Annotated in this window: 50 protein-coding genes and 2 pseudogenes (1 of these 52 running past the window's edge); 22 read left to right on the top strand and 30 right to left on the bottom strand. The window is 72.0% G+C overall.

Features of this window, described 5'->3' with window-relative positions; translation table 11 throughout:
• From hemE to hemQ, 3 genes are all read left to right on the top strand, one after another.
• Window positions 1-363, top strand: partial view of a uroporphyrinogen decarboxylase gene (gene hemE, locus ACH4XV_RS19080; RefSeq protein WP_395791204.1) — the final stretch only. Its footprint begins 702 nt before the window's first position; the window shows 363 of its 1,065 coding nt (coding positions 703-1,065); its start codon lies off the left edge, out of view; its stop codon occupies window positions 361-363.
• 493 nt (window positions 364-856) lie between these two features.
• Entirely contained in the window at window positions 857-2,308 is a 1,452-nt protein-coding gene (gene hemG, locus ACH4XV_RS19085) for a protoporphyrinogen oxidase (RefSeq protein WP_395791206.1), read from the top strand.
• A gap of 30 nt (window positions 2,309-2,338) precedes the next feature.
• The gene (hemQ, locus tag ACH4XV_RS19090; protein WP_395791208.1) at window positions 2,339-3,136 is read left to right on the top strand and encodes a hydrogen peroxide-dependent heme synthase; all 798 of its coding nucleotides are present in this window, start codon (window positions 2,339-2,341) and stop codon (window positions 3,134-3,136) included.
• A gap of 70 nt (window positions 3,137-3,206) precedes the next feature.
• Here hemQ and ACH4XV_RS19095 read toward each other — a convergent pair whose 3' ends face one another.
• The 7 genes and pseudogenes from ACH4XV_RS19095 to ACH4XV_RS19125 all read right to left on the bottom strand — a co-directional run bounded on the left by ACH4XV_RS19095 (window position 3,207) and on the right by ACH4XV_RS19125 (window position 9,318).
• Window positions 3,207-3,653, bottom strand: a complete 447-nt coding sequence (locus ACH4XV_RS19095) for a hypothetical protein (protein ID WP_395791210.1) — start codon at window positions 3,651-3,653, stop codon at window positions 3,207-3,209.
• A 26-nt stretch (window positions 3,654-3,679) separates the two neighbouring features.
• Window positions 3,680-4,884, bottom strand: a pseudogene (locus tag ACH4XV_RS19100) (DUF692 domain-containing protein).
• 120 nt (window positions 4,885-5,004) lie between these two features.
• Entirely contained in the window at window positions 5,005-5,868 is an 864-nt protein-coding gene (locus tag ACH4XV_RS19105; protein WP_395791212.1) for a TIGR04222 domain-containing membrane protein, read from the bottom strand.
• 127 nt (window positions 5,869-5,995) lie between these two features.
• Window positions 5,996-6,406, bottom strand: coding sequence for a peptide-methionine (R)-S-oxide reductase MsrB (msrB, locus tag ACH4XV_RS19110; protein ID WP_395791214.1), 411 nt, complete (start codon window positions 6,404-6,406; stop codon window positions 5,996-5,998).
• Window positions 6,407-6,477: 71 nt separating this feature from the next.
• Window positions 6,478-7,905 carry a UDP-N-acetylmuramate--L-alanine ligase gene (gene murC / locus ACH4XV_RS19115; protein WP_395791216.1) on the bottom strand — a complete coding sequence of 476 codons (1,428 nt, stop codon included), beginning with the start codon at window positions 7,903-7,905 and terminating at the stop codon, window positions 6,478-6,480.
• A gap of 58 nt (window positions 7,906-7,963) precedes the next feature.
• Complete coding sequence (locus tag ACH4XV_RS19120; protein ID WP_395791218.1) at window positions 7,964-8,440, bottom strand: indole-3-glycerol phosphate synthase; 477 nt, start codon at window positions 8,438-8,440, stop codon at window positions 7,964-7,966.
• A gap of 137 nt (window positions 8,441-8,577) precedes the next feature.
• The gene (locus ACH4XV_RS19125; RefSeq protein WP_395791220.1) at window positions 8,578-9,318 is read right to left on the bottom strand and encodes a dihydrofolate reductase family protein; all 741 of its coding nucleotides are present in this window, start codon (window positions 9,316-9,318) and stop codon (window positions 8,578-8,580) included.
• 31 nt (window positions 9,319-9,349) lie between these two features.
• On the opposite strand from ACH4XV_RS19125, the gene zapE reads away from it, so the two are divergent.
• Entirely contained in the window at window positions 9,350-10,390 is a 1,041-nt protein-coding gene (gene zapE / locus ACH4XV_RS19130) for a cell division protein ZapE (protein WP_395791222.1), read from the top strand.
• Between the two features lie 779 nt (window positions 10,391-11,169).
• Window positions 11,170-12,042 (top strand): PPK2 family polyphosphate kinase, encoded by an 873-nt coding sequence (locus tag ACH4XV_RS19135; RefSeq protein ID WP_395791986.1) that lies wholly within the window; start codon window positions 11,170-11,172, stop codon window positions 12,040-12,042.
• Window positions 12,043-12,120: 78 nt separating this feature from the next.
• On the opposite strand, the pseudogene treZ reads toward ACH4XV_RS19135, so the two are convergent.
• The 4 genes and pseudogenes from treZ to ACH4XV_RS19155 form a co-directional block, all read right to left on the bottom strand.
• Window positions 12,121-13,794: pseudogene (gene treZ, locus ACH4XV_RS19140) on the bottom strand (malto-oligosyltrehalose trehalohydrolase); the annotation flags it as partial.
• A 94-nt stretch (window positions 13,795-13,888) separates the two neighbouring features.
• Window positions 13,889-16,180 (bottom strand): malto-oligosyltrehalose synthase, encoded by a 2,292-nt coding sequence (gene treY, locus ACH4XV_RS19145; RefSeq protein ID WP_395791224.1) that lies wholly within the window; start codon window positions 16,178-16,180, stop codon window positions 13,889-13,891.
• A gap of 75 nt (window positions 16,181-16,255) precedes the next feature.
• Complete coding sequence (gene glgX / locus ACH4XV_RS19150; RefSeq protein ID WP_395791988.1) at window positions 16,256-18,370, bottom strand: glycogen debranching protein GlgX; 2,115 nt, start codon at window positions 18,368-18,370, stop codon at window positions 16,256-16,258.
• Window positions 18,371-18,555: 185 nt separating this feature from the next.
• Window positions 18,556-18,759 (bottom strand): hypothetical protein, encoded by a 204-nt coding sequence (locus ACH4XV_RS19155; RefSeq protein WP_395791226.1) that lies wholly within the window; start codon window positions 18,757-18,759, stop codon window positions 18,556-18,558.
• A gap of 309 nt (window positions 18,760-19,068) precedes the next feature.
• On the opposite strand from ACH4XV_RS19155, the gene ACH4XV_RS19160 reads away from it, so the two are divergent.
• Window positions 19,069-20,487 (top strand): SAV2148 family HEPN domain-containing protein, encoded by a 1,419-nt coding sequence (locus ACH4XV_RS19160; RefSeq protein ID WP_395791228.1) that lies wholly within the window; start codon window positions 19,069-19,071, stop codon window positions 20,485-20,487.
• Window positions 20,488-20,537: 50 nt separating this feature from the next.
• On the opposite strand, the gene ACH4XV_RS19165 is transcribed toward ACH4XV_RS19160, so the two are convergent.
• The 11 genes from ACH4XV_RS19165 to ACH4XV_RS19215 all read right to left on the bottom strand — a co-directional run bounded on the left by ACH4XV_RS19165 (window position 20,538) and on the right by ACH4XV_RS19215 (window position 30,424).
• Complete coding sequence (locus ACH4XV_RS19165) at window positions 20,538-21,425, bottom strand: phosphotransferase enzyme family protein (protein WP_395791230.1); 888 nt, start codon at window positions 21,423-21,425, stop codon at window positions 20,538-20,540.
• Between the two features lie 24 nt (window positions 21,426-21,449).
• The gene (locus ACH4XV_RS19170) at window positions 21,450-22,187 is read right to left on the bottom strand and encodes a sirohydrochlorin chelatase (protein ID WP_395791232.1); all 738 of its coding nucleotides are present in this window, start codon (window positions 22,185-22,187) and stop codon (window positions 21,450-21,452) included.
• Window positions 22,188-22,189: 2 nt separating this feature from the next.
• Complete coding sequence (locus ACH4XV_RS19175) at window positions 22,190-23,110, bottom strand: ABC transporter permease (RefSeq protein WP_395791234.1); 921 nt, start codon at window positions 23,108-23,110, stop codon at window positions 22,190-22,192.
• Complete coding sequence (locus ACH4XV_RS19180) at window positions 23,097-23,894, bottom strand: ABC transporter ATP-binding protein (protein ID WP_395791236.1); 798 nt, start codon at window positions 23,892-23,894, stop codon at window positions 23,097-23,099. The genes ACH4XV_RS19175 and ACH4XV_RS19180 overlap by 14 nt, the downstream gene beginning before the upstream one ends.
• 89 nt (window positions 23,895-23,983) lie before the next feature.
• Window positions 23,984-25,048, bottom strand: a complete 1,065-nt coding sequence (locus tag ACH4XV_RS19185) for an ABC transporter substrate-binding protein (protein ID WP_395791990.1) — start codon at window positions 25,046-25,048, stop codon at window positions 23,984-23,986.
• Between the two features lie 217 nt (window positions 25,049-25,265).
• On the bottom strand, window positions 25,266-26,612 hold the full coding sequence (locus ACH4XV_RS19190; protein ID WP_395791238.1) for a sulfate adenylyltransferase subunit 1: 1,347 nt from the start codon (window positions 26,610-26,612) through the stop codon (window positions 25,266-25,268).
• 2 nt (window positions 26,613-26,614) lie between these two features.
• On the bottom strand, window positions 26,615-27,541 hold the full coding sequence (gene cysD / locus ACH4XV_RS19195; protein WP_395791240.1) for a sulfate adenylyltransferase subunit CysD: 927 nt from the start codon (window positions 27,539-27,541) through the stop codon (window positions 26,615-26,617).
• Window positions 27,542-27,596: 55 nt separating this feature from the next.
• Window positions 27,597-28,295, bottom strand: a complete 699-nt coding sequence (locus tag ACH4XV_RS19200) for a phosphoadenylyl-sulfate reductase (RefSeq protein ID WP_395791242.1) — start codon at window positions 28,293-28,295, stop codon at window positions 27,597-27,599.
• Window positions 28,292-28,513, bottom strand: a complete 222-nt coding sequence (locus tag ACH4XV_RS19205) for a hypothetical protein (protein ID WP_395791244.1) — start codon at window positions 28,511-28,513, stop codon at window positions 28,292-28,294. The genes ACH4XV_RS19200 and ACH4XV_RS19205 overlap by 4 nt, the downstream gene beginning before the upstream one ends.
• Window positions 28,510-30,207: a nitrite/sulfite reductase gene (locus ACH4XV_RS19210; protein ID WP_395791246.1), complete on the bottom strand. Its 1,698-nt coding sequence runs from the start codon at window positions 30,205-30,207 to the stop codon at window positions 28,510-28,512. The genes ACH4XV_RS19205 and ACH4XV_RS19210 overlap by 4 nt, the downstream gene beginning before the upstream one ends.
• Window positions 30,208-30,340: 133 nt before the next feature.
• Complete coding sequence (locus ACH4XV_RS19215) at window positions 30,341-30,424, bottom strand: putative leader peptide (RefSeq protein WP_355541009.1); 84 nt, start codon at window positions 30,422-30,424, stop codon at window positions 30,341-30,343.
• A 226-nt stretch (window positions 30,425-30,650) separates the two neighbouring features.
• Here ACH4XV_RS19215 and ACH4XV_RS19220 point away from each other — a divergent pair, with 226 nt between their 5' ends.
• The 3 genes from ACH4XV_RS19220 (at window position 30,651) to rsgA (ending at window position 33,995) form a co-directional block, all read left to right on the top strand.
• Window positions 30,651-31,181, top strand: coding sequence for a MarR family winged helix-turn-helix transcriptional regulator (locus ACH4XV_RS19220; protein ID WP_395791248.1), 531 nt, complete (start codon window positions 30,651-30,653; stop codon window positions 31,179-31,181).
• Between the two features lie 111 nt (window positions 31,182-31,292).
• Window positions 31,293-32,660, top strand: a complete 1,368-nt coding sequence (locus tag ACH4XV_RS19225) for a YihY/virulence factor BrkB family protein (RefSeq protein ID WP_395791250.1) — start codon at window positions 31,293-31,295, stop codon at window positions 32,658-32,660.
• Between the two features lie 240 nt (window positions 32,661-32,900).
• Complete coding sequence (gene rsgA, locus ACH4XV_RS19230) at window positions 32,901-33,995, top strand: ribosome small subunit-dependent GTPase A (RefSeq protein WP_395791252.1); 1,095 nt, start codon at window positions 32,901-32,903, stop codon at window positions 33,993-33,995.
• A 40-nt stretch (window positions 33,996-34,035) separates the two neighbouring features.
• Here the strand turns inward: rsgA and yidD are convergent, their stop codons facing one another.
• A complete protein-coding gene (gene yidD, locus ACH4XV_RS19235; RefSeq protein WP_395791254.1) occupies window positions 34,036-34,725 on the bottom strand; it encodes a membrane protein insertion efficiency factor YidD in 690 nt (229 codons plus the stop codon).
• Between the two features lie 99 nt (window positions 34,726-34,824).
• Between yidD and ACH4XV_RS19240 the strand changes: the two genes are divergently transcribed.
• Window positions 34,825-36,006, top strand: a complete 1,182-nt coding sequence (locus tag ACH4XV_RS19240) for an acyl-CoA dehydrogenase family protein (RefSeq protein WP_395791256.1) — start codon at window positions 34,825-34,827, stop codon at window positions 36,004-36,006.
• A gap of 30 nt (window positions 36,007-36,036) precedes the next feature.
• Here the strand turns inward: ACH4XV_RS19240 and ACH4XV_RS19245 are convergent, their stop codons facing one another.
• Window positions 36,037-36,540 carry an ATP-binding protein gene (locus ACH4XV_RS19245; protein WP_395791258.1) on the bottom strand — a complete coding sequence of 168 codons (504 nt, stop codon included), beginning with the start codon at window positions 36,538-36,540 and terminating at the stop codon, window positions 36,037-36,039.
• Window positions 36,541-36,788: 248 nt separating this feature from the next.
• Window positions 36,789-37,211, bottom strand: a complete 423-nt coding sequence (arfB, locus tag ACH4XV_RS19250; protein WP_395791260.1) for an alternative ribosome rescue aminoacyl-tRNA hydrolase ArfB — start codon at window positions 37,209-37,211, stop codon at window positions 36,789-36,791.
• A 105-nt stretch (window positions 37,212-37,316) separates the two neighbouring features.
• Between arfB and ACH4XV_RS19255 the strand changes: the two genes are divergently transcribed.
• From ACH4XV_RS19255 to ACH4XV_RS19290, 8 genes are all read left to right on the top strand, one after another.
• Window positions 37,317-39,326 carry a S9 family peptidase gene (locus ACH4XV_RS19255; protein WP_395791262.1) on the top strand — a complete coding sequence of 670 codons (2,010 nt, stop codon included), beginning with the start codon at window positions 37,317-37,319 and terminating at the stop codon, window positions 39,324-39,326.
• A gap of 263 nt (window positions 39,327-39,589) precedes the next feature.
• Entirely contained in the window at window positions 39,590-40,792 is a 1,203-nt protein-coding gene (locus ACH4XV_RS19260; protein ID WP_395791264.1) for an acyltransferase family protein, read from the top strand.
• 199 nt (window positions 40,793-40,991) lie between these two features.
• The gene (locus ACH4XV_RS19265; protein WP_395791266.1) at window positions 40,992-41,294 is read left to right on the top strand and encodes an urease subunit gamma; all 303 of its coding nucleotides are present in this window, start codon (window positions 40,992-40,994) and stop codon (window positions 41,292-41,294) included.
• Between the two features lie 32 nt (window positions 41,295-41,326).
• The gene (locus ACH4XV_RS19270; protein WP_395791268.1) at window positions 41,327-41,650 is read left to right on the top strand and encodes an urease subunit beta; all 324 of its coding nucleotides are present in this window, start codon (window positions 41,327-41,329) and stop codon (window positions 41,648-41,650) included.
• The gene (locus ACH4XV_RS19275) at window positions 41,647-43,368 is read left to right on the top strand and encodes an urease subunit alpha (RefSeq protein WP_395791270.1); all 1,722 of its coding nucleotides are present in this window, start codon (window positions 41,647-41,649) and stop codon (window positions 43,366-43,368) included. The genes ACH4XV_RS19270 and ACH4XV_RS19275 overlap by 4 nt, the downstream gene beginning before the upstream one ends.
• A 126-nt stretch (window positions 43,369-43,494) precedes the next feature.
• Window positions 43,495-44,184, top strand: coding sequence for an urease accessory protein UreF (locus ACH4XV_RS19280; RefSeq protein WP_395791272.1), 690 nt, complete (start codon window positions 43,495-43,497; stop codon window positions 44,182-44,184).
• A complete protein-coding gene (gene ureG, locus ACH4XV_RS19285) occupies window positions 44,174-44,899 on the top strand; it encodes an urease accessory protein UreG (protein ID WP_395791274.1) in 726 nt (241 codons plus the stop codon). Before ACH4XV_RS19280 ends, ureG begins: the two co-directional genes overlap by 11 nt.
• Window positions 44,896-45,696 carry an urease accessory protein UreD gene (locus ACH4XV_RS19290; RefSeq protein ID WP_395791276.1) on the top strand — a complete coding sequence of 267 codons (801 nt, stop codon included), beginning with the start codon at window positions 44,896-44,898 and terminating at the stop codon, window positions 45,694-45,696. Before ureG ends, ACH4XV_RS19290 begins: the two co-directional genes overlap by 4 nt.
• On the opposite strand, the gene ACH4XV_RS19295 is transcribed toward ACH4XV_RS19290, so the two are convergent.
• Entirely contained in the window at window positions 45,612-47,141 is a 1,530-nt protein-coding gene (locus ACH4XV_RS19295; protein ID WP_395791278.1) for a PQQ-binding-like beta-propeller repeat protein, read from the bottom strand. The two genes, ACH4XV_RS19290 and ACH4XV_RS19295, sit on opposite strands and share 85 nt — an antisense overlap.
• 338 nt (window positions 47,142-47,479) lie before the next feature.
• Complete coding sequence (locus tag ACH4XV_RS19300) at window positions 47,480-48,646, bottom strand: SRPBCC family protein (protein WP_395791280.1); 1,167 nt, start codon at window positions 48,644-48,646, stop codon at window positions 47,480-47,482.
• Between the two features lie 154 nt (window positions 48,647-48,800).
• On the opposite strand from ACH4XV_RS19300, the gene ACH4XV_RS19305 reads away from it, so the two are divergent.
• On the top strand, window positions 48,801-49,781 hold the full coding sequence (locus ACH4XV_RS19305) for an alpha/beta hydrolase (protein WP_395791282.1): 981 nt from the start codon (window positions 48,801-48,803) through the stop codon (window positions 49,779-49,781).
• A 22-nt stretch (window positions 49,782-49,803) separates the two neighbouring features.
• Here ACH4XV_RS19305 and ACH4XV_RS19310 read toward each other — a convergent pair whose 3' ends face one another.
• Entirely contained in the window at window positions 49,804-50,238 is a 435-nt protein-coding gene (locus tag ACH4XV_RS19310) for an ATP-binding protein (protein WP_395791284.1), read from the bottom strand.
• 225 nt (window positions 50,239-50,463) lie between these two features.
• Here ACH4XV_RS19310 and ACH4XV_RS19315 point away from each other — a divergent pair, with 225 nt between their 5' ends.
• The 3 genes from ACH4XV_RS19315 to ACH4XV_RS19325 all read left to right on the top strand — a co-directional run bounded on the left by ACH4XV_RS19315 (window position 50,464) and on the right by ACH4XV_RS19325 (window position 55,123).
• Window positions 50,464-51,333 carry a helix-turn-helix domain-containing protein gene (locus ACH4XV_RS19315; RefSeq protein WP_395791286.1) on the top strand — a complete coding sequence of 290 codons (870 nt, stop codon included), beginning with the start codon at window positions 50,464-50,466 and terminating at the stop codon, window positions 51,331-51,333.
• Window positions 51,330-51,599, top strand: coding sequence for a DUF397 domain-containing protein (locus ACH4XV_RS19320; protein ID WP_379996453.1), 270 nt, complete (start codon window positions 51,330-51,332; stop codon window positions 51,597-51,599). Before ACH4XV_RS19315 ends, ACH4XV_RS19320 begins: the two co-directional genes overlap by 4 nt.
• Window positions 51,600-51,820: 221 nt before the next feature.
• Complete coding sequence (locus tag ACH4XV_RS19325) at window positions 51,821-55,123, top strand: AfsR/SARP family transcriptional regulator (RefSeq protein ID WP_395791288.1); 3,303 nt, start codon at window positions 51,821-51,823, stop codon at window positions 55,121-55,123.
• A 1-nt stretch (window position 55,124) separates the two neighbouring features.
• Here the strand turns inward: ACH4XV_RS19325 and ACH4XV_RS19330 are convergent, their stop codons facing one another.
• Window positions 55,125-55,967, bottom strand: coding sequence for an ABC transporter permease (locus ACH4XV_RS19330; RefSeq protein ID WP_395791290.1), 843 nt, complete (start codon window positions 55,965-55,967; stop codon window positions 55,125-55,127).
• Window positions 55,968-56,064: 97 nt separating this feature from the next.
• Window positions 56,065-57,054, bottom strand: a complete 990-nt coding sequence (locus ACH4XV_RS19335; RefSeq protein ID WP_395791292.1) for an ATP-binding cassette domain-containing protein — start codon at window positions 57,052-57,054, stop codon at window positions 56,065-56,067.
• Window positions 57,055-57,094 lie beyond the last annotated feature (40 nt).

Raw genomic sequence — 57,094 nt, forward strand, 5'->3', positions numbered from 1 at the left:
ACGAAGGTGTTGGCGTCGGTCGAGCACTACGGCGTGCCGCGGATCCACTTCGGGGTGGGCACCGGCGAGTTGCTGCGGATGTTCGGCGAGGCCGGGGCGGATGTGGTGGGCGTCGACTGGCGCATCCCGCTGGACGAGGCGGCGCGGCGGGTGGGGCCTGGGCGGGCGTTGCAGGGGAACCTGGACTCGGCGGTGGTGTTCGCGCCGTGGGAGGCGGTTCGGGCCAAGGCCGATGAGGTGTTGGCGGCGGGGCGTGGTGCGGAGGGGCACATTTTCAATTTGGGGCATGGGGTTTTGCCGAACACGGATCCCGAGGTGCTCACGCGCCTGGTGGCGCACGTGCACTCGGCCGGCGCCCGGTAGGTCGGCTTTTGGCCTCATGCGCCGGCCGGGCTCGCTGTGGCTCGGCTGCGTTCCAGCGTCGCGCGTGGGTTCGCGGTTCGGCCGGGGTGGGGGGCTTTGGCCTCATGCGCCGGCCGGGCTGGTGTGGTGGTCGGGCCGGCGTTGGGATTTGGTCGGGTTGGGGTGGCCTCAAACGCCGGCCGGGCTGGATTGGTTGGGGTCGGGTTGGGTGGCCTCAAGGGCCGGCCGGGCTGGATTGGTGGTCGGGTCGGCGTTGGGATTTGGTCGGGTTGGGGTGGCCTCAAACGCCGGCCGGGCTGGATTGGTTGGGGTTGGGTTGGGTGGCCTCAAGGGCCGGCCGGGGTGATGTGGTTTGTGGTCGGGCCCGTGTTGGGATCTGGTCGAGTTTGGGTGGCCTCGAACGCGGGCCTGGCCCTGGTGCGGTTGCGGTTGGGCTTTTGGGGGGTTTGGCTTCGGGGGGTCGGGTTGGGTGGCTTTTGGGAGAGGGTGTGACGTGGGTGGTTCGGTGGTGGGTGGCGGGCGGCATGTGGTTGTTGTCGGTGGTGGGATTGCCGGGTTGACGGCTGCTTGGGCTTTGCTGCGCGACGGGGATCCCGGGCTCACCGTCACCGTGCTTGAGGGGGCTTCCCGGGTGGGGGGGAAGCTGCATGCAGGGAGCATTGCCGGGGTTGCGGTCGACGAGGGTGCGGAGTCGATGTTGGCTCGGCGTTTCGAGGCGATCGACCTGGCTCGTGAAGTCGGGCTGGGCGACGATCTTCAGCCGCCGGCCACCGCGGGGGCGTCGTTGTGGACGCGTGGTGCGTTGCGGCCGATGCCGCGCGGCCATGTGATGGGTGTGCCGGGCGACCTGGAGCCGCTGGCGGCGAGCGGGGTGTTGTCGCCCGCGGGCCTGGCCCGGATCCCGCTGGACCACGCGCTGGCGCCGCACCGCTACGAGGACGACGTCTCGGTCGGCCGCTACGTCGCCGAACGGCTCGGCCACGAGGTGGTGGACCGGCTCGTCGAGCCGCTGCTCGGCGGGGTGTACGCGGGCAACGCCTACGACATCTCGCTCGCCGCCGCCGTCCCGCAGCTGTTGCCGATCGCCCGCTCCGGCGGCTCGCTGGTGGCGGGGGTGCGCCACCTGCTCGACGCCGCCGCCGACCGGCCCGCGGGGCCGGTGTTCATGGGGGTGCGCGGCGGTGTCGGGCGGCTGCCGCTCGCGGTCGCCGGCGCCGTGGTGGCCGGTGGGCGCGGCAGCATCCGGACCCGGACCACGGTGCGCGAGTTGGAGCGCACGCCGACCGGCTGGCGGCTGATCACCGGCCCGACCAACGCCCCCGTCCCGATCGAGGCGGACGCGGTGGTGCTCGCGGTACCGGCCGCGCCCGCGGCCCGCCTCCTGCGCCCGCACTCGACGGTCGCGGCGGTGGAGCTGTCCTCGATCGAATACGCGGGCATGGCGCTGGTGACCCTCGCGTTCCGGCGCGCCGACCTGGCGTCGATGCCCGCCGGAACCGGGTTCCTGGTGCCGCCGGTGGACGGCCGGCGGATCAAGGCGAGCACCTTCGCGTCGAACAAGTGGGGCTGGCTCGCCGAATCGGATCCCGACCTGTTCGTGCTGCGCACCTCCCTCGGCCGGGCCGGCGAGGAGGCGGTGCTCCAGCGCGAGGACGCCGAACTGATCGCCGACTCGCTCGACGACCTGCGCGAGGCGGTCGGACTGACCGCCGAGCCGATCGACACCCGGGTCACCCGCTGGGGCGGCGGGCTGCCCCAGTACGCGGTCGGCCACCTCGGTCGCATCGCCTGCGTGCGCGACGCGGTCGAGCGGTTGCCGCGCCTGGCGGTGTGCGGCGCGGTGTACGAGGGCGTCGGCATCCCGGCGTGTGTGGCGAGTGCGACCAAGGCCGCGACCGAGGTCCTGGCGCAGCTCGCCAGGCCGTACGCGCGCCCCGTGCGCTGAGCGCGGGGACGAGCCAGGCAGAATCGGACCATGACGCAAAGCACCGCGGAGAACAGCCCGGAACCGGTCGACGCCGCCGCAGCGGTGGTCGACGCCGCCCTCAACGCCGACGGCCCGGAGTCCGCAGGCGAACCCGCGCCGGCCCGGCGCAAGGCCCGCGACCTCAACCAGGTGATCAGGTACACGATGTGGTCGGTCTTCCGACTCCGTGAGCCGCTGCCGGGTGAACGGGCCGGACTGGCGGGCGAGGTCGAGCAGTTGTTCGAGCAGCTGCTCGACAAGGACGTGGTGGTGCGCGGCACCTATGACGTCTCCGGCCTGCGTGCCGACGCGGACCTGATGATCTGGTGGCACGCGGAGGACTCGGACGCGCTCCAGGAGGCGTACAACCGCTTCCGCCGCACCGGCCTGGGCCGGCTCCTCGATCCGGTGTGGTCGAACATGGCGCTGCACCGTCCGGCCGAGTTCAACAAGAGCCACATCCCGGCATTCCTGGCCGAGGAGACCCCGCGCGACTATGTCGCGGTGTACCCGTTCGTGCGCTCGTACGAGTGGTATCTGCTGGAGGACGACGAGCGCCGCCGGCTGCTCGCCGAGCACGGGCGGATGGCGCGCGGCTACCCGGACGTGCGGGCCAACACGGTGCCGTCGTTCGCGCTGGGCGACTACGAGTGGATCCTCGCCTTCGAGGCGGACGAGCTGCACCGCATCGTCGACCTGATGCGGCACCTGCGCGGCTCGGAGACGCGCCGCCACGTGCGCGAGGAGGTGCCGTTCTACACCGGTCGCCGGCACCCCGTCGCCGAACTGCTCGCCGGTCTGGCCTGAGCCTTCGTCCCGGTCGGTCGGCTCGCGATCGATCGCTCCGACCGACCGGGGGCGCCGCGTCGGGTCGAACCTAGGTCGAACTCGAACAGGACGATCCGCTGGAGCAGGACGACCCGCTCGAACACGACGACCCGCAGGACGATCCGCTGGAACAGGACGTCCCGCTCGAACCCGAGGAGTCGCCGCCGGCGCCTGCGCCGCAGGACCAGCCGGTGCCGCACGAGGTGTGGTGGCCGTGGCCGTGGCCGTGGTGAGGGTGATGGTGATGGTGGTCCTGCGCGTCGTACCCCTGGTACCCCTGATACCCCTGCGGGCCGAGTGGCCACGGGTCGGGGTACCGACCGGGCTCGCCGCCGTACGGCGTGCCGGTGCCCGGTGCCCGCCCGAAGGCCGGTCCTGCCGGTCGGCCGAAGGCGTGGCGGAGCCGGCGTCGGGCCGCGCGGTGGGCCAGGACGACGATCACGATCGGCAGGGCGGCGGCGAGGACCACCACCGCCCCGAGCAGCAACCAGAACATGGTGTCGACCCCCGTGTGCGAAGTGCCTACCCGTGGCCGGCCGGCGCGCGGGATGCGAATCGGGTGCGCAGCCGGGCCCAGCGGGACGGCTTTCGTTCGACGAACACCTCGGCCAGCGCCTTCGGCAGCGCGTCCCGTTCCCACAGATGGGCCGCGAAGGCGTGTACGTCGGCGCGGGTGCCTCCCTCGGCGGGCTTCGGGTGGACCAGAGCCCAGGCCATGAACTCGCCCGGCCAGCGCGGGCCCAGCGCCGTCGCCAGCTCCGGCAGCGCGCGCAGCGCCGAGTCGCGCCGTTTGGCGGCCAGCGCGCGGGCCTGTACGCGCACCCGGTCCGGGTCGAAGCCCGGCGGTGTCGGCCCGCCGGCGACCAGTGCCGCGAGCAGCGCGGTCTGCTGTGCGGCCAGCCGCTCGCGCGCGCTCACCGGCGCACCGCCGTCCGGTCCACCACGGTCCGGATCGCGGCCAATTCGGCGGCGATCTCGCCCGCCGTCGGGAAGTCGCTGTCGCGTTCGAGCAGTACGCGCGGCGGCGGGCGCAGTGCGCACAGCGTGGTCAGCACCTCCAGGATCGGCTCGGTCACCGGGTGCGCGTGGGTGTCGTGCCACAGGCCGTCGCGTTCGACGCCGCCGGCGACGTGTACGTACTCCACCGCCTCCAGCGGGAGTTCGGCCAGCGCGGCGGCCGGGTCGACGCCGTGGTTGACCCGCTGGGTGTGCAGGTTGGCCACGTCGATCAGCAGCCGCACGCCGGTGCGCTCGACCAGTTCGGTCAGGAAGCGGGCCTCGCTCATCTCGTTGTCGGGCCAGGTCAGCAGCGTCGCCGGGTTCTCCAAGGCGAGCGGGACCGGCAGCGCGTCCTGGGCGATGCGGACGTTTTCCGTGACGACGTCGAGCGCGTCCCAGGTCATCGGCGTCGGCAGCAGGTGACCGGCCTCCATGCCGCCGGCCCGGACGAACGCCAGGTGTTCGCTGATCACGGGTGAGCCGAGGGCGCCCGCCACCTCGGCCAGCCGGGCAAGGCGCGCGGGGTCGGGACGGTCGGCGCCCGCCAGGCCGAGGCCGACGCCGTGCGGGATCACCTCGACGCCGCGCTCGCACAGTACGCGCAGCGACTCGGGCAGGTGTCCGACGCACACGTTCTCCGCGACGACCTCGACGAAGTCGACGCCGGCCAGGCGCTCGACGGTCAGATCGATCTCCGGCCGCCATCCGATTCCCACCGCTGTCCGCATACGTCCAGCATGGCGGGTCCGTCCCGGACCGAAACAGGCGGAGTTCCCTCGGTTCGCTGGCTCCGGGTACGCCGCGCGGCAAGTGGCCCGCGACACCGACGCGTTGCGGGCGCGGTTCGGTCAGTTGCCGCAGCCGTCGGCGGTGCCGCCACAGGAGCCGGCCCGGGCGCCCTGAGGGGAGGCGCAGGAGGTGTTGCCGCACCAGACGGACTCCGGGGGGCGGCCGGCGGGGGCGGGGGCGTTGCGGCGGAAGATCTCCTTGACCACCGGGTCGGGGAAGCGGTCCAGGCCCCACAGGGCGACCGCGCCCAGGTCGTCGGCTCCGAGCGCGGCCACGGCCGCCTCGTCGCGGCGCAGCCGGATCAGCCGGCGTGTGGTCGGCGCGGTGGGCACCACCCGCTCGCCGAACACGCCCAGGAGCAGCAGGCCCGCGACACACGCCTGGCTGCCGATCACCGCGAGCAGCAGGCCCACCCACGGCAGCGCGCCCGAGGTCGCGTCGTCGGCGCGGACGAAGCCCACGATCGCGGTGGCCAGGCCCAGGGGGAGGGTGGCGAACAGCGCCCAGCGGGGCAGTCGACGCGGGCCCGCGTCTGGGCGGGCGATCAGGCCGGCCGCGAACAGGTCGGCGCCGATGCCCTGGATCTCCGGCGCCGCGGCCACCCGGGCGCGCAGATCGCGCAGCGGCAGGCCGCCGTACTCCCGATCCAGGATCCGCAGCGGCGCGTCGCCCGCCGGAGCCCGGGCCGCGACCACCTGCCCGTCGCGGTTCAGGTGCAGCGCGCCCTCGCCGAGCAGGGCCAGGATCGACACGTCGGCCGCGCGGGCCGCGCCGCCGACGACGAACGCGTATTCGACCGCGCCCAGTTCGGCCAGGCGCGCCCGGTTCGCCCGCCGGCCGCCGCGCCGGGCGCACCCGATGGCGACGCCGAGTACGAGCGCCGTCCAGACCGAGTACGCGAGGGGTGGCAGCCAGGGATCCATGGTCCCCAGACATAGCGGACGCACCCGCCGCACGCGGGCTCGATGTGAGTTTTGCCGCACCGCCCGTACCGATGTTTGAACGGGCGGCGCCGCCCGAGCCGGCCCGGGGGCCGACCCGCGCCTCGGCTCAGCCCTGCGGGTCCGGCTCCAGGGTCAGCGAGATGGAGTTGATGCAGTAGCGCTGGTCGGTGGGCGTCCCGTAGCCCTCACCCTCGAACACGTGCCCCAGGTGCGAGCCGCAGGTCCCGCAGCGCACCTCGACCCGGGTCATGCCCATCGTGTCGTCCTCGATGTATTCGACCCGGTCCTCGGCCAGCGGCGCGTAGAACGACGGCCAGCCGCAGTGGCTGTCGAACTTGGTGTCGGAGCGGAACAGCTCCGCCTTGCACGCCCGACAGCGGTAGACGCCGGTCGTTTTGGTCTCGGTGTACTCGCCCGTCCACGCACGCTCGGTGCCCGCCCGACGCAGCACCCGGAACTCCTCCGGGGTCAGCTCGGCCCGCCACTGGTCGTCGGTCTTCTCGATTTCGTAGGCCATGTGCACATCCAACACGCAACGGCGCCGCGACGTTCCCCGAGGGGACGGCACGGCGCCGGTGGGTGGGCGGCTCAGCGAGCGGCGGCGGTGCCGCGGTCGCGGATCGTGTCCAGGATCTCCGGGCCGAGCAGGGTCACGTCGCCCGCGCCCATGGTCAGGACCAGGTCGCCGGGGCGGGCCAGCGCGGCCACCGAGCCGGCCACGTCGGACCAGCTGTGCTCGGTGCGCACCAGGCCACCGTTGTCCAGCGCGGCGTGCGCGACGATGTTGCTGGTCACGCCGGGCTGCGGGTCCTCCCGGGCGGCGTAGATGTCCATCACCACGGCGATGTCGGCGGCGGCGAGCGCGCGGCCCATCTCCACCCCGAGCTGCTGGGTACGGCTGAACAGGTGCGGCTGGTACACCGCGATCACCCGGCCCGCGCCCACCGCGCCGCGGGCGGTGGCCAGGTCGGCGGCGATCTCGGTGGGGTGGTGCGCGTACGAGTCGACGACCCGGATGCCACCCTCCTCGCCCTTGAGCTGGAACCGCCGACGCACGCCCTGGTAGTTGGCCAGCCCGTCGGCCATGCGCCGCGGCTCGACGCCGAGCGCCAGGCCCACCGCGAGCGCCATCACCGCGTTGGAGGCGTTGTGCCGCCCCGGCACCGCGACGGCCAGCACCAATTCGCCGCCCACGGCCTTGCCGTGCACGGTGACCCGGCTGCTCAGGCCCGACGCCTCGATCTGCGCCAGGCGCAGATCCGCGCCCTCGTGCTCGCCGACGGTGACCACGTTCAGCGTCGGCGCGGAGACCGCCAGCCGCTCGCGCAGGGCGCCGGCGCCCGCGTCGTCGGCGGAGAGCACCAGCGTGCCGCCGGGCACGATGCGGCCGGCGAAGATCTCGAACGCGTCGAGCACGTCGTCCAGCGAGCCGTAGTTGGCGTGGTGGTCCAGCTCCACGTTCAGCACCACGGCCACCTCGGGCGCGTACTTGTGGAAGCTGCGGTCGCTTTCGTCCGCCTCGGCCACGAAGATCTCGCCCAGGCCGTGGTGGGCGTTGCTGCCCGCCTCGTTGAGGTCGGCGCCGATCGCGAACGAGGGGTCCAGCCCGAGCGAGGTCAGGCCGACCGCGAGCATGCTCGTCGTGGTGGTCTTGCCGTGCGTGCCCGCGACGGCCACCGAGCGCCGGCCGTCCATCAGCCGGGCCAGCGCGTCCGCGCGGTGCACGATCGGGATGCCCCGCTCGCGCGCGACGACCAGTTCGGGGTTGTCCTCCCGGATCGCCGAGGACACGACCACGCACGAGACGTCCTCGGCGACGTTCGCCCGATCGTGGCCCACGTGCACCGTGCAGCCGAGCCGGCGCAGCGCCAACACCTGGGTGGAGTCCTTGGCGTCGCTGCCGGAGACCCTCGCGCCGCGGATCGCGAGGATCTTGGCGAGCCCCGACATGCCGGCGCCACCGATGCCGACGAAGAACGGGCTGCCGAGGTCGACGGGCTCGGCGGGGGGTGCCATGAAGCGGGCTCCTTCGAGTGGGGTGGACCCGCGTTCGGCGCGGGCTCCCGCGATTGTGTCAGCTCACATCGTGTGCGAAGAGCTTGAGCACCGGCACGCCCACGTTCTGTCGGGCCCGCGAGGCCCAGTCGCGGTGGAAGACCTCTTCGATGAAGTGCGGGTCGGTGAGCACGATCACCTCGTCGGCGTGGTGCCGGTCGACGATCTGCTTGAGGGTGTCCAGCGGGTCCCGGCCCGGGGTGGTCTCGCCGACGGCGTCGGCGCCGCTCGCGCGCAGTGCCGCCACGCTCGCCTCCAGGGTGCGCCGGGCCGCCTCCGCTCCGTCGTCGGGGCCGGGCCGCTGCTCGATGTCCTCGGCCGCCTCGTCCAGGCGTACCAGGGCCACGTCGTCCAGCGCCTGGAGCAGCTTGCGATGGTCGGCCTTGCCGGGCAGGACCACCACGAACGACGTCTCGACGCCCTCGTGCAGGCCGGTCACGAACGCGACGTCCGCCTCGTTCAGGACCTTTTCCACGAGCAGCACGATCGTGTACACGCAACTCTCCCTTGATCCATCGGCCGAGCCGGGTGTCTGTGCCCCGTCTGCCCGGGAGTTCACCCTCCCACTTTCGCCGACCGGCGGGCGCCGCCGAGGCCGCCGCAACGGCCCCGGCCGGGTGCCGAAGGCAGGCGTTACGCGCGGACGTAGCGGGAGAACAGCGCGCCGTCCTCCTCGAGGATCGAGATCGGGCGCATCGCCTGTGCCTCGGGGAGCGCGGGGCCGGCCAGGAGCCGGTGGGCGGGTCCCGAGGTCAGCAGCGGGCTCATGGTCAGGCACAGCTCGTCCAGCCTGCCGCATGCGGCGATCTGCGCCAGTACGTGCGGGCCGCCCTCGGTGAGCTGCCGGGTCAGCCCGCGGGCGGCCAGCGCGTCGAGGGCCAGGCCCAGGTCGACCCGGTCACGCCCCGCCAGGAGCACGTCGCCGTACTCGGCCGCCGCCGCCAGGCCCTTGGGTTGGGCCTCCTCGCAGGTGATCACGATGGTGGGGGTGACCGCCTCGGTGAACAGCGGCGTGGTGAAGTCGATGGCGAGGCTGCGCGAGACGATCGCGATCACCGGCGCGGGCAACTGTCCGGCGGCGGCCCGGGCGGCGGCGTAGGCGGGCCTGGGGCGCGGCGGCCGGTAGCCCTCCTGGCGCACGGTGGCGGCGCCGACCACGATGACGTCGGCAAGGCCGCGCAGCACGCCGAACACGCGCTTGTCGGCGGGCGAGGACAGACCGGCGGACAGGCCGTCGGGGGCCTGCGCGGCGCCGTCCAGGCTCGCCACCATGTTCGCCCGCAGCCAGGTGCGGTCGGGGGGATAGGCATAGGCCTCGACCAGGTCGACGTCGGGTTCGTCGGCGGCGGAGGGCACGGGAAGGAGACGGCGCATGCGACCGAGTTTCGCACGCGTCGTAGGCTTGATGATCGTGTCCGTAGCTCCTGTGTCGTTGACCACGCGCCACCCCAGCGTCCCCGCCGACCGCCTCGTCGCCGAGATGGTGCCGCCGCCGCGGTTCGGCGACGTGCGTTTCGACACGTACATCCCCGACCCGAATCAACCCGGGCAGGCCGCGGCCGTGGTCCGGCTGGAGCGGTTCGCGGCGGAGCTGAACGGGGACGGCGCCAAGCGCCGCTGGTTCCGCCGGGAGCAGGCGGCCGGGCCGAGCGGGATCTACCTCGACGGCGGCTACGGCGTCGGCAAGACCCACCTGCTGGCCTCGCTGTGGCACGCCTCGCCCGGCCCGAAGTCGCTGTGCACCTTCGTCGAGCTGACCAACCTCGTCGGGGCGCTCGGATTCCGGCGGACCGTCGAGGCGCTGTCCGGACACCGGCTGCTGTGCATCGACGAGTTCGAACTCGACGACCCGGGCGACACCGTCCTGGTGTCCACCCTCCTGGGCAAGCTCGCCGACGCCGGCGTCAAGCTCGCCGCGACCTCGAACACCCTGCCGGACAAGCTCGGCGAGGGACGGTTCGCCGCGCAGGACTTCATGCGCGAGATACAGGGGTTGTCCTCGCGCTTCGAGGCGTTGCGCATCGACGGCGAGGACTACCGGCACCGGGGCCTGCCGGCGGCGCCCGCGCCGGTGGCCGAGGACATGGTCACCGCGGCCGCCGAGGCCGCGCCCGACGGCGCCGCGCTGGACGACTTCCCGGCACTGCTCGCGCACCTGGCCACGGTGCACCCCAGCCGCTACGGCGCGATGCTCGACGGGATCACCGGCGTCTTCTGGCGCGGGGTGCACCCGGTCGAGGACCAGGGCACCGCGCTGCGTCTGGTGGTGCTCGCGGACCGGATGTACGACCGCGAACTGCCGGTGGTGGCCTCGGGCGTGCCCTTCGACGAACTGTTCACCGAGGAACTGCTCGGCGGCGGCTACCGCAAGAAGTACCTGCGCGCGATCTCGCGCCTGGTTTCGATGGCCCGCGACGGCGCCGAGCGCATCCCCGCCTCTCGCTGATCCACCGCTGCCGGGATGCCGCCCGTGGGCGATCGACGGGTCGGTGCGGCATCATCGGACCCGGGTCCCGACGACGCGGAGGCAGCGGCATGGCGAAGAAGGCCGACGGCAGGAGTGCAGGCAGGGCCGACCGGGGCACGAAGGGGTCGACGCCGGTGGGCCTGGGCGAGGCCCCGGACGCCGAGGCGGTCGTGAAGGGGGCGACGGCCACGAAGAAGGCCGAGAAGCCCGCGAAGGCCGGCAAGGCCGAGAAGCCTGCCAAGGCCGCCAAGCTCGACAAGCCCGCGAAGGCCGCCAAGGACAAGGCAGCCAAGCCCGACAAGGCCGCCCGAGCCGCGAAGGCGGACCGGGTCGACGAGGCGACCAAGGCCGCCAAGAAGGCCGCGAAGAAGGCGGCCAAGGTGCTCAAGGCCGAGCGCGAAGCGCAGGCCGACCTCGCCAAGGCGGCGAAGAAGGCCGCGAAGAAGGCGGATCGTAAAGCCGCCGAGGCGCTGGAGGCCGCGGCCGAGCGGGTCGCCGCCGAGGCCGCGAAGGCGGCCAAGGCACTCGCGAAGCAGACCGAGGCCGAGCGCGCGATCGCCGAGGCACCGGCCGCGGACCTGGAGCCCGCCGTCGGCCCGGCCGTGCACCTGGTCGCCGACCCGGTGGACGATCCGGACCCCGACGCCGACCCCGATGCCGAGCCCGCCGTCGACCCGACCGCCCCGCCCGCCGTCGAGCCGGGCCTGGCCGAGCAGCGGCCCGAGCCCGCCCCGCCCCGGCTCCGGGTGCTCGTCGAGGTGCCCGCCGAGAAGTACGCGCCCCCGGCCGATGTGCCGTCCGTACGGGCCGCGTTGCGGCTGCCGGGCGGCCCCGTGGACCTGGCCGCGATCGATCCGCGCGCCACGCCGAGCTTCGCGGGCGACAAGGCCGACGCGCTCGCCGACATCGGTGCGATGGGACCCCGGCTGGCCGAACTCCAGGAGCGGCTGTACGCGCAGGCCGTGGCCGGCGGCGCGCGCCGCCGGGTGCTCCTGGTGGTCCAGGGGATGGACACCTCCGGCAAGGGCGGCACGGTCAAGCACGTGATCGGCCAGTTCAACCCGTCGGGCTGCCACATCCACGCGTTCAAGGCGCCGACCGAGGAGGAACTCGCCCACCCGTTCCTGTGGCGGGTCCGCACCCAGGTGCCCGGGCCCGGTCTGATCGGCGTGTTCGACCGCTCGCACTACGAGGACGTCCTGATCGCCCGGGTGCGCAACCTGGTCCCGCGTCAGGTCTGGTCGCGCCGCTACGCCACGATCAACCGCTTCGAGCAGGGCCTGGCCAAGGACGAGGTGACCGTGGTCAAGGTCTTCCTGCACATCTCGCCCGAGGAGCAGAAGGAACGCCTGCTCGCCCGGCTGGACAACCCGGACAAACACTGGAAGTTCAACCCGGCCGACATCGACGAGCGTTCCGTGTGGCCCGACTACCGGACCGCCTACGAGGCCGCGCTGGAGAAGTGCGACAGCGACGCGGCGCCCTGGTACGTGGTGCCGGCCGACCGCAAGTGGTACCGCAACTGGGCGATCAGCCGGCTGCTCCTGGAGCACCTGACCGAGTTGGACCCCCGCTACCCGGCGGGCGACTTCGACGTCGAGGCCGAGCGCAAGCGCCTGCTCGACACCTGAGCGTTCCCGACGGCCGATGACGGCGGTCGCGGGCAGCCGCAGCGTGGTGCCGACCAGGCCCCGGCGGATCTCCGCGCGGTCGTCCCAGGCCGCGACGATCTCCGCAGCCCCGGTGCCCATCGGCAGCGTCGCGGGCTGCTCGGCCAGGTTGACCGCGGTACGGAACGCGCCCCGGTGCACCATCAGCCAGCCGGCGGTCTCCTCGAAGCTGACCTGCACCCGGGTCAGGTCCGGGTCGGTCAGGTTCTCCCATTCCCGGCGCAGCGCGATCAGCCGCCGGTACCAGGCCAGCAGGGCCGCGTGCGGGGCGCGGGCGGGCTCCTTCCAGTCCAGGCACGAGTCGCGCACGGTCTGCGCCGACTGCGGGTCGGGGATCTGCGCCGCGTCCCACCCGTGCGAGGCGAACTCGGCGCGGCGGCCGTTGCGCACGGCCTCGGCCAACTCCGGGTCGGTGTGGTCGGTGAAGTATTGCCAGGGCGTGGACGCGCCCCACTCCTCGCCCATGAACAACATCGGGGTGAACGGCGCGGTGAGCACGAGCGCGGCGCCCGCCGCGAGCAGCGCCGGCGGCAGGGTCGCCGAGATCCGGTCGCCGGTGGCCCGGTTGCCGACCTGGTCGTGGGTCTGGAGGTAGCCCAGGAAGCGGTACGCGGGCATCCGCGAGGTGGGCACCGGGCGGCCGTGCGTGCGCTTACGGAACGAGGACCAGGTGCCGTCGTGCAGCCAAACCCGGGTGAGCGTCTTGGCGAGGGTGCCCATCGAGCCGAAGTCGCCGTAGTAGCCCTGGCGTTCGCCAGTGAGCAGGGCGTGCAGCGCGTGGTGGAAGTCGTCGCTCCACTGGGCCTGCACGCCCATGCCGCCGCTCTCGCGCGGGGTGACCACGCGGGGGTCGTTCAGGTCCGATTCGGCGATCAGGAACAGCGGCCGGCCGGTGGCGGCGGCGAGCTTGTCCACCGCCTCGGACAACTCCTCCAGGAACGGCACCGCACGGTTGTCGGCGAGCGCGTGCACCGCGTCCAGGCGCAGTCCGTCCACGTGGTAGTCGCGCAGCCACATCAGCGCGCTGCCGACCAGGTAGGCGCGGACCTCGTCGGAGCCCGGGCCGTCCAGGTTCACCGCCGAGCCCCACGGGGTGCGGTAGCGGTCGGTGAAGTAGGGGCCGAAGGCGGGCAGATGGTTCCCGGACGGGCCCAGGTGGTTGTGGACGACGTCCAGGATCACGCCCAGGCCGTGCACGTGGCAGGCGTCCACGAACCGCTTGAGGCCTTCCGGGCCGCCGTAGGGCTCGTGCACCGCCCACGGGCACACCCCGTCGTAGCCCCACCCGTGCCGGCCCGGGAAGGCGGACACCGGCATCACCTCGACGTGGGTGACGCCTAGATCGACCAGGTGGTCGAGCCGCTCGACGGCCGCGGCGAACGTGCCCTCGGTGGTGAACGTACCGATGTGCAGCTCGTAGACGACCGCGCCCGGGAGCGGCCGGCCGGTCCAGGCCCCGTCGCCCCACGCGTACGCCGCGTGGTCGACCACGCGGCTCGGGCCTTCGGGGCCGGTGGGCTGCCACGGCGACCGCGGGTCGGGTAGCGGGTCGTTGCCGTCGATGGCGAACGCGTAGTCGCTGCCGTGTACCGCCGTCGGCACGTCCGCCTGCCACCACCCCGGCCGGTTCGCGTCGCGCATCGGCTTGCGTCGGCCGTCGACGACGACCTCCAGGGACGACGCTTTCGGAGCCCAGACCTCGAACCTGACCACGATGGTTGTGTCCTTCCGGGAACGGGTGCGAACGGATGCGAACGGGCGAACGGGTGCGAGCGGAGGGGAACGGCCGGGCGCCGGCCCCGGCCGGTCAGCCCCGGGTGAGCAGGGCGACGGGCAGGTCCTCCAGGATGTGCCGCAGGCGGGCCTGGCCGGTGTACGTGCCGCCGGTCAGCGCGTCGACCCAGCGGCCCTCGGGCAGCGGGAGCAGCGCGCCGCCCCAGTCGCCCTTGGCGGCGAGACCGGCCGGCAACCGGGTCGCCACGGTGATCGCCTCGCCGCCGCGGATGAAGGCGATGGCGTGGTCCGCCTCCTTGCCGCGGGCGCGCAGCGGCGTGTAGGCGCCGGCGAACCAGTCGGGACGCGCGCGGCGCAGCCGCAGCGCGGCGGAGGTTACCTCGAGTTTGAGCGTGTCCAGCGGGCCGTGTTCGCGCCCGAAGTCGACGGGGGCCCGGTTGTCCGGGTCGACCAGGGTGTACAGCGCCAGTTCGCCGCCCTGGTACACGTCCGGTACGCCCGGCATGGTCAGCTGGACCAGCTTGGCGCCGAGCGAGACCGCGTGTGCGGCGCGATCCACCGCGGCCACGAAGTCGGCGATGTCGGCGGTGAGCTCGTCGTCGGCGAGGACGGCGCGCACGAACGCCTCGCTCGCCGCCTCGTAGTCCGGGTTCGGGTCGGCCCAGGTGGTTTCCCGGGCCGCCTCGCGCATCGCCTTGCGCAGGTAGCCCACCGCGCGGTCCGGGGTGAGCGGCCAGGCGCCGACCAGGGTCTGCCACAGCAGGTAGGTGTCGTAGCCGTCCGGGCCGAAGCGGAACTCGGAACGGTGCGGTCGGGACCGGTCGTTCCAGGCGTGCACCCGCTGCGCCCAGTCCTCGGGGATCTCCGCGAGCACCGACAGGCGGGCCCGGACGTCCTCGCTGCGCTTGGTGTCGTGGGTGCTCAGCGTGGTCATCGTGGTCGGGGACATGCGCCGGCAGGCGGCATGGAAGCCGGCGATGTCGAGACCGAAGGTGTCGGGCGCGCCGCCGACCTCGTTCAGCGAACTCAGGGCGTACCAGCGGTAGAACGCGCGGTCCTCCACGCCCTTGGCCGCGAGCGCCGCCGCGACCTGTCCGAAGCGGATGCCGAACTCCCCGTCGGCGAGCGCGAGTTCGGCGATCTCGCGGGCCGCCTCGGAGACCTGCCCCGGGACTCCCGTCAGCGCCCGCGCCATCGCGGCGATCGAGCCGGGGCCGGCGCCGGGGTAGGGGCGGTAGGTGGGGAACGCGGTCAGCAGCGGGGGCAGCGCGCGGCCGACGTCGCCGGCGCCGGCCACCGGCTCCAGCCGGTCCAGGGTGCGGCGCAGTCGGGCGAACTCGGTGGCCAGGCCGCCGGCGAGGACCTCGGCCCTGGCCTCCTGCGCGAGGTAGTCGAAGCCTTCGTGCACCCCGGTCTGTTCGCGGTGGAGAGCGCGCAGCGGGTCGGCGCCCTCGGGGTCGAGGAAGAGGTTGTCCACCCGGCGCAGCGCGTCGTAGCCGGTGGTGCCGTCGCAGGCCCAGTCTGCGGGCAGGGTCTCCTCGTCGGAGAGGATCTTCTCCACCACGATCCAGGCGTTCGGCGCGGCGGCGCGCAGCCGCTCCAGGTAGGCGCGCGGGTCGGCCAGGCCGTCGGGGTGGTCGATCCGCAGCCCGTGGATCAGGCCCTCGTTCAGCAGCCGCACCATGGTGGCGTGGGTGGCCGCGAAGACCTCGTCGTCCTCCTGGCGCAGGGCGATGAGCCCGGCGATGGTGAAGAAGCGGCGGTAGTTCAGCTCGGTGTCGGCGCGTCGCCAGTGCGCGAGTTCGTAGTGCTGGGCGGCGAGCAGCTCGTCGAGCGCGAGCTTTTCGGTGCCGGGCCGGAGCGGGAACTCGTGGTCGTGGTAGCGCAGCACGTGGCCGTCCACGATCAACTCGTCCGCGACCTCCTCGACCGGGCCGCCGAGCACGGGCAGCAGGACGCGCCCGTCGTGCCGGGTCCAGTCGATGTCGAACCAGCGGGCGAAGGGCGAGTCGGCCCCCTCGCGCAGCGTCTCCCACAGCGGCCGGTTCAGCGACTCGGGGGCGGGCACCGCCATGTGGTTGGGCACGATGTCCACCACGATGCCGAGCCCGTGTGCGGCGGCGGCCGTCGCCAACTCGCGCAGCCCGTCCTCGCCGCCGAGGTCGGCGGACACGCGCGAGTGGTCGACCACGTCGTAGCCGTGGGTGGATCCGGGGACGGCCTGCAGGATCGGCGACAGGTGCAGGTGGCTCACCCCGAGCGAGTCGAGGCGGGGCACGACGGCGGCGGCCTCGGCGAACCCGAAGGCGGGTTGCAGCTGGAGCCGGTAGGTGCCGGTCGGAACACGAGAAGGCGACGAGGTCATGCCGACAAGCTTCCCCGGACATCCGCGACCTACCACCCGCCGGGGTGGTGAAACCCACGCCGGCGGGTGATCGGGTCACGGTCGTTGCAGGACCACCAGCGAGCGGGGCTCGACGGTCTGGGCGGCGCCGCCCTCGATGGTCGGGCGGGACTTGGGCTCGTGGATCACCGTCTTGTCGTCGGCGGTGTCGACCACCACGGTCCAGGAGCGGCCCAGGTCCGCGGGGATGGTGAACTCCTCGGCCTCGTGCGAGGCGTTGAACAGCAGCAGGAACGAGTCGTCGGTGATCTTCTGGCCGCGCGGGTCCGGTTCCGAGATGGCGTTGCCGTTGAGGAAGACGGCGACCGACTTGGCCGCGGCCGCCCACCAGTCGCCGTCCGACATCTCCTCGCCCGCGGGGGTGAACCAGGCGATGTCGGTCAGCTCGTCGTGGGTGCCCTGGACGGATCTGCCGTGGAAGAATCGGCGGCGCCGAAAGACCGGGTGATCGGCGCGCAGCCGGGTCATCATCCGGGTGAATTCGAGCAGGTCGGGACCCTCGCCCTCAGGCCAGCGCACCCAGGAGAGTTCGTTGTCCTGGCAGTAGACGTTGTTGTTGCCCTGCTGGGTGCGGCCGAACTCGTCGCCGTGCGCGATCATCGGTACGCCCTGGGACAGCAGCAGCGTGGCGATGAAGTTGCGCTGTTGGCGGGCGCGCAGCGCGAGGATGTCCGGGTCGTCCGTCTCGCCCTCGACGCCGTGGTTCCAGGACCGGTTGTGGCTCTCGCCGTCGCGGTTGTCCTCACGGTTGGCCGCGTTGTGCTTGTCGTTGTACGACACCAGGTCGTGCAGCGTGAAGCCGTCGTGGCAGGTGACGAAGTTGATCGAGGCGATCGGTCGGCGGCCGTCGTCCTGGTACAGGTCGGAGGAGCCGGTCAGCCGCGAGCCGAACTCGGCGAGGGTGCGCTCCTCGCCGCGCCAGAAGTCGCGCACCGTGTCGCGATACTTGCCGTTCCACTCGGTCCACAGCGGGGGGAAGTTGCCCACCTGGTAGCCGCCCTCGCCGACGTCCCACGGCTCGGCGATCAGCTTGACCTGGGAGACCACCGGGTCCTGCTGGACCAGGTCGAAGAACGAGGACAGCCGGTCCACCTCGTGGAACTGCCGGGCCAGCGTGGCGGCCAGGTCGAAGCGGAACCCGTCCACGTGCATGTCGGTGACCCAGTAGCGCAGCGAGTCCATGATCAGCTGCAACACGTGCGGGCTGCGCATCAGCAGGCTGTTGCCGGTGCCAGTGGTGTCCAGGTAGTAGCGCTTGTCGTCGGCGAGCCGGTAGTAGGACGCGTTGTCCAGGCCGCGGAAGGACAGCGTGGGGCCCAGGTGGTTGCCCTCGGCGGTGTGGTTGTAGACCACGTCGAGGATCACCTCGATGCCCGCCGCGTGCAGCGCCTTGACCATCGAGCGGAACTCCTGGACCTGCTGCCCGCGTTCGCCGGTGGAGGAGTAGGCCGCGTGCGGGGCGAAGAAGCCGATCGTGTTGTAGCCCCAGTAGTTGCGCATCCCCAGGTCGGACAACCGGTGGTCCTGGACGAACTGGTGCACCGGCATCAGCTCGATCGCGGTCACCCCCAGGCTCACCAGGTGCTCGATCACCGCCGGGTGCGCCATGCCCGCGTAGGTGCCGCGGATCTCCTCGGGCAGGCCCGGGTGGCTGCGGGTCAACCCGCGCACGTGCGCCTCGTAGATCACCGTGTCGTGGTAGCCGGTGCGCGGCGGCCGGTCGTCGCCCCAGTCGAAGTAGGGGTTGATCACCACCGAGTTCATCGTGTGCGGCCCGGAGTCGGTGGTGCTCATCAGATCCGGGTGTTCGAACGAGTAGCCGTACATCGACTCGTGCCAGTGCACCTCGCCGCACATCGCCTTGGCGTACGGGTCGAGCAGCAGCTTGTTCGGGTTGCATCGGGCGCCCGCGGCCGGGTCGAACGGGCCCTGGACGCGGTAGCCGTAGCGCTGCCCGGGTTGGATCCCGGGCAGATAGGCGTGCCGGACGAAGGCGTCGGCCTCGCGCAGCTCGATGCGCTCCTCTGCGCCCTCCTCGTCCAGCAGACACAACCAGACGCGTTCGGCGGCCTCCGAGAAGACCGCGAAGTTGGTGCCGGCGCCGTCGTACGTGGCGCCCAGCGGATACGAATGACCGGGCCAGACCTGCATGAGCAACCTGCTTTGTCGCGGATCGTGCTTCGGCAGCATTTCGGCAGCTTGCAGTCTCCCGTACCGGACCCGATCCGGGGGTGCAATCCACCCAGGCGTCCCCCGGTCGGGTGGATTTCATGCCTGGAGCGGGCGTCGTTCGGCCGGCCGAACCGATCGCTGCTGATCATTTGTGGTCGTAACGGTCAGATCCAGTCGAGCAGTTCGGCGGCGAGCATTTCCTCCCGGCAGGGCCAGGCGCCACCGCACGAGCACGCCACGCCGTCGGTGCCGGGGATCGCGGTGCGCCGATGGTGCGCGAAGATCCCCGCGACCACATCGCGATACCGGGCGAAATCGTCCTCGGCGCCCTCGTGTACCGCCGAGATCCTGCTGTTCGTGGCCAACATGACGACCTCCTGGGTGCCACGGTTCCTGCCGGATGAGACGGATCGTCGATCCGTCCCGGTTGCGCCCCGGACCAGGAGGAGGGAAGACCCTCTCCCATCCGGCAATTGTTTCGCTAGGACATTGCGTTGCTCGGCAGAAATTGCCAGAGCGCGTCGAGTCCCCCCAATCGCCTTACGCCATCCGGGTAATGCCGGTGGATTCGTCACCCGAACGGGGCACGCCGACCGGCCCACGCGGGCCCCCCGAGGCCGCCGGGTTTCGCTATACGCTCGTTCGGTTCCGGCTCGACGACGAACGGATGGGACGCGATGGCCGATCGGGAGTCCAACCCGCCACCCTCGACAACCGACGAGGATCCCGCGGCGGGGACGAGTGCGACCGGTCTCGACGGCGCGACCGGATTCGGCTCGGGCGGCGACACCTTCCCGGACCCGTACGCCCCCTATCCCGACGGCGACCCCCCGGGCGGCGCCGCCGGTGTCCCGGGCACCTTCGGACTCACCGACACCGGCTCGTTCGCCCTGGACCCGGGCGGCCTGCCCGGCCCCCGCCACGCGGCCTCCGGCACCGCCGTCCTGGACGGTTCCGGGCCGCCCGACCCGCTGCCGGGGATAGACCCCGCGACGCTCGCCTGGACCGAGGACGACTGGGCCGCCGCCCTGCTGCGCGGGCGCCGGGCAGGTCGGGCGTACGTGTACCTGAACCTGATCGAGCAGCGGCTGCGCGCGGTGATCAGCGCGGTGCTCGTCCCCGTCTACGGACCCGGCGAGCACCCGCACGACGACGGTGCGTGGGTGCTCGCCGCGGCCGGCAACGCGCAGAACGACTGGGTCGAACGGGCGGAGGCGGTAAGGGAGATGAGTCGCCGGCGCGGCTACATCGTGGACCCCGCCGACGACGAGCTGATCGCCTTTTTGACCCTGCCGCAACTGCGCGAGCTGATGGTGCGCAACTGGTGGTGCTTCGAGCCCTTCCTGCCGGACCGGCGCAAGCTGGAACGCGCCCTGGAGGAGGTCGAGATCGGCCGGCACATCGTGGCCCGCAACCGGGTGCTCTCGCCCGACGTGCTCGCCCAGGTGGAACGCGCGTGCCTGCGCGTGTTGGCCATGCTGGACGGGCCGCTCGCCGAGCAGGGCGACCGGCGGCTGGCCCTGGACGCGGTCGAGGAGTTGTTCGCCGGGCGTTACGCCGACGTGGTGGGCGTCTTCCAGGACCGCTCCGCGCTACAGCGCCGGTTGCCCTTCGCCGACCTGGTCGACGGCGCGCGCGGGATCGACGCGATGGGCGTCTCGCTCAACCTGCTGTGCCAGAACTACTCGGGCCGCGATCTGGCCCGACTCGGCTCCGGCGGGTGCGACATGCGGCTGCTCTTCCTCAACCCGGCGGGCGACGCGATGAAGCAGCGCGAGCGCGACGAGGGCATCAAGAAGGGACTGCTGTCCCGGATGACCACGCTCAACATCCTGCACATGCGCCGCGTCCGGGCGCAGCTGCGCGAGCCGCGTCGGATCGAGATCCGGCTCTACGACGAGGCGCCGCGCTTCGGCGCCTACCTGGTGGACGGGGACGTGGGGCTGATCCAGCCGTATCTGCGACACGCGCGCGGTGTCGAGTCGCCCGCGTTCGTCTTGCGCGCCGACGCGGCGGGCGGGTCCGTGCGCGGGCTCTACCCGCTGTTCCAGGAGGAGTTCGAGCAGCTGTGGGCGGCGGGCAAGCGAACCTCGTGAGCGCCGCGGCGCCGGTCGGAACGCGTTCCGGTCGAGCGCCGGAGCGCTCGTCAGAACGCGTGCCAGCGCGCCTCGGTGTCGCCGGTGCGCAGGGTGCGGACCCGGTGGTGGAACTCCTCCTCCGCCGCCGGGTTGCCCGGCACGTGCTGGGCAACCCACGCGGTGGCGGCCAACTCGCGGGTGTCGCGCAGCACCCGGTAGCCGGGCCACTCGGTCACGTCGAAGCCGTACTTGCGGGCGAACCGCCGCTCCGCGCCGTCGGGCAGGCCGTAGCGGGCGGCGGCCATCGGGGTGAGCACCAGGTCGAACTCGCGCAGGTCGTGCGCGACCGTCTCCCAGTCCAACAGCAGCGCCCGGCCGCCGTGTACGCCCACGTTGCGCAGCAGCGCGTCGCCGTGGATCAGGCCGGTCGGCAGCGCCGGGGTCAGCTCGCGACAGGCCGCCTCCAACTCGTCGCGGCGCGCCGACAGATAGCGCCGATCGGCCAGCCCCACCGCCGCGTCGGCCGAGTCCAACCAGGTCTCCACCAGCGCCAGCGGATGCCGCGCCGGCAGCGCGAACGGCGGCGCGGGCAGCGCGTGCAGTTTGCGCAACAGCCGGGCCAGATCGGCCACGTTCGGCTCACGCTCGGCCGGCGGCAACAACTCCCAGAAGGTGACGGGGCGTCCGTCCACCAACACCGGCCGGGCCTCGACGCCGGCCGCCGGTCGCACCGCCGGGAAGTCCTGTTCGGCCAGCCAACACGCGACCGCGATCTCGCGCCGCGCGCGCTCGGCCAGATGCGCCCCTCGGGCCACCCGCGCGACCAGTCCCGGACCGGGCAGCGCGAACACCGCGTTCTCGCCGAAGGAGAGCAACGTCGCGTCGGCGGACGGCACTCCGACCTCCGCACACGCGCGCACGAGCGCCGAACGTTCGCCGGCCACCGAGTCGATCACGCCGGTGATGGTACCGGTCCGGACTCAGGCGGAGAGCCCGGATCTCGATGGCAGCGCCGCGTCGTAGCGATCGAGGACCAACCGGGCGATTTCGGGGGTGTCCGCGACCGGTTCGGTGACCAGCTCGGCTCCGGCCGCCAGCGCCTGTTCGACGATGCGGTCCGGCAGGATCCCGGGCGCCAGCATGCAGGACGCCACCGCGACCCGCTCGGCGCCCAGGGCGCGCAACCCCTCGATCGCGGCGGCGACCGTGGAGCCCTGGTGGACGGAGGCGAACGCGGGGACCACGGCGCACCAACCGGTACGCCGCCACTCCCGCGCGACGATGGTGGTCACCGCGTTCGCCTCCGGATCGGTGGAGCCGGCGGTGGCCAGGACGACGCCGTAGCGGGCGTCTCCCGGCCGTACCCCGGCCTCGTGCATGCGCAGGTTCAACGCGTCGAGCAACAGCGGGGACGGGGCCAGCGTGGCTGTCTGACGCACCGTCAATTTGCGGTGGCGCAGGACGTTCGGCACGTCCTGCTTGGCGTGGAACGCCGGGGTGAACAGCAGCGGCACCGCGACCGCGGTGCTCACCCCGGCCTCGGCCAACTCTGCCAACCGCTCCGGCACGCGCGGGCCGCAGTGGTCCAGATAGCCGATCTCCACCCGCAACCCGGGCCGCAGCGCGCGCACCCGCGCGGCCAGGGCGGCCATCGCCGCGGCATGCCGGGGATCTCGGCTGCCGTGCGCGACGGCCAGGAGCGGGGGAGCGAGGTTCACGGCTATCTGCTTCCGGTCAGGCCGCGCCGGCGCAGGACCATACGTTCGATCGGGCTGAACACCAGCATGTCGATGCCGATACCCACGATCAGGATCAGCACCACCGCGGTCAACATCATCGGCATGTCGCCCAGGTCTCGGCCCTGGTCCATCAACTGGCCCAGACCCACGCCCAGTTCCGGCCCGGCGGCGATCAACTCGGCGGCCATCAGCGAGCGCCAGGAGAACGCCCAGCCCTGCTTGAGGCCGGCGATGTAACCGGGCAGCGAGGCGGGCAGCATCACGTGCCACACGCTGTTCAGCCCGCGCGCCCCGAGCACCCGGCCCGCGCGCAGGTACAGCGGGGGGATCTGGTCGATGCCGGACACCAGGCCGTTCGCGATCGAGGGCACCGCGCCGAGCAGCACCACCGCGTAGATCGCGCTGTTGTTCAGCCCGAACCAGATCACCGCCGGCGGCACCCACGCGACCGAGGGCAACGACTGGAGCCCGGACAGGATCGGTCCGATCGCCGCCCGCACCCAGCCCACCCGGGCCACGAGCAGACCCAGCGGAGTACCGATGGCGACCGCGATCGCAAAGCCCAGGATGCCTCGGGACAGGCTGGTCCACAGGATGTCGATGACGGTGCCCTTGCGCCACTGCACCATGAACGCGTCCCACACCTCGCCGGGGCTGGGCAGCGCGTAGCGGGGCTTGAGCTCCATCCAGTAGGCGACCTGCCAGGCCAGCAGCACCAGCAGGATCGCCACGACCGGTGGGAGCACCTTCTGTACGAGCACCCGGCCGAAAGACGTGTGCTCCTTGTCGTACGCCTCCAGCGCGTCCAGACCCGCTTCGAGCCCGGCGAGGTCCTCCGCGTCGGCCTCCGTGGCGTCGGCCCTCGCCTCGGGGGCGGACTTGATCAGATCAGGCGCGGCCATGGCGGCGGATCTCCCCTCGCAGGTGGTCGGTGATCTCGACGGACAACTCCGATACGCCGGTCGATTCGATCCGGCGCGGCTGCGGGATGTCGATGGTCCATTCACGGGCGATCCGCCCCGGGCGCGAGGACATCAGCACGACGCGCTGGGCCAGTCGTACCGCCTCGCGCACGTTGTGCGTCACGAACACCACGGAGCGGCCGGTCTCCGCCCAGATCCGCGTCAGTTCGTCGTGCAGCACGTCGCGGGTGATCGCGTCCAGGGCGGCGAACGGCTCGTCCATCAGCAGCAGATCGCCGGCCTGCGCCAGCGCGCGCGCCAGTGCGACGCGCTGGCGCATGCCGCCGGACAACTCGTGCACCCGCTTGTCGTACGCCTCACCGAGCCGGACCAGCCCGAGCAGCGCCTGGGCCTCGGTGCGGCGCTGCTCGCGCGGCACCCCGCGCAGTTTCAGGGCCAGTTCGATGTTCTTGCCCGCGGTCAGCCAGGGGAACAGCGCGTGGTCCTGGAACATCAGCGCGGGGCGCCCGCCGGGGACCTCGATGGTGCCCGAGGTCGGCTGGTCCAGGTCGGCTATCAGGTTGAGCACAGTGGACTTCCCGCAGCCCGACGCGCCCAGGAGGCAGACGAACTCGCCCGGGGCCACGGTCAGGTCGATGCCGTCCAGGACCGGGGCACCGCCGGAGCGGCCGAACACCTTGGTGACCTGGTCAAGGCGGACCGCGAAGCCGGTTCCGACGGGGGTCGTGGCCTGGGGCGTGGCCTCGCTGATGGTCTGGGTCATGTCCGGATCACCTCTCTCGGTGGCGCGTCGGGCGGGAAGTGCTCACCCGGGCCGGCGAGCCGGCCCGGGGCGGAACGGGCTTGCGGGTGCTACTTCTTCGGGCCCAGGCCCGCGTCGCTCACCGCGGGCTTGCCGGCGGCGGTGAGGACCTTGTTCAGGATGGTCAGGTCGTAGATGCCGTGGATGTCGAGCTTCTTGGTCACGCCCACCGCGACCCCGTCCTCGGAGAGCTTGACCAGCGACGCGGCGAGCGGGTCGTTGGTGATGGCGATGTTGGGCCACGCCGCGTCGAGCACGTTCTGCGCGAGCGGCTTGCCCGCGAACTCGGTGATTTTGGCGTTGACCGCGGCCTTGGCCTTGTCCTGGTTGCCGGCCGCCCAGTCGTTCGCGGCGACCTGACCCTTGATCAGGGCCTCGACGGTGTCCGGGTGTTCCTTGAGGAACTTGGTGGACACGATCAGGTCGGTGGTGACGAATTTGCCCTCCGGCCACAACGTGCGCTCGTCCACGAGCACCTTGGCGTTGGCCTCCACGACCAGGCGGGTGGCCCACGGCTCGGGCAGCCAGGCGCCGTCCAGGTCGCCCTTTTGGAACGCGGCGAGGGTCTGCGCGTTGTCGGTCGGGACCACGCTCACCTCGCCCTTGCCGGAGGTGTCCACGGGAAAGCCGGCCTTGCTCAGCCACGCCCGCAGCGCGACGTCCTGGGTTCCGCCGAGTTGCGGCGAGGCGATCTTCTTGCCCTTGAGGTCGGCGGGCCCGTTGATGCCCGGCTTGACCACCAGGGACGCGCCGCCGGAGGTGGCGCCCGCGACGATCCGCAAAAGTTCGCCGTTGGTGCTGGTGAACCCGGAGATCGAGGGGTTCGGACCGATGTAGGTCGCGTCGATCGAACCGCCCTTGAGCGCCTCGATCGCGGCCGGACCGGCGTTGAACACCTGCGGCTTGATCTCGGTGGTGCCCAACTCCTTCGCGAAGAAGCCCTCGTTCAGCCCGATCAGCGGCGTCGCGTGGGTGACGTTGGCGAAGAAGCCGAGGCGGATCTGCGAGGCCGAGGTGCCCGCCTTCGCGCCGCCCGCCGTCGCCGGACCCGCGCCCGCGGCCGGCGTGTTCTTCTTGTCGTCCTTCTTGTCCGAGCCGTAGCCGCACGCGGACATCGCGAGCAGCGGCAGGAGGAGGGCGGCGGCGAAGCCGGTACGGATGGATCTGCGGCGGTATTGGCCGAATTGCGTCCCAAAAACGGACATGCGGGGACCTTCCCTCGGGCCCGCGCCGTCGGGCGCGGGCCGGGATGACGAATGTGATGGGCGACGGGCGAGCGTGCGGACAGGGCTGACGGAGCGTCAAAAGCGGGTGGTCAGACCCGCGTTCGGATCAGCCGTGACATCGGCCCGGCGCGGCGAACGCGGCGCCCGCCATGCCGGCCGTGAGCGTCGAGCCGTCGGCCTCGTCGATCAACAGGAAGGAACCGGTACGGCGGCCGACGGCGTAGTCGTCGAGCGCGAGCGGCTGGGCGGTGCGCAGGACCACCCGCGCGATGTCGTTCGCGCGCAGTTCGGTCGGGTGCTGCTCGTGGCCGAGTTCGCCGTCGATCGGCGCGTCCAGATCCAGCCGGTAGGCGATGTCCTTGACGATCGCCTTGACCGTGCGGGTGGTGTGCTTGAGCAGCACCCGATCGCCGGTGCGCAGCGGCCGGTCGGCGACGTGGCACACGGTCGCCTCCACGTCCTGGGTCGGGGTGGGCGCTTCGTCGATCGGCGCGATCAGGTCACCGCGCGAGACGTCCACGTCGTCGGCGAGCCGCAGGGTGACCGACTCGCCCTGCCGGGCCTGCCGGACCGGGACGCCGAGCCGGTCGATGCCCGCGATCGTGGTGCGCTGCCCCGACGGCAGTACCACCACCTCGTCGTCCTCGTGGAACACGCCGGAGGCGATCTGCCCGGCGTAGCCCCGGTAGTCGCGGTACTCGTCGTCGGACTGCGGCCGCAGCACGTACTGCACGGGGAAGCGCGCGGGCTCCTGCGTCGGGTCGGTCTCGACCGGCACCGTCTCCAGGTATTCCAGCAGCGTCGGCCCGGAGAACCAGTCCATGTGCGAGCTGGGGTCCACCACGTTGTCCCCGCGCAGTGCGGACACCGGGATCGAGCGCACGTCCGGCACCCCGAGCGCCTTCGCGTACTCGGTGAACGTGTTGGCGACCTCGGCGAAGCGCTCCTCGCTGTAGTCGACGAGGTCCATCTTGTTGACCGCGAGCACCACGTGCGGCACCCGCAGCAGCGCCGCCACCGCCGCATGCCGCCGGGTCTGCTCGACCACGCCGTTGCGCGCGTCCACCAGCACCACGGCCAGCTCCGCCGTGGAGGCGCCGGTGACCATGTTGCGCGTGTACTGCACGTGCCCCGGGGTGTCGGCGAGGATGAACCGGCGCCGGGCGGTGGCGAAGTAGCGGTAGGCGACGTCGATGGTGATGCCCTGCTCGCGCTCCGCCCGCAGGCCGTCGGTGAGCAGCGCGAGGTCCGCCTCCTCCTGGCCGCGCTCGTTGCTGACCCGGGTCACCGCCTCCAACTGGTCGCTCAGCACCGACTTCGAGTCGTGCAGCAGCCGGCCCACCAGGGTCGACTTGCCGTCGTCGACGGAGCCCGCGGTGGCCAGTCGGAGCAGGCCCACACGATCGTCGACGGCCGCGCCGGCCGTCGGGGAAATCTCGGACGTCCCACTCATGACTAGAAGTACCCCTCGCGCTTGCGGTCCTCCATCGCGGCCTCGGACATCTTGTCGTCCGCGCGCGTGGCACCTCGTTCGGTCAGCCTGCTCACCGCGATCTCGGCGATGACGTCCGCCACCGTGGCGGCGGGGGAGTCGACGGCACCGGTGCAGCTCATGTCGCCGACCGTGCGGTAGCGCACTACGCGCCGCACGACCGCCTCGCCGGCCCGGGGTCCGCCCCACTCGCCGGGGGAGAGCCACATGCCGTTGCGCTCGAAGACCTCGCGCTCGTGCGAGAAGTAGATCCGCGGCAGCGCGATCTTCTCCCGCTCGATGTACTGCCACACATCCAGCTCGGTCCAGTTCGAGATCGGGAACACCCGCACGTGCTCGCCGACGCGGTGCCGGCCGTTGTACAGCTGCCACAACTCGGGCCGCTGGCGCCGCGGGTCCCACGCGCCGAACTCGTCGCGCAGCGAGAACACCCGCTCCTTGGCGCGGGCCTTCTCCTCGTCGCGCCGGCCGCCGCCGAACACCGCGTCGAAGCGGTTGGCCTCGATCGCCTCCAGGAGCGGCACCGTCTGCAGCGGGTTGCGGGTGCCGTCGGGGCGCTCGCGCAGCCGGCCGTTGTCGATGAACTCCTGCACGCTCGCCACGTGCAGCCGCAGGTTGTGCTCGGCTACCACCGCGTCGCGGTATTCGATGACCTCTGGGAAGTTGTGCCCGGTATCGACGTGGAGGAGTGCGAACGGCACCTGCGCCGGCCAGAAGGCCTTGCGCGCCAGGTGCAGCATGACGATCGAGTCCTTGCCGCCGGAGAACAGGATGACCGGCTTCTCGAACTCGCCCGCCACCTCGCGGAAGATGTGCACGGACTCGGCTTCCAACGCGTCCAGGTGGGTCAGGGCTCCGGGTGCGGTGCCCTTGTCGATCGTCGTGGTCACGCCAACCCCTCCTTCGTCTTCGTCGAGCACGGTGCCGTGGTGCGTATCGGGCCGGTCATGCGTGGATCCCGCACTCGGTCTTGCCCAGGCCGGCCCAGCGTCCCGCGCGGGCGTCCTCGCCGGGGGCGACCCGGCGGGTGCAGGGCGCGCAGCCGATCGAGGCGTAGCCGTCCATCAGGAGCGGGTTGGTCAGCACGCCGTGTTCGGCGATGTAGGCCTCCACGTCGTCCTGGGTCCAGCGCGCGATCGGGGCGACCTTGACCTTGCGCCGACGGGCGTCCCAGGAGACGACCGGGGTGTTCGCCCGGCTCGGCGAGTCGTCCCGGCGCAGGCCCGTGGCCCACGCGCGGTAGTCGGTCAGCGCCCGCTCCAGCGGCGCCACCTTGCGCATCGCGCAACACGCGTCGGGATCACGATCGTGCAGCGCGGGGCCGTACTTCGCGTCCTGCTGGACGACGGTCAGCTCCGGGTGCACGGTGATCACGTTCACGTCGTAGACCGCGTCGACCGCGTCGCGCGTGCCGATGGTCTCGGGGAAGTGGTAGCCCGTGTCGAGGAAGACCACGTCCACCCCGGGGGCGACCTTCGAGGCCAGGTGCGCGACCACGGCGTCCTCCATGGAGGAGGTCACGCACCAGGCCGGGCCGAACTGCTCGTGCGTCCAGGCCAGGATCTCGGACGCGGTCGCGTCCTCCAGTTCGAGCGCAGCCCGGCCGGCGAGCGCTTCGAGGTCGGTGCTCTCGGTGACGGTCATCGGCCCTCCTCCTGTGCGATCGGCTGGTGCGTGTGGTCGGGGTTGTGCCGGGTCGGGAAGACCAGGCCGAGGAACTTCAGCGAGAACGCCCGCCGGCAGGCCGAGCACAACCAGGTGCCGTGCCCCTCCTCGTGCGGACGCAGGTCCTCGTCGCCGCAGAAGGGGCAGTAGAACGGCACGGCCCGTTGGCCCGGCTCGGCACCGCCGGCGGCGCTCACGACAGGTCCGTGTCGGTCGCGCGCACGGCCCACTGGGCGAAGCGCTCGCCCTCGCCGCGCTGTTCCTCGAAGCGACGCAGCACCCGCTCGATGTAGTCGGCCAGCCCGGCCGAGGTCACCTTGAGGCCGCGGATCTTGCGACCGAAGCCGGGGTCGAGGCCCAGACCGCCGCCCAGGTGCACCTGGTAGCCCTCGACCTGCTCGCCGTTCTCGTCCAGGACCAACTGGCCCTTGAGGCCGAAGTCGGCGACCTGGATGCGTGCGCAGGCGTTCGGGCAGCCGTTGATGTTGATCGTGATCGGCTGGTCGAACTCCGGGAGCCTCTGCTCCAGTTCGTCGATCAGCGTGATCCCGCGGCCCTTGGTCTCCACGATCGCCAGCTTGCAGAACTCGATGCCGGTGCAGGCCATCGTGCCGCGCCGGAAGGGGCTCGGGTCCACCCGCAGACCGAGCGCCTCCAGGCCCTCCTTGAGTGAGGCCACCTTGTCCTCGGCGACGTCCAGGATGAGCATCTTCTGCTCGACCGTGGTGCGTACCCGGTCCGACCCGTGCCGTTCGGCCAGGTCGGCGATCTTGCCCAGCGTGGCGCCGTCCACCCGGCCCACGCGCGGGGCGAAGCCGACGTAGAAGCCGCCGCCCTTTTGCGGACGCACGCCGACGTGGTCGCGCCACACCTGCGCGGGCGCGTCCGGCGCGGGGCCGTCGATCAGCTTGCGCTCCAGGTATTCGCTCTCCAGCACCTCGCGGAAGCGCTCCGGCCCCCAGTCGGCGACCAGGAACTTCAGGCGGGCGCGGTTGCGCAGCCGGCGGTAGCCGTAGTCGCGGAAGATCGAGATGACGCCCTCCCAGACCTGCGGCACCTCCTCCAGCGGCACCCAGGCACCCAGTCGGACCGCGAGCTTGGGGTTGGTGGACAGCCCCCCGCCGACCCAGACGTCGAAGCCCGGACCGAACTCGGGGTGCACGACACCCACGAAGGAGACGTCGTTGATCTCGTGCGCGACGTCGAGCAGCGGCGACCCGGAGATGGCGGTCTTGAACTTGCGCGGCAGGTTGGAGTATTCGGGCTTGCCGATGTAGAGGCGGTTGATCTCGTCGATGGCCCAGGTGCCGTCGATGATCTCTTCCTCGGCGATGCCCGCCACCGGGGAACCGAGCACCACGCGCGGGGTGTCGCCGCACGCCTCGGTCGTGGACAGGCCGACGCCCTCCAGGATCCGCCAGATCTCCGGGACGTCCTCGATCCGGATCCAGTGGAACTGCACGTTCTGCCGGTCGGTGATGTCGGCCGTGCCGCGCGCGAACCGCTCGGAGACCTCCGCGATGGCCCGCAGTTGGGCCAGGTTCAGCCGGCCGCCGTCGACCCGCACGCGCAGCATGAAGTATTCGTCGTCCAGCTCGTGCGGTTCGAGCACGCCGGTCTTGCCGCCGTCGATCCCGGGCTTGCGCTGCGTGTACAGCCCCCACCACCGCATGCGTCCGCGCAGGTCGTTGGGGTCGATCGAGGCGAAGCCCCGGTGGGCGTAGACGTTCTCGATGCGGGCTCGCACGTTGAGACCGTCGTCGTCCTTCTTGAACTGCTCGTTCCCGTTGAGCGGTTCACGATGGCCGAGGGCCCACTGACCCTCGCCACGATGGCGAGCGGTCTTGCGGGCGCGGGGACCGCTGCCGGCGGTGTCGGTAGTGGCGGCCATGGGGAGCGTCCTCCGGGCGGATCGGTGGGGGACGCACGGTGGGGCATCCGGCCGCACCCTCGCCGGACCGGCCGTGAGAGTCGTGGTGCCGGTGCGACCGCGCGCCCGGCAGGCTGATGCGGCGGGCGGGTCGTCAGACCGGCGAACAGACGGCGCTGGACATGCGTCCGAGGTCGACGTGGAGTCGACCTACGAGAGCAATACCGGCGCGAGACATGTCGCAAAGATTGACATGGAGCCAGAAACCCGTCCATCAGTGTCCGGGATGCGAACAGCCATCTCATATGATGAACATGCTTGCCCATAATGTGGGATGGGATGATCTTTCGCGGTCGGCGCGGCATGGATCGTCGCCGCGGTTGGTTACGGTACGGGTGGTCGGATCACGCACCCCCGGGCGGTATCACGACCCACGCACCACAGTGGACGAGGAGCTGATCGGTATGCCAGGCGAGATTCTGGGTGTGCCTCGGCGCAGAACGCGCTCCGTTTGTGTGGTCGAGGCCGGCCCCGCGCCCGCCGCCGAGCGGCCCGAGCCGCGGCGCGAGGAGGCGGTCGAGACGCTGCGCTACGCGCTCAACGGCTTCCTGTCCGCGATCCGCGCCGATCGCGCCGGGCGGGCCGATCCGGTCGACGCCGACGCCGCCCGCTATCGCCTGCTCGCGACGCTCGCCGACGAACTCGACCTGGACAACGAGCGGCTGGGCCGGGTGCTCGGGCTGTCCCCGGCCGCGGTGCGCGACCTGCTGGACGTACACGGGCGCGAGGGCCTGGTCGAGGCGGTGCGGGCCGGGCGCGGGCGGGGCGGCTCGGTGGCTCGGCTCACCCCTGCCGGGCGGCGCGAGCTGTACCGGCTCGACGCGCTGTTCCGGGAGAGCTGGGAGAGCGCTTTCGCCGACCTTCCGGCCGAGGAGCTGCGGACCGCGGCCAGGGTGCTCAGCCGGCTTTCCGGGGTGCTGATCCCGAGCCGCTGACCAGCGCGGACCGGTTCGCGCGGCGGTCCGGCGCGACACCTCGCGTCAGGGGTCGTTCACCCGGACGACGACTTGGCGAATGGCGGGCCTCGGGCCGGATACCTTAAAGGGGTGGCAGCGGACTACCAACAACGACCTCGCCTGCGAGGGGCCGGTCGCATCCGGTTGCGGAGCGCACTGTGGCGGATACTCCGCGAAACGGTGATCTCCTGCTTCAACCACCGGGTGACCGGCCTCGCCGCCGAGGCCGGGTTCTTCATGCTGCTGTCCCTGCCCCCGCTGTTGCTCGGCCTGGCCGGCACCGTCGGCTACCTGCACGGGCTGATCGGCGGCAGCACCGTCAACGACCTCAAGGCCGACATCATCAAGGCCTCCGGATCGGTGCTCTCCGACAAGAGCATCGACCAGGTGGTCGTCCCGCTGGTCAACGACGTCTTCGACTCCGGCCGCGCGGACATCATCTCGGCCGGCTTCCTGATCGCGCTGTGGTCCGGCTCGCGCGCGCTCAACGTCTACGTCGACACCATCACGATCATGTACGGCCTGTCCGGCAAGCGCGGCATCGTGCGCACCCGCCTGTTGTCCTTCACGCTGTACGTGGTCGGGCTGCTGCTCGGCATGTTCCTGATCCCGCTGCTGGTGGCCGGCCCGGAGTTGGTGGTCAAGGCGTTCCCACACTTCGAGGGAACGGTGCACATCCTCTATTGGCCGGTCCTGGTGGTGCTCTCGGTCTGCTTCCTGACCTCGCTCTACCACGTGTCCGTACCGGTGCGGACGCCGTGGCGCGAGGACATACCGGGTGCGCTGGTCGCACTGCTGCTGTGCATCGTCGGCAGCTTCCTGCTCCGGGTATACCTGGCCACCACCATCGATGGGCCCACCGTCTACGGCTCGCTCGCGGCCCCGGTCGCGGTGATGGTGTGGATGTACTTCGCCGCCATGGCGGTATTGATCGGCGCCGCCGTCAACGCCGCGATCGACCAGGTGTGGCCGAGCCAGGAGACCGCGCAGGCCCGCGCGGAGCGGGACAAGGAGAAGGCCGCCGAGGAGATCGCCGCCGCGATGGAGCACCTGCGCTCGGGACGGCACCGAGGCACCCCCGGCGACTGGACGCCCGCGGGCGAGCACGACGAGATGGAGGACACCGTCATCCACGGCGAACTCCCCGACCTCGGCGAGCCGCCGTCGGAGTTCCCCGAGCGCTGGGCGATCCACGCGCGCGACGCCAAGCGCGGCGACGCGGGCACGGTCAACGGCCGGGCCAACGGCGCCCGGCGGCCGGCCGAGCCGCAGAACCGCATGCCGTCCCGGCCGCCCCGCCCGCCGGGGCCGCCGCCCACCAACGGCCAGCCGCCCAGCCTGCACATGCCCGCCGGCCAGGAGTTGCCGGGCCTGCCGCTGGACGACACAGCGTGGCCGCCGCGCCCGACCCGACCGGTGCTCGGCGAGCAGGAACACGCTCGACGCGAGCGCCCGTGATGGCCTAGGATTTTCCGAGCGGTCCGCGGGCCGTGAGAAGCGGTGCCCGGAGCGCGGCCCAGAGCCGCACGAGACAGGTGGGAGGTGGATGTCGTGACCACGACCTTGATGACGGTCGCCCGGACGGGCTGGACCTCATACCCCACCCCCATCCTCAGGATCCGCACCGCGTAGCCGCGCCACGTCGTTCGTCGTGACGGCGCGCAGGTCGGCGGATCCGCCCCTCGAAGGGCCACCGGCGTGTCTTCCCAGCAGCACCCCCGTTCCACCTCTTCCTCTTCTTCCTTCCTTCCCGCCTCCGACGTGCTCGCCGCCTACGGCTGGGACGCGGAGCGGGACACCGAATTCGCCCCCTACCGCGGGCACGGCCTCATCCCCGGCCGGATCGCCCGGGTGGACCGCTCGCTGTGCGAGGTGGTCACCGCCGACGGCACCGTGCGTGCCGCGCACGGTGGTGGCGACCTGCCCTGCACCGGCGACTGGGCGGTCCTGGAAACTCCCGACGACGGTCGTGAGCCGTTCGTCGCGGCGCTGTTGACCCGGCGTACGTCCCTGGTGCGTTCACAGGCGTCCGGGCGCTCGGTGGGTCAGGTCCTCGCGGTCAACGTCGACCTGATCGGGGCGGTCGTCCCGCTGGACACGGCCCCCGACCTCGGTCGGCTGGAGCGGTTGCTCACCCTCGCGTGGGAGAGCGGCGCCCGGCCGCTGGTCATCCTCACCAAGGCCGACCTCGCGGCCGACGCCGACGATCTGCGCGCGGACGTCGAGGCGGTCGCGATGGGCGTCGACGTGGTCGTCGCCAGCGCCGTCACCGGCGAGGGCCTGGACGTCCTGGACGCGTACACCGCCGGGCAGACGGTCGCCCTGATCGGCACCTCCGGCGCGGGCAAGTCCACCCTCACCAACGCGCTCGCGGGCACCGAGGTGACCGCCGTCCAGGCGGTGCGCGGCGACGGCAAGGGCCGACACACCACCACCTGGCGCGAGTTGGTACCGCTGCCCAACGGCGGCGTGCTCGTGGACACCCCCGGAATGCGCGGGGTGGGCATGTACGACGTCGGCGAGGGGCTGGATCGCACCTTCTCCGACATCGACGCGCTGGTGGCCGACTGCCGGTTCACCGACTGCACGCACGACAGCGAACCGGGGTGTGCGGTGCTCGCCGCGATCGAGGCGGGCGAACTCCCGCAGCGCCGCCTGGACAGCTATCGCAAGCTGCTCCGGGAGGCCCGGTGGATGGCCTCGCGCGAGGACCACCGCATCCGGGCCGAACGCGCCCGGGAGTGGAAGCTGATCCACAAGGAGATGCGCCGCTCGCCGTCGCCGAAGAAGTGACCCCGGGTCGGGGCGGGCACGGGCCCGCCCCGACCACCGGTCAGCGCGGTCGCCGAGCCGGCCGCGCGGGCGGTACCGGGTCGAAGCCGCCGTTGCCGGGCCGGCAGCGCAGCACTCGGCGGGCGGTCAGGTACGTACCGCGGAGCGCGCCGTGGCGGTGCAGCGCCCGTTTGCCGTAGGTCGAACACGTGGGCGTGAAGGTACAACACGGCGCGGTCTTCGGGCTGATCTCGGTGCGGTAGCGGTCGACGGCGGCACCGAGGCGGCGGGCGGGCGAGCCGGCGCGCGGGCGGAGCAGGCTCGTGAGCGTGATCCACATCAGGCGGAGCGAGAGCAGGTTGAGCAGGCAGGGGTCGCAGCCGCCGCAGCCGTCGCCCCCGCCGCTGCCGCCGCGACCGCCTCCTCCACCGCCTCCACCGCCTCCGCCTCCACCGCCTCCGCCGAAGCAGCCGCCGTCGCCGTCGCGGCTGTCGCGGTTGCGGGTGCCGCCCCGACCGAAGCAGCCACCACCTCCGCCGCCACCGGAGCCGCCTCCGCCGTCACCCCCGCCGCCCCCGGGCAGGTCGCCCAGGCTCTCGCCGGCGCCCTCCGCGAGGTCTTCGCGCCGTTCGCGCCGGCGGCGGTCCTCCTCTTCCTGTTCGAGTCGGCGACGGCGCTCCTCGGGCGTCTCGTCGCTCGGCCCCGTCGCCCCCGCGAAGAGGGGATGCGGTTCGGGCGGCGGCTCGGTCATGGTGGTGCTCTCCCGTGTTCCGGATCTATGTTCGGGGCAATCTATCGAGGCCCGTCCGGACACCGCTCGGGTCTCCCGAACAGCCCAGGAGGCACCCGCATGGCCAAGGCACCCGCGTTCGACCCGGCCGACCCGCTCGGCATCGACGACCTGCTCGATGCCGAGGACCGGGCGATCCGGGACACCGTGCGGCGTTTCTGCGCCGACCACGTCACGCCCTACGTGGCGGACTGGTTCGAGCGCGGCGAACTGCCGTCGGTGCGCGAACTGGCGCGCGGCCTCGGCGGGATCGGGGTGCTCGGGATGACCCTGGACGGCTACGGTTGCGCGGCCACCAACGCCGTGCAGTACGGCCTGGCCTGTCTGGAACTGGAGGCGTGCGACTCGGGGCTGCGTTCGCTGGTATCGGTGCAGGGGTCGCTGGCGATGTACGCGATCCACCGCTTCGGGAGCGAGGAGCACCGGCAGACCTGGCTGCCCCGGATGGCCGCCGGCGAGGCGCTCGGCTGCTTCGGCCTGACCGAGCCCGACCACGGCTCGGACCCGGCGTCGATGCGTACCCACGCCAAGCGGGACGGCGACGACTGGGTGCTGAACGGGCGCAAGATGTGGATCACCAACGGTTCGGTGGCCGAGGTCGCGGTGATCTGGGCGCGCACCGAGGAGGGTGTGCGCGGCTTTGTGGTGCCGACCGACACCCCCGGGTTCGCGGCCGTCGACATCCGGCACAAGATGTCCCTGCGGGCCTCGATCACCAGCGAGTTGACGCTCGACGACGTGCGGTTGCCGGCCGACGCGGTGTTGCCCGACGTGGTGGGCCTGCGCGGTCCGCTGAGCTGTCTGGGCGAGGCCCGCTACGGCATCGTGTGGGGTTCGGTCGGCGCGGCGCGCTCCTGCTTCGAGTCCGCGCTGGACTACGCCCGCACCCGGGAGCAGTTCGGCCGGCCGATCGGCGCGTTCCAGCTGACCCAGGCCAAGTTGGCCGACATGGCGGTGGAGATCGGCAAGGCGCAGTTGCTCGCGCTGCACCTGGGGCGGCGCAAGGACGCGGGCGGGGTACGGCCGGAGCAGATCAGTTTCGGCAAGCTCAACAACGTCCGCGAGGCGATCGCGATCGCCCGCAGCGCGCGCACCATCCTGGGCGCGAACGGCATCTCGCTGGAGTATCCGGTGATCCGGCACATGAACAACCTGGAATCGGTGTTGACCTACGAGGGCACCTCCGAGATGCACACGCTGGTGATCGGCAAGGCGCTGACCGGCCTGGACGCCTTCCACTGAGCCGTCGCGCGATCGCGCCGGCGGGGCCGGTCAGGCGTGGGCGTCCGTGTCCAGGGTGACCCGGATGCTCTTGCCGGCACCGCAGGACACCACGTCGATCCGGCCGCCGAGTTCGGCCACCATCAGTTTCACGATCATCAGACCGCGCCCGTCCTCGGAGTCCGGCCCCGTCTCCAGGAGCGCGTGCGGGCGGAAGGGATGTCCGTCGGCGACCTCGAGGCGGATCTCGGCGCCGCCGTGGGCCGCGGTGATCCGGATCCGGTCGGTACGGATCGCCGCGTGGCGTACCGCGTTGGACGTCAGTTCGGTGGCGATCAGGAGCAGGGTGTCGGTCAGCTCCTCGGCGACCCCCCAGCCGTGTAACAGGTCGCGCAGGCGGTGCCGGACCTCCGGTACGCCCGCGACGGTGGGCGCGATGGTCCAGCGCACGAACACCGGCCCGGGCGGGTGTTCGTGATCGGGCTCGCGGTGGTGGTTCGTCGAGGTGCGCCGCTCGTGCCGAGCGCGGGCACGGGCCCGCCCGACGGCGGTCACGGATGACTCCACGAGTGGTACGCGACGGGAGGGAGCGTGGGTCGCGGTGGGTGTGGCGCACGTGCGGGGGAGGGCATCCCGGAGTCCTTCGCTTCGTTCGCTGCGGTACGCGGCACTGGCCGGCGTTCGAAGTCTGCGATGGCGAATCGTGCTCATGCGCCGGTTTTCCGGGTGTGATCCGGAATGCTTCGGTAAGTGACGCTTCATCTCGACTTTGCGTCCGCTTCGGAGCCTGTTCGGACCCGGGATCAGTCTCCGGTCGAGCGGCGCAGTCGTTTGATCTCACTGCGGTGGTGCTTGTTGCGCAGCCTGCGCTCGCGCATGCCGCGCGTGGGTTTGGTCGGTCGCCGGGGCGGCGGGGGCGGTGCCGTGGCCTCGACCAGGATGTCGGCCAGGCGCCGGGCGGCGGTTTGTCGGTTCATCAGTTGCGAGCGCTGCTCGGACGAGGCCACGGTGAGCACGCCGTCGACCAGACGACCCTCCAGGCGGCGCAGCGCGCGCTGCTTGAGCACGTCGGGCAGCGCGGTGGTGGCGCCCAGGTCGAAGGACACCTCGGCGCGGCTGTCCGTGGTGTTCACCGACTGTCCGCCGGGGCCGGAGGAACGGGAGAACCGCCACGACAGCTCGGCGACGGGTATCGGCACGCCGCGAATGTCGAGATCTGTCGTCATACGCACATGATCCCGCGTGCACTCGGCCGGGGTCGACCGGGTTTTCCGGGGGTTTTCCCGGGGCCGCCGGATGCTTTCCCGGCGTGGGACGGCGAGGATCGTGGGATGAGTGCCGACATGAACGCGGAACAGACGCAGGCATACGGTTCCTGGCCCTCGCCGATCACGGCCGAGCGGTTGGTGGAGGGGGCGGCCAGTCCCGGGGAGATTCGGGCCGACGGGGAAGAGGTGTGGTGGGCCGAGGCGCGGCCGACCGAGGGCGGGCGCGTGCAATTGGTGCGCCTGCGTCCGGGCGGGGCACCGGAGGACGTGTTGCCGGAGGGTTTCTCGGCGCGGACCCGGGTGCACGAGTACGGCGGCGCGGCCTGGACGGTCCGGGGCGGCGTGTTGGTCTTCGCGAACTGGACCGACCAGCGGTTGTACCGGCTGGGTCCCGGCGACGACGCGCCTGTGGCGATCACCGCCGAGCCGCGGGAGCCGGCGGGGCTGCGCTACGCGGACTTCACCGTCGTGCCCGCGGGGCAGTGGGGGGCGGGGGAGTGGCTGGTCGCGGTGCGCGAGAGCCACGAGCCGGCCGCGGTCGAGGCGCACGGCGAGGCGGTCAACGAGATCGTCGCCCTGCCGCTGGACGGTACGCAGCCGGCGCGGGTCCTGGTCACCGGGCCGGACTTCGTCTCCTCGCCGCGACCGGCCGCCGACGGCTCGGCACTGGCGTGGACCCAGTGGTCGCACCCGGACATGCCGTGGGACGCGGCCGAGTTGATGGTCGCCGCGGTCGAGGCGGGACCGCGCACGACCGGCGCGCAGGCGGTCGCGGGTGGTGGACGCGAGTCGGTGGTGCAGCCCGAGTGGGGTCCCGACGGGGCGTTGTGGTTCGCCTCGGACCGCACCGGGTGGTGGAACCTGTACCGGGTCGGCGCGGGCGGTCAGGTGGAGGCGGTGGCGCCGGTCGAGGCCGAGATCGGCGGGCCGCAGTGGGTGTTCGGCGAGCGGTTCTACGCCTTCCTCGACGACGGCCGGATCGCCTGCACGGTCAACGCGGGCGGCTTCGTGCACCTGGGTGTGCTCGATCCGACCCGCCCGGAGGAGCCGCCGACGCGGGTGGAGACCGGGCTGACCTGGTTGTCCGACCTGGCCGCGGTGTCCGGCGGGGTGTTGGTGATCGGGGGCGGTCCGGACGACGAGGACGCGCCGCGCCGGGTCCGGCTCGCGCCCACCGGAGGCACCGCGCTCCAGATCGAACGGTTGCGTCCGGCCCGGGACTTCGGCTTCGACGCCCGGTGGTTCAGCCCGCCGCGGCCGATCGAGTTCGACTCGCCGGCCGGGCGCACCGCGCACGCGCTGTTGTACCTGCCGAAGAACCCGAACGCGCAGGCGCCCGCGGGTACGCTGCCGCCGCTGATCGTCTCCATCCACGGCGGCCCGACCGCGCAGGCGCCGGCGGTGCTCAACCTGCGGATCCAGTACTGGACCAGCCGCGGGTTCGCGGTGGCCGACGTGAACTACGGCGGCAGCACGGGATACGGCCGGGAGTACCGCAACCTGCTGTACGACTCGTGGGGCATCGTCGACGTGGAGGACTGCACGGCGGTGGCCCGGCACCTGGCCGACACGGGTGTCGTGGACGGCACGAAGCTGGCCATCCGGGGTGGTTCGGCGGGCGGGTACACCACGCTGGCCGCACTGGTGGGCAACGACGTCTTCACCGCCGGCGCCAGCCACTTCGGCGTCGCCGACATCGCGGCCCTGGCCCGGCACACGCACAAGTTCGAGTCGCGCTACCTGGACCGCCTGGTCGGCCCGTATCCGGAGGCCGAGGCGGTGTATCGGGACCGTTCGCCGATCAACCACACCGACCGCCTGTCCAGCCCGTTGGCGGTCTTCCAGGGCCTGGAGGACGAGGTGGTGCCGCCGGCGCAGGCCGAGATGATCGTGGCGGCGCTGAAGGAGAAGAAACTCCCCTACGTCTACCTGGCGTTCGAGGGCGAACAACACGGCTTCCGTCGGGCGGAGAACATCATCCGCGCGCTGGAAGCCGAACTCTGGTTCTACGGACGGGTCTTCGACTTCGATCCGGCCGACCCGATCGAGGTGCCCCCGGGCGGCGGGTTCTGAGCCGGGGACATCCGACCCGGGTGCGGCGTCCCGCCGGGGTTCGTCCCGGCGGGACGCCGCACCCGGCGTGGCCGCACGGCGCCCGGGACCGTCGCGACGCCCGGCCGGGGCTTCGGGATCGGGTCCACCGAGCGGGCGAGTCCCCGTTCCGCCGGCCGGGCGGAGTTCGGGCATCGGGGCGGATGTCGTGGGGTGGTTTGGGATAGCGTCGGCTCGCATCCGGTATCTCGACCCATCTCGTCTCTCTCGTGAGAAAGCCGATCATGTCGACTTCGCCCGAAGCGCCCGTCCAAGAACGATCGCCCAGCGCGTCGGAGGAGAGCCGGCCGACCGGATCGCCGGCCCCGGCCGAGCCCCGGCACGAGGGCCGCTCGCGGTTGTACGCGCTCGACGTGTTTCGACTGTTCGCCGCGCTCGCGGTGTTGTCCTTCCATTGGACGGCGGACGCGGGCGTCCCGGAGATCTGGGGCGGTCGCGCCCCGCAGGACTTCATCCCGAACGTCGCCCGGATCACCCGGTTCGGCTGGCTCGGGGTCGAACTGTTCTTCCTGATCAGCGGCTTCGTGATCTGTATGAGCTCCTGGGGGCGGCGCGCCGGCGACTTCGCCGTGTCCCGCGTCGTGCGGCTGTATCCGGCGTTCTGGGCGGCCATCGTGCTCACCGCGACGGTGTTGCACGTCGCGCCGGATCTCGGCCGGCCGGGCGCGCGGGACGGCATCGACCTCAGGACCGTGCTGGTGAACTTCACCATGTTCGAGGGCCGGATGGGCGTCAAGGACGTCGACGGCGTCTACTGGACGCTCTGGCTGGAGCTCCAGTTCTACCTCCTGTTCGCGATCGTGGTGGCGATGGGCCTGACCTATCGCCGCGTGCTCGCCTTCTGCGGGATCTGGTTGGTGGTGGCGCTGCTGGCGAACGGCTCCGGGGCGCCGATCGTGGAGGAAGTCGCGATGGTGCGCCAGGCGCCGTACTTCGTCGCCGGGGTGACGATGTATCTGATGCATCGTTTCGGGCCGAATCTGCTGCTGTGGGCCGTGGTCGGCTTCACCTGGCTGATGGCGCTCGCCGACGTGCCGGGTCTGAAGAAGGTCTATGACGACGCGGTCGGCCACCCGATGTCGGCGACGGCCGTGTCGGTGGGCATCACGCTGGCCTATGCGGCGGTGCTCGCCGCGGCGCTCGGGTACCTCGACTGGGTGCGGTGGCGGCGGCTGGCCGTGTTCGGCGCGCTGACCTACCCCCTGTACCTGATCCATCAGGAAGCGGGCTGGACGCTGATCCACTGGCTGCGCGACAGGGGACTCGGCGACCGCGGGGCCATCGCGGTGGCCCTGGTCGTCGCGCTGACCGTGGCCTATCTGCTGCACCGTCTGGTCGAGCGCCCGCTGAGCCGGGTCATGAAGCGCGGCTTCGACACGTCGCTCAAGAGCATGCGCACAGCCTCCGACCCCGCCACACACGGGTAGTTGCGCCACGCGCCGCCGACCGGGCCTGTGCGCGGGCCCGGCGCCGGAACCTCGACCACGTCGTGGACCCGCGCGATAGGCCGTTGTGGTGAGGCGTGAGCGGTTGGATACGTTCCGTTAACATTGGCTCCTTCGGCGGGAAACACGGGGTGGTCAGGCTTGGGCAACGAGTCGGTACGGCCCCGGAGGAGGTTGCCGCGTGTTGTTGACGCCGCATGAGCGGGAGCGGTTGATGGTGTCCTACGCCGCCGAGCTGGCGGAGCGGCGGCGGGCTCGGGGGTTGCGGCTGAACCATCCCGAGGCCACTGCGGTGTTGGCTTCGTTTTTGCTTGAAGGGGCTCGGGACGGGCGGTCTGTGGCGGACCTTCAGGAGGCCGGGCGGCATGTGCTTGGGCGGGACGATGTGATGGACGGGGTTCCGGAGTTGGTGGCCGAGGTGCAGGTGGAGGCGACCTTTCCGGACGGGACGAAGTTGGTCACCGTGCATCGGCCGATTCCGTGAGTGGGGGTAGGGCTCGGCGGTCGTTGGCGGCCGTGGTGCCTGGTGAGGTTTTGCTGGGCTCGGGGGAGATTGTGCTCAATCCCGGGCGGGCCGTGGTGACGTTGATGGTGCTGAACGCCGGGGATCGGCCCGTGCAGGTGGGGTCGCATCTGCATTTTCCGGCGGCCAACGACGCGTTGGAGTTCGATCGGGACGCGGCCTGGGGGCATCGGTTGCATGTGCCGGCCGGGACCGCGGTGCGGTTCGAGCCGGGTGTCGGGCGCGAGGTGGAGTTGGTGCCGCTCGCGGGGGCGCGCGTGGTGCCGGGGCTGCGGGTCGGTCGCGGGGGCGAGTTGGATCGGGAGGGCTCTCGGTGACGGCCGTCGATCGGCATCGGTATGCGCTTCTGTACGGGCCCACCACCGGGGATCGCATTCGGCTGGCCGATACCGAGCTGCTTGTGGAGGTGACCGAGGATTTGACTCGGCCGCTCGGGGCTGCCGGGGACGAGGTGATCTTCGGTGGGGGGAAGGTGATTCGGGAGTCGATGGGGCAGTCGCTTCGGACTCGGGCCGAAGGGGCTCCCGATACCGTGGTCACCGGGGCGGTGATCCTGGATCACTGGGGCGTCGTCAAGGCCGACGTCGGCATCCGGGACGGCCGCGTGTGCGGGATCGGCAAGGCCGGCAACCCCGACACGATGGACGGGGTGCATCCCGACCTGGTGATCGGGCCGTCCACCGAGATCATCGCGGGCAACGGGCGCATCCTGACCGCCGGCGCCGTGGACTGCCACGTGCATCTGATCTCGCCGACGCAGTTTCCCGAGGCGTTGTCCGCCGGGGTGACCACCATGGTCGCCGGCGGGACCGGTCCTGCCGAGGGATCGAAGGCGACCACCGTCACGCCCGGTGCGTGGCATCTGGCCCGCATGCTGGAGGCGTTGGACGGCGTACCGATCAACTTCGTGCTTCTCGGCAAGGGCAACACCGTGTCCGAGGAGGCTCTGTGGGAGCAGATCCGGGCCGGCGCGGGCGGGCTCAAGCTGCACGAGGACTGGGGTTCGACCCCGGCCGTGATCGACGCCGCGCTGCGCGTGGCGGACGCGGCCGGCATCCAGGTCGCGCTGCACAGCGACACGCTCAACGAGACCGGCTTCGTGGAGGGCACGCTGGCCGCGATCGGCGGGCGCACCATCCACGCCTACCACACCGAGGGCGCCGGAGGTGGACACGCGCCCGACATCATCACCGTCGCGGGACTGCCCAACATCCTGCCCTCGTCCACCAATCCGACCCGGCCGCACACCGTCAACACGGTCGAGGAGCACCTCGACATGTTGATGGTCTGCCACCACCTGAACCCGGCCGTCGCCGAGGACCTGGCGTTCGCCGAATCGCGGATCCGCCCCTCGACCATCGCCGCCGAGGACGTGCTGCACGACCTCGGCGCCATCTCCATGATCGGCTCGGACAGCCAGGCGATGGGCCGGGTCGGCGAGACCGTGCTGCGCACCTGGCAGACCGCGCACGTGAACAAGGTCCGGCGCGGTTCGCTGCCCGGCGACGGGGCCGCGGACAATCTGCGGGCCCGGCGGTATGTGGCCAAGTATACGATCTGCCCGGCGGTCGCCCACGGACTCGACGACGAGGTCGGCTCGGTCGCCGTCGGCAAGCTCGCCGACCTGGTGTTGTGGGACCCGAGATTCTTCGGCGTGCGTCCGCATCTGGTGGTCAAGGGCGGGGCGATCGCGTGGGCCGCGATGGGCGACGCGAACGCGTCGATCCCGACCCCGCAACCCGTGCTGCCCAGGCCGATGTTCGGCGCTACGGCGCGCACCGCGGCGGCCACTTCGGTGCACTTCGTGGCGCCGGCGGCCCTGGAGGACGGGCTCGCGGGACGGCTGAACCTCGATCGTCGACTCGTGCCCACCGGCGACGTGCGAGGTCGGGGCAAGTCGGCCATGCCGCTCAATGACGCCATGCCGCGCATCGAGGTCGATCCCGAGACGTTCTGCGTCCGGGTGGACGGCGAGAAGGTGGTCGCCGCGCCGGCCGGAACCCTGCCGATGGCCCAACGTTATTTCCTTTTCTGATTGCGCACGCTTGCTTCTTGACGGAGGGTCAGGGAAAGCTGACTCACCGTCAGGAGAGAGAACTGTGACTGCGGTGACCGGCCGGGACCGACATCGACACGTTACGACCAGTAAGAGGTGGTACTGATGGGTGCTGGACTGCTCCTGCTCGGGGATTCACGGTTGCCCGCCGGCGGCTACGCGCACTCCGGCGGTCTGGAGAACGCGGTCCTGCGCGGCGAGGTGCACGATCTCGACACGCTCACCGAATTCCTGCTCGGCAAGCTCTACTCCACCGGCGCGGTACAGGCGGCCTTCGCCGCCGTCGCCGCGCTGACCGCCGGCCCCTATACGCTGCCCGAACACGGGCCCTGGGCCGAACTCGACGCCGAACTCGACGCCAGGACCGCGTCGGCGCCCGCCCGGGCCGCCTCGCGCGCGCAGGGCCGGTCGTTGCGCCGGGTGGTCAAGGCCGCCTGGCCCACCGAGCCGTGGACTGCGCTCGGGGTGTCCCCGCACCACGCGATCGTGCTCGGCGCCGCGGCCACCCGGGCCCGGCTGGACGCGCGCGAGGCGGCCGTGCTGGCCGCCACCAACGTGGTCAACGGACCGGCGGCCGCCGCGGTGAAACTGCTCTCCCTCGACCCGATCTCGGTCACCGTGGTGCTCGCCGAAATGGCCGGGCACTGCGACCAGGTGGCGGAGGAGGCCGCCGACGCGGCGCGCACCGTCTCCGCCGACGGCGACTGGGACCGGCTGCCCTGCTGGTCCGCCGTGGGCCTGGACGTCTGCCACGAACTGCACGTCCAGGAGGAGGTCGTCCACTTTGCATCTTGACCACACACCCGGCAACGGCGGGCCGTCGGCGCACCCGACACGCCCGGAGCCCGCGGCGCCCGGCACACGCGCGTTGCGGATCGGCGTCGGCGGTCCCGTGGGGTCCGGCAAGACGGCGCTGGTCGCCGCGCTGTGCCGGGTCCTCGCGGAGCGGTTCTCGCTCGCCGTCGTCACCAACGACATCTACACCACCGAGGACGCCGACTTCCTGCGCGCGGCCGGGGTGTTGGCGGCGGATCGGATCGCCGCGGTGCAGACCGGCTGTTGCCCGCACACCGCGGTGCGCGACGACATCAGCGGCAACCTGGACGCGGTCGAGGACCTGGAGGCGGCGCATCCGGACCTGGACCTGGTGCTGATCGAATCCGGCGGGGACAACCTGACCATGACGTTCAGCCGGGGACTGGCCGACGTACAGATGTTCGTCATCGACGTGTCCGGCGGCGACAAGGTCCCGCGCAAGGGCGGCCCCGGCGTGAGCCGTTCCGACCTCCTGGTGATCAACAAGACGGACATCGCCCCGCAGATCGGCGCCGACCTGGCGGTGATGGACCGGGACGCGGCCCGGATGCGCCCCGGCACCCCGGTGGCCTTCCTGTCCTTGCGCGAGACCCCGGACGCGGACGTGGTCGCCGCGTGGGTGCTCGACCAGATCGCCGCGTGGCGGGCGGGCACCCCCGTCCCCGCGGCGCGCCCGGCCACGGTCGGCGGGTGAGGGCGTCCGCCCTGATCCGCGCGGAGGTTCGGCACGGCCGCTCGGTGGTGACCCGACTGCGCGGACAGGTGCCGTTGGCGCCGCGCGAGGTGTCCGTACCCGGGCCGATCCCCGAGGTGGTCCTCGTCGGCGGCGCGGCCGGCCCGATCGGCGGCGACGACCTGGCGGTGCGGGTCGAGGTGGGGCCGGGCGCCCGGCTGCGGATCCGGACCGCCGCCGCCGCGGTGGTGCTGATCGGCGACGGCACCCCGGCCCGGCAGCGGGTCGACCTGGTGATCGCCGCCTGCGCCGTCCTCGACTGGTCGCCCGAGCCGGTCGTGGTCGCCGCGCGGGCCACGTTCCACACCGCCGTGCACGCCGAACTCGCCGAGGACGCAAGTCTGTTCGCCCAGGAGACGCTGATCCTGGGCCGGGCCGGCGAACCCTGCGGCGACGTGCTCTCGCATTGGGACGCGGTGGTGGCCGGGCGGCCGGTGCTGCGTCAGCGGAGCGCATACGGCCCCGCCGCGCCGCCGGGGTGGCGGGGACCGGCCGGCACCGCCGGCGGGACCGTGGTGGGCACCCGGCTGACCCTGCCCGCCCCGGCCGAACCGGCGTCGAGCGCCCCCGGACGCGCGGTGTGCGCGTTGGTCGGAGGCGGCCGGCTGATCACGGTGACCGCGGCCGACGCGCCGGCCGCCCATGCCGCGCTCGCCGCCGCGACCCGGGCGGATCAGGTCTCCAGCGCGACCAGTTCGGACCCGGCCGTACCCAGGAGCAGCACCTTGCCGGCCCCCGCCGGGGCGGCGGTCAGGTAGGTCGGCAAGCCGTGCCGCCAGTGCCGCCCGCCGGTGACCGGGTCGAACGCGTACAGCGTGTCGGTGCCGCCGGCATAGGCGGTCCCGTTCACCAGGGCCACCGGACTGGGCACCCGCGCGCCGGTGGGCTGCCGCCAGCGCTCCCGGCCGGTGCGCGCGTCGAGCGCGTACAGCGCGCCGACGTCGGTGGTGTAGACGAGGTTCTCGGTCACCACCGGGACGGTCATGTCCGGGGCGCCCTGGAAACGCCACCGCACCTCGCCGGTCGACACGCTCAGCGCCACCAGCGTGAAGCCCGACACCACGTAGACCAGATCGCCCATCGCGCGCGCCGGGCGGGCGATCGGCGAGTCGAGCCGGGTCGACCACCTCGGCTCCCGGCGATCGTCGCGGATCGCGCCGACCGTACCGTCGCTGTGGGTCAGGTACAGGAAGTCGCCGCCGGTCTCCGAGACGGCCGGCATCACCCCGCCGTGTGGTGTGCCCTCGCTCCACTGCCAACTCTGCGCGCCCTGCGTCATGTCGATGCCCACCACCCGGTCGTCCCGGGTGCCGACCACCAGGGACGAGCCGTACAGCACCGGCGCGCCGAGGATCTGGTCGCCGGCGTGCTGCTGCCACAGCCGCTCGCCGGTGCTCGGATCGAGCGCGGTGACCTGTCCGGCCACGCAGGCCAGGAACATCGCGGTGCCGGAGACCACCGGCTGGGACCAGACCATCGACTCGGTCCGCGCCGTCCACAGCGCGACCCCGGTCTCGGTGCCGACTGCCATCACCACGTTGTCCGTCGTGGTGCAGTAGGCGACGTTGTCGAAGACCTGAAGGGTGGTCACCCGGCCCTCCACCGAACGCCGCCACCGCGTCCTGGGGCGCGAGCCACCGCCCCCGGCATAGCGCGCGAAGGCGACGCCGGCGGAGGTCACGGTGGCCGCGGTGAGCGCGAAGCCGCCCCCGACGAGCAGGCGCCGACGAGTCAACCCGCGCCCGGTCGGCGGCTCCTGCGCGCGGGCCTCCTGCGGTACGTCGGCACTGTCGTCCACCCCGGCGGGCACCGTCAGCACGGCGGGCCTCGGGGTGAGCACCCGGTCCACGTCCACCGCCGTCGGGCGCCGCCCGGGATCGGGGTCGAGGCAGCGGCGCAGCAGCGGGCCGAGTTCGCCGGAGGACGTACCGCCGCCGGCCAGGGTGATCAGGGTTCCGAAGGCGTACACGTCCTCCGACGGATCGCCGCCGTCGTCCGTGTCGGCGCGGCCAGCGAACCCGGTCACGCGCGGGCCGTACGGGGTGAGCAGGACCTGGTCCGCACCGAGCCGGCCGTGCACGAGGCCGATCGCGTGCACTCGGGCCAGCGCGTCGGCGATACCCGCCGCGACCTCGCGTAACGGCCCCTCGGCGAGTGGGCCGTCGTGGTCGAGCACTTCTTCGAGCGTGCGCACCCCGGGCATCGCCCACGCCCCTTCGGGACCCGTCGACGTGCTTGCTGGAGAGCAGAGTAGGACCTGCGGCACGGCACGGGTAGAGCGGGGAAAAACGATCCGGAAACGGTTCGTGCGCCCGCGCCGCGCACACCCGCCGCGCGGGCTCGGGGCGGCACGGGATTCGGGCACAGAGGAGGGATTCGGGCAAAAGAAAAGGAGGCGCCCGGCCAAAGGCGCCTCCTTCGCGAACCGCACAGCGTTTCGCGAGCGGGACGATCATAACCCGACGGCGCCCGGACTCCCGCCTCGCCCGCCCTGTCCGGTGCTCCGCCCGCCGCCCCGTCCGCCCGTCCCGTCCCCAGCCGTCAGTTCCCGGCCGTGACGAGCGCGTCGTCCCACACCCGGTGCCAGTGCGCCACCGCCGACTCGCCCATGCCCACGACCATCGTCGGCAGCCCCCCGTCGAACCCGCGCTGGCAGGACTCGGCCCCCGGGAAGTCCTCGGTGACCAGTACCCGCTTGTTGGTCTCGTGGTTGGCCCTGGCGGTGGCGATGCTCTGCTCGCCGAGCGGCTCCCAGGTGCCCTCGGTCATGTGCACGACCGACCGGTTCGGCCGATTGCCGGGGTAGATCCGCAACATCGTGGTGCTCAGCGGGCTCTCGATCAGCACGGTCGAGGGCAGCACGGTCTGCACGTTGACCATCGGCAACCGCGCGGGCCAGGACTCCTCGGGCACCTCGGCCAGCTGCTCGAAGCCGACGATCGGCACCGCGAAGCGGGTGTGCGGTCCCCACGTGTCGACGATGCCGTGGTTGAGCACGATGCCGTCGATCGTCGCGGTGTGCAGGAACGGTACGTGGTAGGCCTCGACGTTGACGTCGACGGTGAGCTTCCAGTTGCAGTCGAGTTCGAACCGCTCGCTCACCACCGCTCGGGTCCGGTCGTAGGGGAAACCGGCGTAGGCGTCCGCCAGTTCGTCCAGCGCGCCGGTCACCTCGACCTCCGGCCGCAGGCCGACCACGACCAGGCCCGCGGACAGCGCGACCGGGAGCCGGCGCAGCCCGAACCGTTTCGGGTCGATGCCCGGGAACTGCGGACGCGACGGCAGGCCGGTGAGTTCGCCGCCGTTGCCGAACGTCCATCCGTGGTAGCCGCAGCGGAAGCGCTGCGCGCTGCCGCAACCGGTCCCCGACAACCCCTCCGTCTCGGGCGCGTCCCGGCTGACCCGCATCCCCCGGTGGGTGCACGCGTCCAGGAACGCGTGCAGCTCGCCGTCCCGGTCGCGGGTGACCAGGACGGGCACGCCGTCCACGTCGCGCGCGATGAAGTCGCCCGGTTCGGCCACCTCGCCCGCCCATCCGATCACCTGCGGCGTGCGTCGGAACAACACCTCGCGCTCGCGGGCGTGCCGGACCGGATCGGTGAAGACCGAGCCGTCCAGGACGACGGGGGCCGCGCCGAGGTCGAGCGTGCGGCGGGTGATGTGCTCGATGATGCGCCGCCCGGTGGCGACCACGTCCTGGTGCTTCATGGGTGACTCCGTTGTCCCGTAGGGGTGAATATCCGCGACGGGTGGGCGTCCGTACTCCGACCTCGTCTCTGTTACACCGTTACATTGTTGGTCGGGGGTGATACCCCGTCAATGTCCGGCGAGGTGATGTGGTGTCATCGGGGGGCAATCGCACGTGGAGGTCAGCACCATGCCCGGCCGGGTCGAGAACGTTGGCTATGACATCGCGGGTACGACCCTGTCGGGTCTGCTCGCCCGACCCGAGGCCGGCGTCCGCCCGCGCGGGTTGCTCCTGGCGATCCACGGCGGTGGTTCCCGCGCCGCCTACTGGCATCGCGACGGCGCCCCCGACGGCTCGCTCCTGCTGCTCGGCGCGGCGCTCGGCTGGAGCGTGCTCGCGATCGACCGCCCCGGGTACGGCGCGTCCGCGGGCCTGGACCGGGCCCGTCAGGGACTCGACGCGCAGGCGGAGGCCCTGTTCGCCCTCGTCGAGGAACTGACGACGGGGGCGCTCGACGCGGCGCCCGATCCCGGAGAGGTCCCCGGCGGCGACCCCGACCCCGCCGACCCCGCCGCGCCGGCGCGCCTGCCCGTGTTCGTCGTCGCGCACTCGATGGGCGCGGTCCTGGCGCTGCGCATGGGCGCCGACAAGCGTGGCCACGATCTGCTCGGCCTGGCCGTCGCGGGCGTGCCGCTGCGGTACACCCCGGCCCGGCTCGCCGAGTTCGCCGCCGTCCCCACCGACGGCGACTTCGTGCCCTCGACCGGAGGCGCCGCCCCGGACGCCTTCTTCGGGCCGCCGGGGTCCTACGATCCCGCGCTGTTGACCCGGGCGGGTCGGGTGGTGGCGCCGGTGCCGATGGCCGAGTTCGTGGATGTGCGGGAGAGCCCGAACACGCTGCCGGACGTGCTCGCGAGGGTGACGCCGGCGGTGCACTGGACCGTCGCCGAGTTCGAGCGGTCCCACCCGTCGGGACCCGAAGTACCGGCTCTGGCACGGGAGTCGCTGCGCCGGGCGCGCACGGTGGAGACGTACACCCAGCGCGGCGTGGGGCACAACATCAGCCTTCACCACGCCGCGCGCGCCTATCACCTGCGGGTGTTGGCCTTCGCCGAGGAGTGCCTGCTCGCGGTCGCCGGATCGACCGCCCGCTGAGCGTGCCCCGGCCGGTGCGCGGCTACGGCGCGTGGGGCAGGGTGAACCACACCACCTTCCCCGGCGGGAGTCGGTCGGCGCCCCACGCGTGCGCCAGGCCGTCGATCATCCGCAGTCCCCGGCCCGATTCCTCGTCCCAGTCGCCGACCCGGGCGATCGGCATGCGCGGCGACGAGTCGCGCACCTCCACCCGCAGCAGGTCGCCGTCGTGCAGCAGGGTGAGCGCGTGCCAGGCGCCGGGACCGACGTGCACGAGCACGTTGGTCAGCAGTTCGGTCAGCAACACCTCTGCCACGTCGACCAATTCGGCCAGGCCCCAGTCGTGCAGAACCTTGCCGGTGGTCCGGCGGGCACGGCCCACCGCCGGTGCCGAGGCGGCCAGCTGAACGCAATAGTGACGGACGTCCTCCGCCATCACCGGCATGTCGACCTCCGGACGTGCGGCAGGGGGTCGCACGATCCGGAACATGCACCCAGAGCGACCCGTGGACAACAGTAAGTCATGACCGGCATGGAGCGTGCCGGCCGACAACGAGTGTGCAACTCCCACTCTTGGATGCACGGGAAGATTCCGGTAGTAACCACACTTCCACGCCCAGTAGGGCACACTGTCCCCCGATCGGACGCGCCGACGTTCCGGTTCGGTGCGTCAACAGCGTGTACATGGAGGTGCGGCGTGGCCATGGCGCCCAATCCGACCGTTCGGCAGCGCAGGCTCGGGACCGAGCTGCGCCGGTTGCGCGAAGCGCGCGGCCTGAGCCTCGAAGACGTCGCCGTACGTCTGGAGTGCTCGGATTCCAAGGTCAGTCGGATCGAGTTGGGGCGCAGCGGGGTACGACCGGTGGACCTGCGGATCCTCCTCGACCTGTACGAGGTCGCGGACGAGCGGGAGCGGGATTCGTTGCTCACCCTGGCCCGCGAGGCCAAGAAGCGCGGCTGGTGGCACAGCTATTCGTCGATCCTGCCCAGCTCCTACGCCGAGTTGCTCAGCCTGGAAGCCGAGGCTTCGGGTATGCGTGGATTCGAACTCTCGCTCATTCCGGGCCTGTTGCAGACGCCCGACTATGTGCGGGCGGTGATCGCGGCGGTCCGCGACGACATGCCGGCCGAGGAGGTGGACATGCTGGTGCGGGTGCGTCAGGAGCGGCAGGCGGTGCTCGACCGGGTCGGCGCGCAGGGCGAGGCGACGTTTCGGCTCAGCGTGGTGATCTCCGAGTCGGTGCTGCGCACGGTGGTGGGCGGCCGGGAGACGATGCGGGCCCAACTGGAGCATCTGATGGCCGCCGCGGCCCGGCCGCACGTGCGGTTGCAGATCCTTCCGTTCGCCGCCGGCGCACACCCCGCGATCGAGGGTTCATTCGCGATCATCGGATTCCCCGAACTTTCCGATCTGGATGTGGTCGTCCTCGACACGCATACGAGTAGCCTCTATCTCGAGGAGCCCGAACACGTCAGTGTCTATGAGCGGATGTTTGAGGACATCCGCGCCACCGCACTGTCGTACGGTGAATCCTTGTCCATGATCGAGCTCACAGCAAAGGAATTGTCTTGAGCAACACAAAGCAGGGATCGCATTTCCCGTCCGTTTCCCAAGAGGCTGCGATCGATTCCCACTCCGGTGGCAAAGTCGCAGGTCACGAGGTTGCGACCGGCCACGCCTGGCGGCGCAGCACCTACAGCGGAGCCACCAGCAATTGCGTCGAGACGGCCCCCGACACCGACGCCGTCCTGGTGCGCGACTCGAAAGTTGCCGCCGGTCCGGTCCTCGAACTGGAATCCGGTGCGTGGCAAACGTTTATCGGTCGTATCGGCGCCTGAGTCGGATCCGATCCGATACCGAACGGTTGATTTGTTCGGGGCGCTCACTCCCACGAGTGGGAATTAATCCCACGAACGAGTGAATTCTCCAGATGATCGTCCCGGGTTCCCGTGCCCCGGGGCGCTCCCAATGCGCAACTCCCCGTCGCCGACCCCCACCGCGCTCCGCGCGCCACCGGCCGACACCCCCGGGCGACCCGTCGGGGTGGAAGAGTGGTGGGGTGTACATCTCGGTGCTTGGCCCGCTCCAGGCGTGGGACGACGACGGTCGATCCGTGACGATCGGCGGCGCGCGCCTGCGCGCGCTGCTGATCCGCCTGTCCCTCGACCCCGGCAGACCGGTCTCCGCCGACCGGTTGATCACGGCCGTGTGGGGTGAGGACCCCCCTTCCGGCGCGGGAAACGCGTTGCAGTCGCTGATCTCCCGACTGCGCCGGCAACTGCCCGTCGGGCTCGACTCGGGGCCGGCCGGCTATCGGCTCGACATCCGCCCCGACGACTTGGACGCGCACGTGTTCGCCGAACTGGCGGTGCGCGGACGTCGGCAACTCGACGAGCGCGACCCGGCCGGCGCGGCCCAGACGCTCACGCGCGCGCTCGCGATGTGGCGCGGGCCGGCCCTGGTCGACGCCGCCGACGCGAGCTTCGCGCTGGGACCCGCGGCGCGGCTGGCCGAGCAGCGGTTGGGCGCGATCGAGGACCGGGTCCAGGCGCAGCTGATCCTGGGCCGCAGCCAGGGGTTGGCCGCCGAGTTGGAGCAGCTCACCCGCGAGCATCCGCTGCGCGAGCGGCTGTACGGCCTGTTGATCCGCACGCTGCACGAGGAGGGCCGCCGGGCGGACGCGCTGACGCTGTATCAGGACCTGCGCGAGCGGCTGGCGGACGAGCTGGGCATCGACCCCTCGCCCGACCTGGAGGCCGCGTATCTGGCCGTGCTGCGCGGTGGCGATTCGCGGCCCGCGCCGGTGCCCGCGCCCGCCGCCGCCGTGTCGCCCGCACCCGCGCCGCCGGTCGCCGCCCGCCCGGCCCCGGGCAATCTGCCCGCCCGGCTGACCACCTTCGTCGGCCGCGAGGACGAGGTGGACCGGGTCGACCGGCTCCTCGGCCAATCGCGCCTGGTCACCGTCGTCGGCCCCGGCGGCGCGGGCAAGACCCGGCTGAGCACCGAGGCCGGCAGCCGGATCGCGACCCGCGGCGTGGGCGTGGACGGCGGCATCTGGTTCGTCGAACTCGCCCCCGTGCTCGACCCGTTGGACGTTCCGCAGGCGGTCCTGGGGGCGCTGGGCCGCCGCGAGGTGGGCCTGCTCGACCCGCATCTGGCCGGTGCGCGCGACCTGGTCGATCGGATCGTCGACGCGTTCACCGGGCCGCCCAGCCTGCTGATCCTGGACAACTGCGAGCACCTGATCGCCGCCGCCGCGAGCTTCGCCGCCCGACTGCTCGCCCGCGCGCCGTCGCTGCGCATCCTCACCACCAGCCGCGAGCCGCTGGGCATCGACGGCGAGATGTTGTACCCGCTGGGCCCGCTGGCCCTGCCGCCGGTCGGCGTCGACGCCGCCGACGCGCTGGGCTACGCCTCGGTGCGGCTGTTCGCCGACCGGGCCCGCGCGGTGCGGCCGGGCCTGGCCGTCGACGCCGACACGATCGGCGCGGTCGGCGAGATCTGCCGCCGGCTCGACGGCCAGCCGCTGGCCATCGAACTGGCCGCCGCCCGCACCCGCTCGCTCACCCCCGCGCAGATCGCGCACCGCCTCGACGACCGCTTCCGGCTGCTCACCGGCGGCAGCCGTACCGCGCTGCCCCGCCACCAGACGCTGCGCGCGGTGGTCGAGTGGAGCTGGGACCTGCTGGAGGAGCGCGAACGCACCGCGCTGCGCCGGTTGTCGGTGTTCGCCGGCGGCACCACCCTGGAGGCCGCCGAGGCGGTGCTGCCCGGCGACGACTTCGACCCCGCCGACGTGCTCGACCTGCTCGCCGGACTGGTGGACAAGTCGCTGGTGGACGTGATCGGCAGCACCGAGACCCGCTACCGGCTCCTGGAGACCATCCAGGCGTACGCGAGCGAGAAACTGGCCGAGGCGGGCGAGACCGAGGCGACCTCCGAGCGGCACGCGCGCTGGTTCATCGACTACGTCGAGGCGGCCGGCGCCCGGCTGCGCGGCCCGGGACAGATCGAGGCGATCAACCGGATCACCTCCGAGCACGACAACCTCGCGCTCCTGCTGCGCTACGCCGTCGACCACGGCGACGCCTGGCTGGCGACCCGGTTGGTCGACGCGCTCTCCTGGTACTGGGCGATGCGCGGCACCCACGCCGAGGCGTACTCCTGGGGCCACGAGGCGCTCGCTCTGCCCGGCCCCGTGCCGCGGGCCCGCCGGGCCGCCGCGCTGGCCTTCCACGCGCTGCACTCGTTCTCCGCGGGAGAGCGGGGCAACGCGCTGCGCTCCTACGCCAAGGCCCGGCTGATCACCCGTCGGCTCGAACCCGACGAGGTGCCCGAACTGCCGGTTTTCATGGAGCTGTTGGCGTCCGTCATCCGCACCGACCAGGCGGCCCTGCGGGCCGCGCTGCAGGACGCGGACGAGATCGACGACCCGTGGGTCCAGGCCATGGCCCGGCTCATGCGCGGACACTTCGCGGTCAACCTGGGCAGCCCCAAGGAGGCGGTGACCTTCCTGACCGACGCCCGGGATCGGTTCGCGGCGATCGGGGACCGCTGGGGCCGGGCCTCGGCGATCTCGGGACTGGCCGAACTGTTGATGTACATGGCCGACCACGACGCGGCGCTGGCCGCCGTGGACGAGGCGCTGGGCCTGCTGGGCGCGCTCCAGGCCGAGGACGAGATCCCGCAACTGATGGTGCGTCGCGGGATGATCCACGCGCGGGCCGGCGACATCGCCCTCGCCCGGCAGGTGATGGAGGACATCTCGCGTCGGCCGGGCGCGCCCGGCGCCTCGCTCACCACCGGGCTGGGCACCACCCTGGGTCTGGCCGAACTCGCCCGCTTCGTAGGGGACTTCGACGAGGCGGGAGAACGCTACGACGAGGTCATCGCGGCGCTGCCACCGGCGCCGCGACTGCGGCAGTTGCCGCCGCAGTTCATCTGCAGCCTGTACGTCGGCCGGGCGCACGTGGCCTTTGCGCGAGGCGACGTGGCGGCGGCGCGCGCCGACCTGCGGACCGGGCTGCCGTTCGCGTTGGAGAGCCAGGACATGCCGATCCTGGCGGGCTGCGTCGAGGGATTCTCCGCGCTGGCGCTGCTCTCCGGCGATCCGGAGCAGGCCGCGATCCTGCTCGGCGGGGCACAGGTGGTGCGCGGCCATCCCGACCTGGGCGACGTCGACGCGGACCGGGTGGCCGGGCGGATCCTGGAGCGGATGAGCGTCGAGGAGTACGACCGGGCCCGGGCCATCGGCACGGCGATGACCCGGGAAGAGGTGATCTCCCTGGTGACGGCCGACCTGCCCGTCGCGCCGCCACCGTTGTGGGTGGCGGGCGACGGGTGGTCGAGCCACGAGCGGTAAGTCAGGCCCGCCGGTTGTACTGACGCACCGTCAGCGGAATGAACACCAGCATCAGACCCAGCGCCCACAGCAGCGCCACGATCGCGTGGTGCGCCACCGGGCCCCCGGTCAACAGCCCGCGCGAGGCATTGGTGACCGCGGTGACCGGATTGACCTTCACCCACGCCTGCAACCAGCCCGGCATGGTCGAGGTCTTGGCGAACAGGTTCGAGCCGAAGGTCAGCGGAAACATCATCAGGAACGAGACGCCCTGCACGGTGCGCGGCTGCTTCATGCTCACCCCGAGCAGCGCCACGACCCAGCAGAACGCGAACGCGAAAACCAGGACCAGACCGACCGCGGCGGCCACCGCGAGCACATTGGTCTGGAACCGGAAGCCGATGATGGTGCCGAACACGAACACCGACGTGATGGCGACGAGGAAGCGCAACACGTCGCCGAGCACGGTGCCCGCGAGCGGCGCGAGACGCGATATCGGCAGGCTGCGGAACCGGTCGAACACACCCGTGGACATGTCGGTGCACAACCCGACACCGGTGCCCACCGACGCGAACACCACGGTCTGCACCATGATGCCGGGCAGTACGAACTGCAGATAGTCGTGCGTGCTGCCCTCGATCGCGCCGCCGAACAGGTACACGAACATCACGATGAACAGGATCGGCTGCAGCGTCAGGTCGATCAGCTGCTCGCTCTGCTTCTTCAACTTCACCAGGCTGCGCCAGGTGAGGGTGAGCGTGTGCCGCACCACGGCGCTCGGGTCGTTGCGATGTGCCCCGGGCGTGCCGTGGGCGGGAGGCGGGGCGGCGCTCTTGTCGGCCGGGCGGACGGTGGTCGTGGTCATCGGGAGGCTCCAGGGATGAGGGCCAGGTGGGAGACGATCGTGAGGAGCAGGGCGAGCATCGGCATCACACGTGTGCCGTAACGGTCCGGGAGTCGGTTCACGCGGCCTTCCTCTTCGGGTCCGCGCCGTCGTCCCGCTCGCCCGAGTCCTGGCTGCGGTGCCCGGTGATGGTCAGGAACACCTCGTCCAGACTGGGCAGTTGCAGGGTGAACTCGTTGACCCGGATGCCCGCCTCGTCGAGCCGACGCACCACCACCGGCAGCACGTCCTCGTCGCTCACCGCGACGGTGACCTGACCGCGCTCGTGCTCCACGAACGGCTCCCGGCCGGCGAGTTCGCGCAACAGCTCGACCACGTCGGGCAGTCGACTCGGGTCGACCGGGCGCACCTCCAGACTCCGGCCGCCGATCTGCGCCTTGAGCTCGTCGGAGGTGCCGCTCGCGATCACCCGGCCGTGGTCGATCACCACGATGTCGTTCGCCAGGTGATCGGCCTCGTCCAGATACTGCGTGGTCAGCAGCACGGTCACGCCCTCGTCGCGGACCAGGTCGCGGATCATCTGCCACACGTCGCCGCGGCTGCGCGGGTCCAGGCCGGTGGTCGGCTCGTCCAGGTAGAGGAAGGACGGGCGCCCGACCAGCGAGGCGGCCAGGTCGAGGCGGCGCCGCATACCGCCCGAATACGTGTCGGGGCTGCGCCCGCCCGCCTCGGTCAGGTCGAACCGGGCGAGCAGTTCGCGCGCCCGTGCCTTGGCCTCGGCACGGGGCAGGTCGAGCAGTCGGCCGAGCAGCAGCAGGTTCTCGAACCCGGTCATCTCCTCGTCCACCGACGCGTACTGCCCGGTCAGCCCGATCAGCCGGCGTACCTCGTGCGCCTGGCGCACCGTGTCGAACCCGCCGACCCGGGCGATGCCGGCGTCCGGTTTGATCAACGTGGCCAGCGCCCGCACCATCGTGGTCTTGCCCGCGCCGTTGGGGCCGAGCAGGCCCAGCACGGTGCCCGCCTCGGACCGCAGATCGATCCCGGCCAGCGCGGTGGTTTCGCCGTACCGCTTGACCAAGCCCTCGGTCTCGATCGCGTATGTCATGGGTTGCTCCCCGTAGGTGTCCGTTGCTTGCGTCCGGCGG

This window comes from Embleya sp. NPDC020630 (assembly GCF_044334985.1).
GTDB lineage: Bacteria > Actinomycetota > Actinomycetes > Streptomycetales > Streptomycetaceae > Embleya.

Bases quoted from the DNA above. Each gene is read 5' to 3' on its own strand.
- ACH4XV_RS19175 (WP_395791234.1), bottom strand. From the start codon at position 23,110: ATGGCCGCGCCTGATCTGATCAAGTCCGCCCCCGAGGCGAGGGCCGAC.
- ACH4XV_RS19095 (WP_395791210.1), bottom strand. From the start codon at position 3,653: ATGTTCTGGTTGCTGCTCGGGGCGGTGGTGGTCCTCGCCGCCGCCCTG.
- msrB (WP_395791214.1), bottom strand. From the start codon at position 6,406: ATGGCCTACGAAATCGAGAAGACCGACGACCAGTGGCGGGCCGAGCTG.
- ACH4XV_RS19335 (WP_395791292.1), bottom strand. From the start codon at position 57,054: ATGACATACGCGATCGAGACCGAGGGCTTGGTCAAGCGGTACGGCGAA.
- ACH4XV_RS19280 (WP_395791272.1), top strand. From the start codon at position 43,495: ATGGGTGCTGGACTGCTCCTGCTCGGGGATTCACGGTTGCCCGCCGGC.
- ACH4XV_RS19190 (WP_395791238.1), bottom strand. From the start codon at position 26,612: ATGAGTGGGACGTCCGAGATTTCCCCGACGGCCGGCGCGGCCGTCGAC.
- ACH4XV_RS19240 (WP_395791256.1), top strand. From the start codon at position 34,825: ATGGCCAAGGCACCCGCGTTCGACCCGGCCGACCCGCTCGGCATCGAC.
- murC (WP_395791216.1), bottom strand. From the start codon at position 7,905: ATGGCACCCCCCGCCGAGCCCGTCGACCTCGGCAGCCCGTTCTTCGTC.
- ACH4XV_RS19125 (WP_395791220.1), bottom strand. From the start codon at position 9,318: ATGCGCCGTCTCCTTCCCGTGCCCTCCGCCGCCGACGAACCCGACGTC.
- arfB (WP_395791260.1), bottom strand. From the start codon at position 37,211: ATGACGACAGATCTCGACATTCGCGGCGTGCCGATACCCGTCGCCGAG.
- ACH4XV_RS19200 (WP_395791242.1), bottom strand. From the start codon at position 28,295: ATGACCGTCACCGAGAGCACCGACCTCGAAGCGCTCGCCGGCCGGGCT.
- ACH4XV_RS19315 (WP_395791286.1), top strand. From the start codon at position 50,464: ATGGCGCCCAATCCGACCGTTCGGCAGCGCAGGCTCGGGACCGAGCTG.
- ACH4XV_RS19185 (WP_395791990.1), bottom strand. From the start codon at position 25,048: ATGTCCGCGTGCGGCTACGGCTCGGACAAGAAGGACGACAAGAAGAAC.
- ACH4XV_RS19300 (WP_395791280.1), bottom strand. From the start codon at position 48,646: ATGAAGCACCAGGACGTGGTCGCCACCGGGCGGCGCATCATCGAGCAC.
- glgX (WP_395791988.1), bottom strand. From the start codon at position 18,370: ATGCAGGTCTGGCCCGGTCATTCGTATCCGCTGGGCGCCACGTACGAC.
- ACH4XV_RS19210 (WP_395791246.1), bottom strand. From the start codon at position 30,207: ATGGCCGCCACTACCGACACCGCCGGCAGCGGTCCCCGCGCCCGCAAG.
- zapE (WP_395791222.1), top strand. From the start codon at position 9,350: ATGATCGTGTCCGTAGCTCCTGTGTCGTTGACCACGCGCCACCCCAGC.
- ACH4XV_RS19260 (WP_395791264.1), top strand. From the start codon at position 39,590: ATGTCGACTTCGCCCGAAGCGCCCGTCCAAGAACGATCGCCCAGCGCG.
- ACH4XV_RS19160 (WP_395791228.1), top strand. From the start codon at position 19,069: ATGGCCGATCGGGAGTCCAACCCGCCACCCTCGACAACCGACGAGGAT.
- ACH4XV_RS19255 (WP_395791262.1), top strand. From the start codon at position 37,317: ATGAGTGCCGACATGAACGCGGAACAGACGCAGGCATACGGTTCCTGG.
- ACH4XV_RS19330 (WP_395791290.1), bottom strand. From the start codon at position 55,967: ATGACCACGACCACCGTCCGCCCGGCCGACAAGAGCGCCGCCCCGCCT.
- ACH4XV_RS19105 (WP_395791212.1), bottom strand. From the start codon at position 5,868: ATGGATCCCTGGCTGCCACCCCTCGCGTACTCGGTCTGGACGGCGCTC.
- hemQ (WP_395791208.1), top strand. From the start codon at position 2,339: ATGACGCAAAGCACCGCGGAGAACAGCCCGGAACCGGTCGACGCCGCC.
- yidD (WP_395791254.1), bottom strand. From the start codon at position 34,725: ATGACCGAGCCGCCGCCCGAACCGCATCCCCTCTTCGCGGGGGCGACG.
- ACH4XV_RS19180 (WP_395791236.1), bottom strand. From the start codon at position 23,894: ATGACCCAGACCATCAGCGAGGCCACGCCCCAGGCCACGACCCCCGTC.
- ACH4XV_RS19155 (WP_395791226.1), bottom strand. From the start codon at position 18,759: ATGTTGGCCACGAACAGCAGGATCTCGGCGGTACACGAGGGCGCCGAG.
- ACH4XV_RS19295 (WP_395791278.1), bottom strand. From the start codon at position 47,141: ATGCCCGGGGTGCGCACGCTCGAAGAAGTGCTCGACCACGACGGCCCA.
- ACH4XV_RS19215 (WP_355541009.1), bottom strand. From the start codon at position 30,424: ATGTCTCGCGCCGGTATTGCTCTCGTAGGTCGACTCCACGTCGACCTC.
- treY (WP_395791224.1), bottom strand. From the start codon at position 16,180: ATGACCTCGTCGCCTTCTCGTGTTCCGACCGGCACCTACCGGCTCCAG.
- ACH4XV_RS19220 (WP_395791248.1), top strand. From the start codon at position 30,651: ATGCCAGGCGAGATTCTGGGTGTGCCTCGGCGCAGAACGCGCTCCGTT.